The organism is Microcoleus sp. S13_B4, assembly GCF_036700885.1.
In the GTDB taxonomy this organism is placed as follows: Bacteria; Cyanobacteriota; Cyanobacteriia; order Cyanobacteriales; family Microcoleaceae; genus Microcoleus.
In genome coordinates, this window is sequence record NZ_JAUBPU010000005.1 from 1 (window position 1) to 54,790 (window position 54,790).

Annotated in this window: 46 protein-coding genes and 3 pseudogenes; 30 read left to right on the top strand and 19 right to left on the bottom strand. The window is 44.8% G+C overall.

What is annotated here, in order from left to right; genetic code table 11:
- Positions 1-460 (top strand): annotated as a pseudogene (locus tag QT994_RS04760) (ISKra4 family transposase); the annotation flags it as partial.
- Positions 461-488: 28 nt separating this feature from the next.
- Positions 489-812, top strand: a pseudogene (locus QT994_RS04765) (transposase); the annotation flags it as partial.
- 19 nt (positions 813-831) lie between these two features.
- Here the strand turns inward: QT994_RS04765 and QT994_RS04770 are convergent.
- Positions 832-1,011 (bottom strand): annotated as a pseudogene (locus tag QT994_RS04770) (hypothetical protein); the annotation flags it as partial.
- 450 nt (positions 1,012-1,461) lie between these two features.
- Positions 1,462-2,247, bottom strand: coding sequence for a PspA/IM30 family protein (locus QT994_RS04775; protein ID WP_006635936.1), 786 nt, complete (start codon positions 2,245-2,247; stop codon positions 1,462-1,464).
- Between the two features lie 98 nt (positions 2,248-2,345).
- Here QT994_RS04775 and QT994_RS04780 point away from each other — a divergent pair, with 98 nt between their 5' ends.
- Positions 2,346-2,495, top strand: coding sequence for a hypothetical protein (locus QT994_RS04780; RefSeq protein WP_333172197.1), 150 nt, complete (start codon positions 2,346-2,348; stop codon positions 2,493-2,495).
- Positions 2,496-2,548: 53 nt separating this feature from the next.
- Here the strand turns inward: QT994_RS04780 and QT994_RS04785 are convergent, their stop codons facing one another.
- The 3 genes from QT994_RS04785 to QT994_RS04795 form a co-directional block, all read right to left on the bottom strand.
- Positions 2,549-3,253 carry a PspA/IM30 family protein gene (locus QT994_RS04785; RefSeq protein WP_190663798.1) on the bottom strand — a complete coding sequence of 235 codons (705 nt, stop codon included), beginning with the start codon at positions 3,251-3,253 and terminating at the stop codon, positions 2,549-2,551.
- Between the two features lie 268 nt (positions 3,254-3,521).
- On the bottom strand, positions 3,522-4,748 hold the full coding sequence (locus QT994_RS04790) for an SPOR domain-containing protein (protein WP_333172199.1): 1,227 nt from the start codon (positions 4,746-4,748) through the stop codon (positions 3,522-3,524).
- Positions 4,749-4,808: 60 nt separating this feature from the next.
- Entirely contained in the window at positions 4,809-6,023 is a 1,215-nt protein-coding gene (locus tag QT994_RS04795) for a transposase (protein WP_333172201.1), read from the bottom strand.
- Positions 6,024-6,601: 578 nt separating this feature from the next.
- On the opposite strand from QT994_RS04795, the gene QT994_RS04800 reads away from it, so the two are divergent.
- The gene (locus tag QT994_RS04800; RefSeq protein WP_333048717.1) at positions 6,602-6,904 is read left to right on the top strand and encodes a hypothetical protein; all 303 of its coding nucleotides are present in this window, start codon (positions 6,602-6,604) and stop codon (positions 6,902-6,904) included.
- A 223-nt stretch (positions 6,905-7,127) separates the two neighbouring features.
- On the opposite strand, the gene menB is transcribed toward QT994_RS04800, so the two are convergent.
- Both menB and QT994_RS04810 read right to left on the bottom strand, forming a co-directional pair.
- Positions 7,128-7,961, bottom strand: coding sequence for a 1,4-dihydroxy-2-naphthoyl-CoA synthase (menB, locus tag QT994_RS04805; RefSeq protein WP_333172203.1), 834 nt, complete (start codon positions 7,959-7,961; stop codon positions 7,128-7,130).
- Between the two features lie 306 nt (positions 7,962-8,267).
- On the bottom strand, positions 8,268-8,864 hold the full coding sequence (locus tag QT994_RS04810; RefSeq protein WP_333172205.1) for a TerB family tellurite resistance protein: 597 nt from the start codon (positions 8,862-8,864) through the stop codon (positions 8,268-8,270).
- 75 nt (positions 8,865-8,939) lie between these two features.
- Between QT994_RS04810 and tadA the strand changes: the two genes are divergently transcribed.
- From tadA to QT994_RS04825, 3 genes are all read left to right on the top strand, one after another.
- Positions 8,940-9,440 carry a tRNA adenosine(34) deaminase TadA gene (tadA, locus tag QT994_RS04815; protein ID WP_333048720.1) on the top strand — a complete coding sequence of 167 codons (501 nt, stop codon included), beginning with the start codon at positions 8,940-8,942 and terminating at the stop codon, positions 9,438-9,440.
- 282 nt (positions 9,441-9,722) lie between these two features.
- A complete protein-coding gene (locus QT994_RS04820) occupies positions 9,723-10,451 on the top strand; it encodes a lysophospholipid acyltransferase family protein (RefSeq protein WP_333172207.1) in 729 nt (242 codons plus the stop codon).
- Positions 10,452-10,607: 156 nt separating this feature from the next.
- Positions 10,608-10,976, top strand: a complete 369-nt coding sequence (locus QT994_RS04825; protein ID WP_445243870.1) for a hypothetical protein — start codon at positions 10,608-10,610, stop codon at positions 10,974-10,976.
- A gap of 169 nt (positions 10,977-11,145) precedes the next feature.
- Here QT994_RS04825 and QT994_RS04830 read toward each other — a convergent pair whose 3' ends face one another.
- Together QT994_RS04830 and QT994_RS04835 are read right to left on the bottom strand one after the other, a co-directional pair.
- A complete protein-coding gene (locus QT994_RS04830) occupies positions 11,146-11,910 on the bottom strand; it encodes an ABC transporter ATP-binding protein (RefSeq protein WP_333048723.1) in 765 nt (254 codons plus the stop codon).
- Between the two features lie 386 nt (positions 11,911-12,296).
- Entirely contained in the window at positions 12,297-15,620 is a 3,324-nt protein-coding gene (locus QT994_RS04835) for a HEAT repeat domain-containing protein (protein WP_333172212.1), read from the bottom strand.
- A 527-nt stretch (positions 15,621-16,147) separates the two neighbouring features.
- On the opposite strand from QT994_RS04835, the gene gor reads away from it, so the two are divergent.
- The 10 genes from gor (at position 16,148) to QT994_RS04885 (ending at position 26,326) form a co-directional block, all read left to right on the top strand.
- Entirely contained in the window at positions 16,148-17,491 is a 1,344-nt protein-coding gene (gene gor, locus QT994_RS04840) for a glutathione-disulfide reductase (protein ID WP_333172214.1), read from the top strand.
- A 161-nt stretch (positions 17,492-17,652) separates the two neighbouring features.
- Positions 17,653-18,189 (top strand): opioid growth factor receptor-related protein, encoded by a 537-nt coding sequence (locus QT994_RS04845; RefSeq protein ID WP_333172216.1) that lies wholly within the window; start codon positions 17,653-17,655, stop codon positions 18,187-18,189.
- A 59-nt stretch (positions 18,190-18,248) separates the two neighbouring features.
- Positions 18,249-19,211 carry a MoxR family ATPase gene (locus QT994_RS04850; RefSeq protein WP_333172218.1) on the top strand — a complete coding sequence of 321 codons (963 nt, stop codon included), beginning with the start codon at positions 18,249-18,251 and terminating at the stop codon, positions 19,209-19,211.
- A gap of 144 nt (positions 19,212-19,355) precedes the next feature.
- Positions 19,356-20,567, top strand: a complete 1,212-nt coding sequence (locus QT994_RS04855; RefSeq protein ID WP_333172220.1) for a DUF58 domain-containing protein — start codon at positions 19,356-19,358, stop codon at positions 20,565-20,567.
- A 233-nt stretch (positions 20,568-20,800) separates the two neighbouring features.
- On the top strand, positions 20,801-22,618 hold the full coding sequence (locus tag QT994_RS04860) for a transglutaminase domain-containing protein (RefSeq protein ID WP_333172222.1): 1,818 nt from the start codon (positions 20,801-20,803) through the stop codon (positions 22,616-22,618).
- Between the two features lie 385 nt (positions 22,619-23,003).
- Complete coding sequence (locus tag QT994_RS04865) at positions 23,004-23,594, top strand: sigma-70 family RNA polymerase sigma factor (protein ID WP_333172224.1); 591 nt, start codon at positions 23,004-23,006, stop codon at positions 23,592-23,594.
- Positions 23,591-24,037 carry a hypothetical protein gene (locus QT994_RS04870; RefSeq protein WP_333048730.1) on the top strand — a complete coding sequence of 149 codons (447 nt, stop codon included), beginning with the start codon at positions 23,591-23,593 and terminating at the stop codon, positions 24,035-24,037. The genes QT994_RS04865 and QT994_RS04870 overlap by 4 nt, the downstream gene beginning before the upstream one ends.
- A gap of 19 nt (positions 24,038-24,056) precedes the next feature.
- Positions 24,057-24,542 carry a Spy/CpxP family protein refolding chaperone gene (locus tag QT994_RS04875; RefSeq protein ID WP_333172226.1) on the top strand — a complete coding sequence of 162 codons (486 nt, stop codon included), beginning with the start codon at positions 24,057-24,059 and terminating at the stop codon, positions 24,540-24,542.
- A 354-nt stretch (positions 24,543-24,896) separates the two neighbouring features.
- Positions 24,897-25,586, top strand: coding sequence for a YqiA/YcfP family alpha/beta fold hydrolase (locus tag QT994_RS04880; protein WP_333172228.1), 690 nt, complete (start codon positions 24,897-24,899; stop codon positions 25,584-25,586).
- A gap of 32 nt (positions 25,587-25,618) precedes the next feature.
- Positions 25,619-26,326, top strand: a complete 708-nt coding sequence (locus QT994_RS04885) for an ROK family protein (protein WP_333172229.1) — start codon at positions 25,619-25,621, stop codon at positions 26,324-26,326.
- A gap of 154 nt (positions 26,327-26,480) precedes the next feature.
- Here the strand turns inward: QT994_RS04885 and QT994_RS04890 are convergent, their stop codons facing one another.
- Positions 26,481-26,765 (bottom strand): WGxxGxxG family protein, encoded by a 285-nt coding sequence (locus QT994_RS04890; RefSeq protein WP_333172231.1) that lies wholly within the window; start codon positions 26,763-26,765, stop codon positions 26,481-26,483.
- Positions 26,766-26,948: 183 nt separating this feature from the next.
- On the opposite strand from QT994_RS04890, the gene QT994_RS04895 reads away from it, so the two are divergent.
- Together QT994_RS04895 and QT994_RS04900 are read left to right on the top strand one after the other, a co-directional pair.
- Positions 26,949-28,121, top strand: a complete 1,173-nt coding sequence (locus QT994_RS04895; protein ID WP_333172233.1) for a histidinol-phosphate transaminase — start codon at positions 26,949-26,951, stop codon at positions 28,119-28,121.
- 53 nt (positions 28,122-28,174) lie between these two features.
- A complete protein-coding gene (locus tag QT994_RS04900) occupies positions 28,175-28,570 on the top strand; it encodes a VOC family protein (protein WP_333172235.1) in 396 nt (131 codons plus the stop codon).
- A gap of 34 nt (positions 28,571-28,604) precedes the next feature.
- Here the strand turns inward: QT994_RS04900 and QT994_RS04905 are convergent, their stop codons facing one another.
- The gene (locus QT994_RS04905) at positions 28,605-29,183 is read right to left on the bottom strand and encodes a hypothetical protein (protein WP_333172236.1); all 579 of its coding nucleotides are present in this window, start codon (positions 29,181-29,183) and stop codon (positions 28,605-28,607) included.
- Positions 29,184-29,241: 58 nt separating this feature from the next.
- Between QT994_RS04905 and QT994_RS04910 the strand changes: the two genes are divergently transcribed.
- Together QT994_RS04910 and QT994_RS04915 are read left to right on the top strand one after the other, a co-directional pair.
- Entirely contained in the window at positions 29,242-29,667 is a 426-nt protein-coding gene (locus tag QT994_RS04910; RefSeq protein WP_333172370.1) for a DUF2358 domain-containing protein, read from the top strand.
- 165 nt (positions 29,668-29,832) lie between these two features.
- Complete coding sequence (locus tag QT994_RS04915; RefSeq protein ID WP_333172238.1) at positions 29,833-30,246, top strand: fasciclin domain-containing protein; 414 nt, start codon at positions 29,833-29,835, stop codon at positions 30,244-30,246.
- Between the two features lie 189 nt (positions 30,247-30,435).
- Here QT994_RS04915 and QT994_RS04920 read toward each other — a convergent pair whose 3' ends face one another.
- Positions 30,436-31,902: a glycoside hydrolase family 13 protein gene (locus QT994_RS04920; RefSeq protein ID WP_333172240.1), complete on the bottom strand. Its 1,467-nt coding sequence runs from the start codon at positions 31,900-31,902 to the stop codon at positions 30,436-30,438.
- Between the two features lie 762 nt (positions 31,903-32,664).
- Between QT994_RS04920 and QT994_RS04925 the strand changes: the two genes are divergently transcribed.
- Both QT994_RS04925 and QT994_RS04930 read left to right on the top strand, forming a co-directional pair.
- Entirely contained in the window at positions 32,665-33,954 is a 1,290-nt protein-coding gene (locus tag QT994_RS04925; protein ID WP_333048740.1) for a glucose-1-phosphate adenylyltransferase, read from the top strand.
- Between the two features lie 1,341 nt (positions 33,955-35,295).
- The gene (locus tag QT994_RS04930) at positions 35,296-36,300 is read left to right on the top strand and encodes a J domain-containing protein (protein ID WP_333172242.1); all 1,005 of its coding nucleotides are present in this window, start codon (positions 35,296-35,298) and stop codon (positions 36,298-36,300) included.
- 162 nt (positions 36,301-36,462) lie between these two features.
- On the opposite strand, the gene QT994_RS04935 is transcribed toward QT994_RS04930, so the two are convergent.
- From QT994_RS04935 to QT994_RS04955, 5 genes are all read right to left on the bottom strand, one after another.
- The gene (locus QT994_RS04935; RefSeq protein ID WP_333048743.1) at positions 36,463-36,738 is read right to left on the bottom strand and encodes a DUF1816 domain-containing protein; all 276 of its coding nucleotides are present in this window, start codon (positions 36,736-36,738) and stop codon (positions 36,463-36,465) included.
- A 369-nt stretch (positions 36,739-37,107) separates the two neighbouring features.
- The gene (locus tag QT994_RS04940) at positions 37,108-37,398 is read right to left on the bottom strand and encodes a DUF1816 domain-containing protein (RefSeq protein ID WP_333048744.1); all 291 of its coding nucleotides are present in this window, start codon (positions 37,396-37,398) and stop codon (positions 37,108-37,110) included.
- 570 nt (positions 37,399-37,968) lie between these two features.
- A complete protein-coding gene (locus tag QT994_RS04945; RefSeq protein ID WP_333127911.1) occupies positions 37,969-38,724 on the bottom strand; it encodes a DUF2993 domain-containing protein in 756 nt (251 codons plus the stop codon).
- 128 nt (positions 38,725-38,852) lie between these two features.
- Positions 38,853-39,446, bottom strand: coding sequence for a pentapeptide repeat-containing protein (locus QT994_RS04950; protein WP_333048746.1), 594 nt, complete (start codon positions 39,444-39,446; stop codon positions 38,853-38,855).
- A gap of 115 nt (positions 39,447-39,561) precedes the next feature.
- Positions 39,562-40,974, bottom strand: coding sequence for an HD domain-containing phosphohydrolase (locus QT994_RS04955; protein WP_333048747.1), 1,413 nt, complete (start codon positions 40,972-40,974; stop codon positions 39,562-39,564).
- Positions 40,975-41,254: 280 nt separating this feature from the next.
- Here QT994_RS04955 and QT994_RS04960 point away from each other — a divergent pair, with 280 nt between their 5' ends.
- The 6 genes from QT994_RS04960 to QT994_RS04985 all read left to right on the top strand — a co-directional run bounded on the left by QT994_RS04960 (position 41,255) and on the right by QT994_RS04985 (position 50,981).
- Positions 41,255-41,992 carry a DUF2993 domain-containing protein gene (locus QT994_RS04960; RefSeq protein ID WP_333048748.1) on the top strand — a complete coding sequence of 246 codons (738 nt, stop codon included), beginning with the start codon at positions 41,255-41,257 and terminating at the stop codon, positions 41,990-41,992.
- 226 nt (positions 41,993-42,218) lie between these two features.
- Positions 42,219-42,791, top strand: coding sequence for a DUF6658 family protein (locus QT994_RS04965; protein WP_333048749.1), 573 nt, complete (start codon positions 42,219-42,221; stop codon positions 42,789-42,791).
- Between the two features lie 924 nt (positions 42,792-43,715).
- Complete coding sequence (locus QT994_RS04970; RefSeq protein ID WP_333172244.1) at positions 43,716-45,863, top strand: SpoIIE family protein phosphatase; 2,148 nt, start codon at positions 43,716-43,718, stop codon at positions 45,861-45,863.
- A gap of 283 nt (positions 45,864-46,146) precedes the next feature.
- On the top strand, positions 46,147-46,611 hold the full coding sequence (locus QT994_RS04975) for an MHYT domain-containing protein (RefSeq protein WP_333172246.1): 465 nt from the start codon (positions 46,147-46,149) through the stop codon (positions 46,609-46,611).
- Positions 46,532-48,271 (top strand): SpoIIE family protein phosphatase, encoded by a 1,740-nt coding sequence (locus tag QT994_RS04980; protein WP_333172248.1) that lies wholly within the window; start codon positions 46,532-46,534, stop codon positions 48,269-48,271. The genes QT994_RS04975 and QT994_RS04980 overlap by 80 nt, the downstream gene beginning before the upstream one ends.
- A gap of 250 nt (positions 48,272-48,521) precedes the next feature.
- Complete coding sequence (locus QT994_RS04985) at positions 48,522-50,981, top strand: SpoIIE family protein phosphatase (protein ID WP_333172250.1); 2,460 nt, start codon at positions 48,522-48,524, stop codon at positions 50,979-50,981.
- Between the two features lie 216 nt (positions 50,982-51,197).
- Here QT994_RS04985 and QT994_RS04990 read toward each other — a convergent pair whose 3' ends face one another.
- Together QT994_RS04990 and psb35 are read right to left on the bottom strand one after the other, a co-directional pair.
- Positions 51,198-52,223: an IS701 family transposase gene (locus QT994_RS04990; RefSeq protein WP_445243871.1), complete on the bottom strand. Its 1,026-nt coding sequence runs from the start codon at positions 52,221-52,223 to the stop codon at positions 51,198-51,200.
- Between the two features lie 308 nt (positions 52,224-52,531).
- A complete protein-coding gene (gene psb35, locus QT994_RS04995; protein ID WP_333049870.1) occupies positions 52,532-52,744 on the bottom strand; it encodes a photosystem II assembly protein Psb35 in 213 nt (70 codons plus the stop codon).
- A 211-nt stretch (positions 52,745-52,955) separates the two neighbouring features.
- Here psb35 and QT994_RS05000 point away from each other — a divergent pair.
- Positions 52,956-54,790, top strand: a 1,835-nt coding sequence (locus QT994_RS05000; protein WP_333172252.1) for a glycerol-3-phosphate acyltransferase, incomplete at its 3' end; no start/stop codon positions are given.

Below are 54,790 nucleotides of genomic sequence, written 5' to 3' on the forward strand. Positions count from 1 at the left end.
AAAATTACTACATCCTATGTATTGCCTAGGAGATGGTCATGCGGGAATTTGGAAAATATTTCAAGAAATAGGAGATACTGAACAAAGACAAGAAATCTTAGATTGGTATCATCTGAAAGAAAATCTTTACAAGGTAGGAGGTTCGCTAAAACGTTTAAAACTAGCAGAAAATATGTTGTGGCAAGGTAAAATAGATGAAGTTATCAATCTATTGAAAGAGAGGAAAAAAAAAGGATTTAAAACATTTTGTAACTATTTAGAGACCCATCGCTGCCGAATAGTCAACTACCAATACTATAAAGAAGAGTCCATAAGTTCGATAGGTTCGGGAACAGTTGAATCAATTATTAAACGAATTGGGTTCAGGGTGAAAATATCAGGAGCGCAATGGAAAATTGAGAGCGTTCCCTCTATCCTTTCTCTTCGCTGTGCTTATCTCAACGGTCAACTTTCAATTTGATGTATTTGCCAAAGTGAGATGCACCCGTAATCAAGCCTCAGAATTTGCTGAAAAAGGAGCGAAAATAGTGATTATTCTTGATAATGCTAGTTTTCATAAGAAAGAAGAGTACCTGAAAATAATTGAAACAGAAATGCCTAATCTTCATTTAGAATTCCTCCCCGAATACAGCCCAGACTATAACTTAGCTGAATTAGTATGGCATTCGACAAAAGAATATATTGCCAATCGACTTTTTACATCTATTGAAGAACTAGAGTATTTATTGCACCGCCTCTTAAATGAAGGGCAATTAATAATTAAATGGGGTCGCAAAATCAAAAATAAGGGTAATGCTTGTATCACAGTTTAAATGTGCAACAGCTTACCCTGATCATTAATGGTAGTGTCAGAATCCTATCTCTTAAATTTAGTTGGCGATAAAAAGTTTTTTGAGCAGCCATTGCTGGAATTAATAAATCTTCCAAATGATTCGCAATCGCTTCATTTTCTATTTGGGGACTATTTTTTTTCTTTGCATGATCTCGGTTAATTCTTTTTTTGCTACTCATAACTGGTTCAACTATGGCTCAACTGCTTGCCCCGTAAAGGTTTCATCCTATTTTACCTTGTTTGGTCTACCCCCTTGACAATTTGCACTTTTTCTTAACTTGTCACAAATGATTTCATGGCTTTATGCCTCCCAATTTAAAACTATTAAATTTGTCTAAATATCTGCGGAATGTGGGTTTAAACACTTCATTCCTTAAGTCAATATAAAGATGGTTGACAAAAGCCATTCTTTGTGTATACAAAAATAACTAAAAAAACTCCGACCTCCCAAGCTAGCCCTGTAGGTCGGCGGATCATTCTACAGCAGATTCGACGTTTATGAAGTACCCCGCCTATCGTTCTATCCCCGTAGGGACACGGCGAAAGCCTTTGTCCCTACACTTCATCAACCTGGAATACGCTGTATCAAACCTGCGATCTGAGAAATAGGTAAATTTTGATAGAGATTACTACATTTTATTGAGCTGCGATCGCAATTCTTCCAACTCAGCGTCAATCACCGGGCTCGACTCCGAGCTACTAGCTGCTGCCGTTTTACCCGCAGCCGGCAATTGACCTTGAGACACAGAACCTCCGGTCAGTTGAGCTTTCATCTGAGCCAACTCGTCGTCAACATCACCGCCGCTTTCGAGCAAGCGGAACTGTTCCTCTAAATTGCTGCCGCCGGCGGCCAATTCTGCCGAAGCCCCCGCGCGAGCTTCAATCTGCAAAACTTTTTCTTCCATGCGATCAAAAGCTGCCATTGAACTGCCAGTATTCAATGTGCCAATGGTATTGTTGAGCTGTTCCTGAGCCTTAGCAGCGGATATCCTCGCTTTGAGCATATCCTTTTTCGTCTTAGCTTCGGAAATTTTGCTCTCCAAACCGATCAAGTTGCGCTTGAGACTTTCCACCTGAGCCGATTGCTGATCCAGACTGGCTTTCAGCGTAGCCGCCGTTTCAGCGTGAGACTTTTTGCGAACCAGCGCTTCCCGCGCTAAAGTCTCGTCTCCTTTTTGCAGGGCTAGCTGAGCGCGCTGCTGCCACTGGTTAGACTGAGATTCAGCTTGATTGTACTGAGTCTGGGTGCGCTTTTGAGTAGCGATCGCGCTGGCAACGGCCTGACGCAACTGCACCAAGTCTTCCTGCATATCCGTAACGGACTGTTCTAAAATCTTTTCCGGGTCTTCAGCTTTATTTACCAGATCGTTAAGATTGGCTTTGACGACTCGGCTAATGCGGTCAAATAATCCCATAATGCTATTTTTCCTGGGTGAGGTGTACGAAGGTAGGCGGAAAGCAGGCTTGATAGCCCTAGCCCGCAGTTGTGAAATTCACTCTTGTCAGATTTTTAGTGAGATTTAGTTTTTGGCAATTTTTGCAGACAGATAAATCCAGTTTAAAGCGATCGAGTAATGTGATGCAGGCAAGCTTATTCATGCACCTATCTATTGAGTTTAACTTCGATCCGGGAATTCCCCAACAGGCTTCGAGCCATCTCTAGCTAGGCTGTTGAGAAGTTTTTGCACGTCCCGACTCTTGTTCTGCTGCTGGGGTTCAGGATGCGGGCGGCTCGCTAGACGGCAATTTGGGTGTATTCTTGCCCGGAAGCATTTGTGCTTTCATCGCCGCCAACTCAGTATCCACATCGTCGGCACCTTCGAGAGAGAGAAACTTCTTTTCTAAATCGTTAGTTCCGAGTTCTGCGATTGCTTCGGAGCGAGCTTCTAGCTGCATGACTTTCTCTTCCATCCGTTCAAACGCGCTCAAAGCGCTGCCGGTACTGAGATTGCCCATCATTTCTTGCAGCCTTTCCGACGATGCCGCCGATCGAGCTCGGGCAATGTACATATCTTTTTTAGATTTTGCCTCGGAAATTTTACTTTCGAGCGCCCGCATATTTTCTTTAAGTTTAGTCACAACAGCGTTCTGTTGTCCGAGACTGGCTTTCATCGCCGTTGCCGTTTCTTGATAAGATTTCTTGCGCGTCAGAGCTTCCCGCGCCAAATTTTCCTCGCCTTTTTGCAAAGCTAGCTGGGCCCGCTGATGCCATTCTGCTGCTGTAGACTCAGCTTGGGAGCACTGGCGTTCAGTGCGTTTTTGAGCTGCAATCGCCCCTGCCACAGCTTGTCTGAGCTGCACTAAATCTTCCTGCATATCCATTACAGCCTGTTCCAGAATTTTTTCTGGGTCTTCGGCCGCCCCGACCAAACTGTTAATATTGGCTCGAATCACTCGCCATAGGCGATCGAATAATCCCATTTTGCCCGTCTCCCGATTTTCAACTTTAGAATTAAGACAGAGAAATCAGAATTAACAATTAAAAATGAAAACTCCTCAATCGTATTTTTAATTTTTAATTGTGAAATTTTAATTCCCTCTAAGTTAGGTCGTCATGATTATTTTTAAGATGGGTAGGGCGCGAGCATTACCCATCAAAACTGAGCAAATGTTGGGTGAAGCGAAACGGAGGGTTCGTGCCTCGGCCCAACCTACTCCCCGATCATTAGTTTAATTGTCTTTGCCTAATTTATGGTTGATAGTATTGTGGCTTCACCCCTTTTTCTTGGAGTTCTTTCACCAAACGTTCTGCTGAGGCCGGATCGTTCAAGGCCCCCATTTGGATCTTGACACCCTTTGAGAAGTTCCGCACGTAGGCATCCGGAACTGCTCTTCTGGCTTGCTGGAGCGATTTTTCGTCGGTGTAATCGGTGACAACGTAATAGAAACCGTCGGCAGCCCGTGCAGGCCTTCCCAGCGGGGCTGCGGCGGCTGGGGATGCTGTCGCCGGGGATGCTGTCGCCGGGGATGTGGCTGCTGGCTGGGCTGGGGAGGGTGTTGGAGGCAGTGTCGGCAGTGTCGGCACAGGCTGCGCGGCGCTGGGGCTGGGAGTGGGAAGCAAAGCCGTGCTCAGATTGTTGAGTCCTTGTTCCCTGCCTCTGGCCGGGTTGCCGTCTTCTGTAGGAATCGGCACAGCCCCGCTGGGGCCCGGAGGCGCTGGCGGAGTTGGCGGGATTGATGCTTTTGGTGACGGGGAAGGAATCGGGCTGACTGTCGGCTTAACATTGCTGAGAGTGCTCAAATCTAGCTCGACAAATTCCTTGGATACCAGATTTGGAGCTTTCGGCAGTTCCTTGGTGCTGGTGTCTGAGGTGGAACTAGAGGCGGGACTGTCGCTTGGAGAGGGTGAGGTGCGATCGAGCAAACGGTTCAGGCCAGCCATCTTAACTAGATTTGACGGGTACATGACTGCGTAGCCCAAAGCTGTGCACGACAGCAAAAACAACAGCATCGAACTCAGTCCCAAGGGAGTTAACAAACTGGCGGCTAAACTGCGTTCGACCGCAGGCTCAGCTTTTGACTCGTCCAAACTTTCGATCAGTTTTTCGCTTGATTCGAGATAATTGTTGGGTGCAAAGGCACTGCTAGATAGTTTTGTGCCACCCCTGGTAGTTGCTAGCGGGGCATCACCCTGAGTGCCGGCAAGGGATAGGGGCAGCGATAGCGGCTGCTGAGTTTCCTCTGGAGTCTCCGCCGCCAAATTTTGGGCTAGCTGTTGCTCGGTTGTGGCTGTTTGCTTGCCGGTACGAACTGAGGGCGACACCCACTGTTCGGCGCGCCTCCTGTGCCTTCTGTATGTGGTCAGTTCTGCTTCTAGGTTTACATCTAGACTCCCCAGGACTGCTTGCAAAGCAGGCTTGATTGGGGTTGAAGAGGATTGATGATTTGGGGATTCAACCGAAGAACGCTTACTCATTAGCAAAACTCCTACCGCCTCTGAATTAATTTTAATGTTTTGATTTTGACACTCCCGGGCCTAAAGGCGTGGGGATTCTTGCTTCGCAGGGATTCCAATGAATTTACCCTCGGCAAGCATCTTGACCGTATGTCCTACGGCTGCAAGTCCTCGCTTGAGAACTACTTGTGCGGCTGCGACATCTCTGTCGGTTGTATAGCCGCAATTGTGACACGAGTGAGTGAGTTCTGATAACTCTTTTTTGCCTGTTTCGTTAAGGCAATTGGGACAGATTTGGCTAGTCTTTTTAGCATCTACTTTCTGGAAATACACACCGCGCTTAAAGCAAGTTTGCTCCAATATGTTGAAGAATTGCCCAAACCCAGCATCTAAGCAGTGCTTACCTAACATCCCCGCTTTCAGTCCGACCAGATTAAGGTCTTCGACAAACACCATACCCGCGTCATCACAGATTTGATGTGACAACTTGCGATGCCAATCTTTTCGGCAGTTTGCCACGTATTCATGCAGCAAGGCGACTTTTTTCTGAGCCTTTTTCCAATTATTTGACCCGATTTTTTTTCTAGTAACGCGCTGTTGCAGCAATTTAAGCTTGCATTCGGCGTCAGCAAAAAACCTCGTTCTTTTAATTAAAAGCCCGTTAGAAGTTGCAATCAAATTAGTCAACCCTACATCAATTCCTACGGGATTGCCATGAGGAATGATATCGGGAATTGAGACATCCCATTGCAAAGTCAAAATTATATACCAGCCACTAGACCGTCTAACGACGCGAGCTTGTTTGACGATTGCGCCCTGGGGGATGGGACGCGACTGACAAAATTTTATTGAGCCAATTAAAGGCAATTTAAAGCGGTTGCCTTGATGGAAAGTTGTACCCAACTGTGGGAAACTCAAAGACCTCAAAGCCCCCTGTTTTTTGAACCGAGGAAACCCGTGATTTTGCTCCCACATACTGACGAAAGCTTTTTCCAATCTCCGCAGCGTTTGTTGCAACACCTGAGCGTTGACTCGCTGCAATGCGGGGCTGGTCTTCCTATATGCTGTTAAAGCCTTGCACTGACTTGAATATGTCGGTCTAGCTACCTCAGCAGGAATAATATACTCGGAGTGAATGGAGCAAGAGTTGATCTGACATTTGCGTGAGTTGTACCAGTCTTTGCGTTCTCTTAGGGCATAGTTGTACACCTTGCGGCACTGTTCTAGCCAATCTTCAAAAACTGCTATTTGTGTTGCTGTGGGCTTCAACTTAAATTCAAACGTCAAATTAAACACTTGCTTCACCTCCTTGACTTAGCATACAGCAAGTCTACAAATCGTCTAAGGATTTCTTAGAGCCAATTAAAGTCGCCCGCTTATGGTCGAGGCTCTCACCCCAAAATTTTGGTAGATATAAACAAGAAGCTTGAAAAATTGCCTATTTTATGATTAGCTACTTTTGGCGTCAATGCAACAGGGGCCCGATCGCCTGCTGTCGATCGCCTGCAGCTATTTTTCATTTTCATTTGAAAACTTAATTATTGCTGTTTCCCGGAGGCTAGTTAGCGACACTCTCAGCCACTTTTTGTATCCTGAGCTACCACTTATTTGTGACCTCTCATACTCCTTGGGCATTTGTACTTTTTCTTGATCCCTAACGCCTTTATAAACTTTTAACCTGTGTTTTTACCTATACAATGAGCAAGCACCGAGCTAATTGTTTCTATATATAACGAGATTATAAATAAATTATAAAATTTATTTATGCTTTGGGGATCGCTACAACCCTGACAGCATAAAGGTTGGGATGCTCTAAAACCAGCTAGCTCTACAAAGGAGAATTAGAGATGAAAATGATTTCCCTAAGAACTTTTATGCAAACCTCATTAACTTCACCTTTAACTTCAGCTTGTGGTCACTGCCGTCACTATACGCCTGAGGGCAGACGCGGAGGTGTTTGCGCTCTACTAAGCGGGCCGGTTCAAAGTCACTGGAAAGCTTGTGCTTTAGCGGTTTCGCCTTTTAGGTCATCTTGGGAAAAGATAGAAGAAATTGGACTGTGGCAAGAATCGACTCTGACGCTGCAGGATGCCACCGTCACTCTTTCCGAGCGCTATGCCTGCCAGCTTACAGGCACAACGTTAACCGAAAAATCGGCAGCAGCAGTCTCAGTTTAGTTAGTCGGCAGCAGGATAGCTAATACCATTTTCGATTTTAGATTGGGAAATCACTGATCATTATCATGGTTTGGATCTGACAAAGCAGTTTCATTCTTTTTGGGAACTGGCATCAATACTGACACTTTTGGACGATCGGGTGCATTTGGGTTTACTAACTCATAAAAATCAGCAGCATCTACTTTAATATGAGCGCATAAAAAAAACTGATTTCTCCATACAGCTATGGCAGCCAAGGATATTGACTAAAATCAGGTTGCCGTTTTTCCAAAAAGGCTTGTTTGCCTTCGGCGCCTTCCTCGGTCATATAGTACAGCAAAGTGGCATTTCCTGCCAGTTCTTGCAGACCGGCTTGACCGTCGCAGTCGGCATTAAAAGCGGATTTCAAACAGCGAATCGCGATCGGACTTTTTTCTAAAATTTCAAGAGCCCACTGAATGCCTTCTAGTTCGAGTTGTTCGACGGGCACGACGCAGTTGACTAAACCCATTTCTAGGGCTTGCTGCGCGCTGTACTGGCGACACAAAAACCAAATTTCTCTGGCTTTTTTCTGGCCGACGACTCTGGCGAGATAGCTAGCTCCGAAACCACCGTCGAAACTGCCTACTTTGGGGCCGGTCTGTCCGAAAATAGCATTGTCAGCAGCGATCGTCAAGTCGCAAATTAAGTGCAGAACGTGACCCCCTCCAATTGCGTAACCTGCAACTAAAGCAATTACAACTTTGGGCATAGATCGAATCAACTTCTGCAAGTCGAGCACGTTCAACCGGGGTATGCCACCTTCGTCTACATATCCCGCCGAACCCCGTACGCTTTGGTCGCCGCCGGCGCAAAAGGCGTATTTGCCGTCTGTATGAGGCCCTGCACCGGTGAAAAGGACAACGCCGATTTTTGTGTCTTCGCGGGCATCAGTAAAGGCATCGCACAGTTCCAGCACGGTTTTGGGACGGAAAGCGTTCCGTTTGTGAGGTCGATTGATGGTAATTTTGGCGGTGCCGCCGCTTTTGTGATAGAGAATGTCTTCGTAGGTTTTGGCGGTTTGCCATTCAATTTGCATAATCAATCAATTTTAGATTTGAGACCAAGCTGGGTCTATCAAGGCAGCGACAAGTCGCTTTTAGATTTTAGATTGATTCGGTTCAATGGGATACAAAGGTCGATCGACTCTTGCAAAAAAAATAAAGCGGGACTTAGGCTGAAACCTGGTTTTTGATCAACATATGCCGTGCAACGCTCTTGGTAGGGGTTAAACAACCCGGTTTTTGAGGGTAAGAGCGCCCAATTTCCCTCTCAATTGGAAACAGCGTCAAATCCTCGAACTCCTCTCACTACTTTGACTGCCCCAAAATTTATATGCGCTGGATTATTGGCGGAGTAAAATACTCAGCAAGTGCTTTGCTGCTTTGCCAAATACCGGATCGCGGGACTCGAATTCGCTGGGATCGAGTAAAGCTTTAACTTCGGCAAAAGCTTCTGAGTCGAGGGTTCCTTCTTTAGTAAATAAAGTGTCTATGACTGCAATGTGTCTGGAGTCGAGGCCGAGCCGATTTGCGATCGACTGTAAGTACATTTGCTCCCGCATATCGATGTGTCCGTCTGCCGCTGACATTTCGTAGCCGGAACCGATGAGCAAGAGCTTTTCTGATTCTGAGAACAAAGCTGTCAGGGTTAGCAATTCCGTGGGGTTGAAGTAAACCTGCTGTTTGGAGATTCCTTTGACAAGGCGCTGAATTAGTTCTACCCGATCGCGGTCGCCACTGGCAAAGGCTTTGAGAGTCTTTTGCAACCGTTCTTCTTCTTCAACTGCGATCGTCCTGTCAATAATCATCACTCCGCGCAGGATGGAAATTAGAGCCGTCAGAAACACTACCAAAGGAGTGATATCTTGTTCGCGCAGCTTCTGTCGGCTAATGCGGCACAACAGCTCAACAATTTCAGTGGTAATCGTAGTGGTGTCCATAATTAAAGACTCTCGATTAAGCTGTAATGTAACTTTATTTATCGATCTTAAGTTTTTCTGTTACTTAGGTATGACGTGAATTGTAAAGCTGAGCCGTTGTCTATTAGTGATACTACTTATTTTATTCACAAACGCTGGATGACTAGGGCTGTGGAACTGGCGCAAGCAGCCGGTGATGCCGGTGAAGTACCCGTGGGTGCTGCAATTGTTGACGGTACTGGCAAATTGATTGCCGAAGCGCAAAATCGGCGAGAGCGAGATTGCGATCCGACTGCTCACGCTGAAATCTTGGCTTTGCGGGCTGCCGGCAAAGTTTTGCAAGACTGGCATCTTAACCAATGCACGCTCTACGTAACGCTGGAACCTTGCCCGATGTGCGCTGGTGCGATCGTCCAAGCTCGGATTGGTCTGCTGGTATACGGAGCAGATGACCCGAAAACTGGCACGATTCGGACTGCGGCTAATATTCCAGATAGCGCGCATTCGTGTCACCGCTTAGAGGTGCTTGGCGGTATTATGGAGTCTGTTTGCCGCGATCAGTTGCTTTCTTGGTTTGAAGCACGCCGGAAAATTTAACAGGTAAAATTTTTTACTTTCTTCGGGGCGATGTTTAATCGAAATTGACCTTTAACTGGAATAATAGATCCGTAATTGCCCGCTCAAGCTTTCGAGGCGGCCGACTGCTCTGCATTAGTGCTGTCCGGTTGGCTGAGGTTTTACCTGTTAGAGATTATCTCTTGCGGGCGCGATCGCTCGATCGGCACAAGGCCAATAGCAAAAGTGTCCCGATCTAAAAACTAAAGATTTGGCCAACACCTTACTTTAGACTTTAGATCTCGATAAAGCAGCTTAATTGCTATGCCCCACACCGCCACGATCGCCGTTGAGTCCAGTAAATCATCTCTAGTGAAGCCAATGCCTGCCAAGGTAGCATCTAATACCTCTCGCGTTTCTCCTTGGTTAACCTCCTTGCTCTATCCGCTAGGTCACTATGTTGTCCTACCGTTTCATTTTGGCAAGATTGAGGTAACCGGACAGGAGCACTTGCCGAAAGATGGACCTGTCATCTTAGCCCCTACGCACCGATCCCGGTGGGATGCCCTGATGATGCCCTATTCAACGGGACAGAAGGTGACTGGACGCGATTTGCGGTTTATGGTAACTGCTGATGAGGTCAAAGGAGTGCAAGGTTGGTTCATCAGACATTTGGGGGGGTTTGCTGTCGATCTCAAGCATCCGGCAATTGGCAGTCTCCGTTATGGGGTGGAACTACTCCTCGACAAGGAAATGTTGGTGATTTTTCCCGAAGGCGGTATTTTTCAGGATGGCGAAGTTCATCCGATTAAGCCGGGATTGGCGCGTTTGGCAATGCAAGCAGAGTTGAGCAAACCGGGTTTGGGGGTGAAAATTGTACCGATGAGTATCCGCTATCGTCCGCGCATTCCTAAATGGGGTTCTCAGGTAAAAATTGCGATCGGTTCTCCGATTTGCGTGGCGGATTATGCCAATGGTGGCGGTGGTAAAAAAGAAGCACGATTGTTGACAGCCGAGCTCGAAATGGCTCTTAAAAAACTTGATGAAAGTTGAGAAGAAGGAAGAAGGAAGAAGGAAGGGGGAAGAAGGAAGGGGGAAGAAGGAAGAAGGAATTATGATATAATGTTTTAGGGTGCTCTGAAGAGATGCAGCACTTATTTGGCTGCTTTGTTATGTCTGTATTAAGTGTGAGCATTAATGGGTTGTGCTTTGAACTTTAAGCCTGGTCAAATTGTCAGTTTAGAATGTGGAGATGCGTGCCTGCATTCCGAGGTAATCCAAGTGGTTGAGGCACGTCAAGTTTGTTGGGTGCGCCCTTTGATGTTAGTTGTATCGGCGTCGGGGAAGGATTTATCGGCGCAATGGTCGGAAGAATACACTTTATCCGATTTGCGAGATGGTGCTGATTTGCTGTGGCCGCGGAGTTTGTTTCGGGCGGCTTTAGATACAGAGGTAATTTCGCTGTTGACTCAGTTGCAGTCTCTGGACTCTGAGAAAAAAGATGGGGCGATCGCATCTCGGCAACTTAGAGATTTTGTCGATCGAGTTTGGGAAACTTTTCCGAGTGCTTTTCATTAATCACATATCTGGCGTTTTGTCTATTAGTCCGCCAGGGGTTGAAAACCCCTGCCTAATAGCTAAAGCCCTCGCTATGAGGACTGATACCCTCTTGATTTTTTAGTCCGCGCAGGCGGACTTCGTTTCTTTAGAAGCGATTTCAATCGCCGAATTTTCACCGAAATTTATACTAAAATACTGCGTGTGAAAGCTCTTCGGGGTTGAGATTATTGTGAATAACTTGACCGTCGCGGAACCAGACAACGCGGCGAGTTTGGCGCGCCACTTCGGGTTCGTGCGTTACCATAACAACAGTCATCCCGCTTTCGTTGAATTCGGTAAAAATATCCATTACTTCTTGAGTAGTTTTTGTATCCAATGCACCTGTAGGTTCGTCAGCCAGCAACAACACGGGACGGTTGACAATAGCCCTGGCAATGGCTACGCGCTGCTGCTGTCCTCCTGATAGTTGATTCGGTCTGTTTTGCAGACGACTTTCCAGGCCTACTTTTGTTAAAGCATCTACTCCCCGTTCGCGTCTTTCCGCTGCGGGAATGCCGGCATATACCATCGGTAACATGACATTTTCTAATGCTGTCAATTGAGGCAACAGGTGAAATTGTTGGAAGACAAAACCTAATTTTAAATTGCGAATTCCGGCTAATTCTTCTTCTGGCATTTGGGCGACATCTACGCCGTCTAAGTAGTAACTGCCGCTCGTAGGTCGATCGAGACAGCCGATAATATTCATAGCTGTAGATTTGCCGGAACCCGATGCGCCCATAATCGAGCAATATTCTCCTTGTCTTACCGTCAAGCTGACGCCGTTTAAGGCGCGAACTTCCAGGTCGCCAATCCCGTAAACTTTTGTTACCTCTTCCAGACCGACAACAACGGGCTTTGAGAGGACTTGCGGGTCGAGGTCTTGGTATGTATCGGTTTGTAGTTCAGGCATTTTTTTTCTGTGCGATCGACACAACTAACTACTAAGTTAACACTTCTTATCGGTTTTGGCGGCTGGAGTGGCGATCGTTTGGACGCTAATTGACGAGATATAAAAAAACTAAATCTTTAACGACGTGTTTGTGAGTTGTTTGATGAGAGTCATCTGATGTTCTAGCACTAGATAGTTATCTATTTTGGTTTTTCCAGCGCGGGTCAAGCCTTGATTATTGTGGGCATAAATTAGGTCGGTGATATGCTCTTTTGCTTCCTCCGAGAGTTGAAAGTTAATAAGGCTGTGGGAAGTATGGTCGTCGCCAAAAAATCAACTATTTCTGCATAAGCTTTGGGGATATTAGTAGCTACAATCATATTGTCTTTCTGCTTTTTGTGTTTGTATCACAGGTTCTCTAATTCGGTCAACTTTTCGTGGGCAAACTGCCAGACTTCTTCATCTGGATCGTTGGCAAATAGATGGCGAAGTATTTCTAAAGTTTGTGGGTAATCGGAGTATTGCTCGACCATGATTTCAAGTGCTACTTTTCTAGGATGATATTGGAAGCTATACTGACGTTCAAAAGGATGATTGATAGCAATATCGCATAACCCCTCAAATATCTCTGGTTCATATTTCCACCCATATGCTAGCTCTGTAAGTGCTAAAAATTTCACCCGGAAATCATCATCATATTGAGCGCGTTGTTTAAGGATAGATAAGGTTTCTGGGTCATTTTTCCACCCACGTGCTAATTCTAGTAATGCGGCAAATCGTACATCTGAATCATCGTCATATTGAGCGCATTGTTTGAGGATAGGTAAGATTTCCTGGTCATATTTCCACCCACGTGCTAATTTTTGGACTGCTACTTCTCGGACATCCGCATCATCATCATATTGAGCGCGTTGTTTGAGAATATCTAAGATTTCCTGGTCATCTCCCCACTCTCGTGCTAATTCTTGAAGTGCTGTTTCTCGGACATATGAACTATCATCATATTGAGCGTGTTGTTTGAGAATAGGTAAGGTTTCAGAGTCTTTTTTCCACCATCGTACTAATTCTTTAATTGCTGCACTTTGCACACTCTTACAACCACTAGATTGAGCTACTTGTTTGATAATAGGTAAGATTTCAGGGTCATCTTTCCATCCGTATGCTAATTCTTGGACTGCTAAACGTCGCACAAAGGAATCATCATAAGATTGAGCTATTTGTTTGAGAATGGGTAAAGTTTCCGGGTCATTTTTCCAGCCCCGTACTAATTCTTGGACTGCTGCCTGTCGCACGGCCCAATTGTCATCTTCAGATTGAGCCAGTTGTTTGAGGAGAGGTAAGGTTTCGGAATCATCTTTCCATCCCCTTGCTAATTCTTGGATCGCGGAATATCGCACACCCCAATTATCCTCATCAGATTCAGCCAGTTGTTTGAGCCAAAGTAAGGTTTTAGGGTCATCTTTCCACGTAAAGGCGATCGCACTTACTGCTTGAGTATGAATTTCTCTAACCAGTTCAATTTCTTTGCCATTTACATGAAGAGCTATGCTCTGCTCGCTGAGAACACACTTCGTTAAATCTTTTAAACGTTCAAGCAATTCACTATCAATCCCAGCAATATTTTTTCTATCTCTCACCTCGTTCAAACACTTTGCAGCCAAAAACAGGCTCTGGCAATTTTCAAATTCCTCAGACTGCTCAATCAAAAACTCAATCAATTTCCCTGTAAACCGTCCATCTATCAATCCCGCAATCAAGCACAAAACTTCCTGCCAAGATTCATCATCCCAGTGCGTGCCAAAAACTTCGGTTTTCAACTCATTTAAAGAAAGTTGGCGCGTTTTTTCAAATCGATATACAACCTCCGACGCACAGAAATATTCCAAAAAAGTTCGATGCACAAACCCATAAGTATCCGCACCCAAATAACATAAAATAAAGTTGCGAGTTCGCAGTTGGTTAATTATCAACTTTGCCCGCTCTTTGGGTCGATAGAAATCTTTATTCTTCAGATATGCTGTCAGGGTATTCTCCAAATCTTCCGCACTAATAATATTGCCAGCCAACCCTTCAGGTGCTGCTTGCATTTCGTAAGCGACTCGCCGCAGCATTTCTTGCTTATCTTTAGCATCAATAGTTTTCGGATCGAGCCTGCTATCTTCTACTAAAGACCTTTCCACATCCCATTGATAAAGCAATACCCGCGAAGCTTGATTGTAAAGTTCCGCCCTGTCTCTCGGCAATTCTTGACTTCGATTTAAAATCGCCATAATCGTCAACAATAACGGATTACCCGCTAAATCTCTAATCGTTGATGAATACGCTAATGCTCTTTCCATGCGATCGCGAATTCGCGCTTTTTCCCCAGCATCAGTAAAAGTTAATTCGTGCCAGCGGCGAACAAAATCCTGAATTTGTTCCGCGTTCAAATCTTGGAGAATAAAGTGATGAAACCTTGCATCTTGCAACCGTTGAGGTTTGTAACCAATAATCCGAGACGTGACAATCACCCGCACGCCGGGATACTCATTGGTAAACCGATGAATCGCCGTAATTACATCTTCTCGTTTCCCGGAATCGAAAATTTCATCTAACCCGTCGAACATCACCACAGCCTCGCCTGCTTTAAGCTGTTCCTGCAATTGATGCTGATTCAAGTGACAAATTGAACCGGGACTTTGATGGAAAAATTCGAGGAAGTTCTTGCAATCTCCTGATTCCCCGCTGCGAATGTAAGTCCGCAATTCTATTAGCAGCGGAATCGGCAGAGATGTCCCGCTATTTAAGGGCGATCGCGCCCAGTTTAATGCTAAATATTGTAACAGAGTAGACTTGCCAGAACCCGGATCGCCTAAAATAACAATGTAGGGATACTTTTGCTTGTCATTGATAACATCTAACACGGATACGATCGGCTGAGAAAAATAACCGCGCCGATATTTCTCTAAATTTTCTAGATCGATCGCGTCTAATTGATTGCTGTCTTGCAGCCGCCGTTGATGTTCTTTAGGAATTTCGTAAGCTTGAGGCAGAAATGATTCGTAAATCGATCGCACATCTTGGAAAATAAAGATTTGCCAAACCTTCAGCTTTTCCCGATAATCGTAGGTATTGGGATCGACGCTGCTTAAATTGAGATTGCTGTAACGCTCGCACAGAGCTTCTTGATATTGCCTCAAGTCAAAATCGGGGATAATCCCCGCCGTTTCTTGAGTATTTTTCTGAATGCTATCCAGATTTTGAGCATTCAAGATATCGCGCAAGTCTTTTGAGTCAAATAGAATTTCTTGAACTTCTGCCAGATACTGATTGGCGATGGTTTGCCACTTAAATCTTGGCGGTAAAGAAGTTAAATCTAGTTGAGTCCAGGTTTGTTCGAGAAGTTCTGCATCGAGAGATTCGCGATCGCTCTCAAAAGCCTTGCCCAAAATTTCCTTAACTGACTTGTTATTGATAAACTGTTTAACATCTTTAATATACCGCTTAATTTCCTCGGGGGGAAGTCCGGCTATTTTTAACTGCTGTTGCACCAACTCCAAAAACTTTTTGATCGCTTTGCCCGCTGCGACTTGTCGGGGGTCTTTTTCGCCTAAGAAGACGTTTTTCAGAGAATCTTTAAAAAAATCTTTAGCAAAATCCTTCGCGCCGTCTTTGATCAAGTCTTCTAAGATGGGTTGAACGAGAATGCCAACTCCTTGCGTCACTCCCCAGATCACAAGCCAATCGATCATAAAGCTAGCCCGAGAATTAATTTATGTTTATAATATAGCAATTATCAACGATTGATGAAATTATCAAAAACTGTAGGGTAATAATCTCCCGTGATTGGCCCGATAGGTTAGGGTAGTATCAGTTTTCTATCGCTGCCCTGCGATTAGCCCCGATCGCCCCTGATTGTTGCCCCCTACTACCCCTTAAAAATCGGGAAGAGCATCAAAGTTGCGCTTTTTTACAGGGATTTACGGGAGTTCGACTCGGCTATAACGAGCGATCGACAATTAGCTCTTTTATTCTTGGCTGCGGCTCGAAAATAGTTACATTTTTATATGTTTCTTGTCGATCGCTTGTGTTATAATCTAATAATGGAAGTGTGAGTAATTTTAAAATTAACGTATAATATCCTATTATTTAATAATACCATATCAATCGCAAACAGTAAAGTAGTGGCTCCCCAAAAAAAACAAAATTTTTTTGAGATATCATTAAGAAAAGTAAAGCGTAAAATTGGTAAGTGGGCGATAAGAAGGTACAGACAATTATGACATACGACTACGACTTGTTTGTGATAGGTGCGGGTTCCGGCGGATTGGCGAGTTCCAAGCGAGCAGCATCCTACGGCGCAAAAGTGGCGATCGCCGAAAATGACTTAGTAGGCGGAACCTGCGTAATTCGCGGCTGTGTCCCCAAAAAACTCATGGTGTACGCCTCAACATTTTCGCACCTTTACGAAGATGCGGTGGGCTACGGTTGGAGTCCAGTAGAAAGCAGTTTCGATTGGGAAAAACTCGTCACCACGGTAGACACAGAAGTGCGGCGGCTGAGCAAACTGCATATCAGCTTCCTCGAAAAAGCCGGAGTCGAATTAATCTCAGGATACGCGAAATTTATTGACCCCCACACCGTCGAAGTTGGCGACAAAAAATTTACCGCAGCCAAAATCTTAGTTGCAGTCGGCGGAGAAGCGCAAAGAGTCCCAATTGTCGGCATCGAACACGCGATTACCTCTCGCGAAATCTTCCTACTAAAAGAGCAGCCAAAACGGTTGGCAATTTGGGGAGGAGGCTACATCGGCGTCGAATTTGCTTGCATTATGAACGGCTTGGGAAGCCAAGTAACTCAAATCATCCGCCGTGACTTAATTTTGAACGAATTTGACACAGAAATTCGCACCAACGTGCAAGAAGGAATGATTAAGCACGGAATAAACATTTTGACCGAAAGCTCAATCAACCACATTGAGAAAACCCCAGAAGGCTTAAAATTAACTCTGTCTGGAACATCCGAAGGAACGCTAATAGTAGACGCGCTGTTGTGCGCTACCGGGCGTCAGCCTAATTTAGACAAATTGGGTTTAGAAAATGCGGGAGTAGAAACAGATAAAGGTGCGATCGCAGTTACCAAAGACAGCCGCACCAGTCAGCCGCACATTTTTGCAGTGGGAGATTGCACCAACCGCATCAATTTAACGCCAATTGCGATCGCCGAAGGACGGGCTTTTGCAGATACTGAATTTGGCAACAATCCGAGAGCAATCAGTTACGAAAATGTCCCGTCAGCGGTATTTTCTCAGCCGGAAGCAGGTACAGTGGGCTTAAACGAAGTGCAGGCTAGAGCAAAGTTCCCCGACTCAATTAAGTGCTACACAGCCAAGTTTAGGCCGATGTTTCACGCTTTGACCGGTGCAGATGAGAAAACTTTTGTCAAGTTAATAGTTGAGACTAATACTGACAGAGTTTTGGGCGTGCACATGGTTGGGAAAGACGCGGGCGAGATTATTCAAGGAATGGCGATCGCTGTTAATATGGGAGCTACGAAGAAAGACTTCGACGCGACTATTGGCATTCACCCATCGACTGCTGAAGAGTTTGTTACTTTGCGGTAAAGCCCGCGAAGCCGCCAGGGGTTTAAACCCCTGGCGAAGCAGCCTAAATTCGCTTAAAATTCAGATATTGCACCATTTTCCAGAACAGACAGGATGCCTGTTCCACAGAAAAATTAAATTTTATTGTGGGGTGGGCATCCTGCCCGCCCGTGAAGAAACTAATGAGTGATTCAACCAAACAAAACAAAATTTTAGCATTCTACCTCGGTCAGCAGCCTGATTCACAAGGTCGGGCGATCGAGGATATTTGGTCGTGGGATTACCAGAAGCTGGAATCCGTGCACAATTACATTCAATGGCTGTTTCCCCTGAGAGAAAAGAGTCGCTTTAATTCCAGTGCTCCGACTTTAAATGATGAGGTGATTCAAGCTTTTAGAACCAGTGAAGAGTTGAGAAATCGCTTAGTCAAATCTCTAAAAGTCATGCTGGCATTTTACGGGATGGAATGCCGCGAAGGGGAAAACGCAGAAATTGTAATTGCAAAATCCGATGAATATTTGTCAAGAAAAAGAGAGTGGATTGAACACTTTAATCACAACTACCTGCGGCTGACTAGAATTCTCACAAGTTTGACAGAGTTGGGATTAAAGAATTACGCTTTAGCTCTTTTCAAATGTTTAGATGATATCTATAACGAAAACAAAGAAAGTATTGGTTTAAAAACTTATACTTATTGGAAAAATGCTGTAAATAGTTAAATCGATCGGCACAAGCCAATCAGCGGGACAGTAACCGAACGCTACGAACACAATAAATAATGGATAAAGCAATTACAGAAAATCACGCTCAGTCGGGCAGAGAAATTTATCAAAGGATTTCCAACAACATTCAAAAAGTGGTGAAAGGGCAATCAGCAGCAATCAGGAAATTGCTGTCAGCCTTTGTAAGTGGCGGGCACGTCCTCCTAGAAGATTATCCCGGTACAGGTAAAACTACCCTAGCTAAAGCCCTAGCCTTATCTGTCGATGTCACCTTTAAACGCATCCAATTTACACCTGACCTTTTGCCATCCGATATCTTGGGCATATCCATGCTCGACCCCAATCAACGCACGTTCCATTTCCACGAAGGGCCTATTTTTGCTAATATTGTCTTGGCTGACGAAATCAATCGGTCATCACCGCGAACCCAATCCGCCCTCCTAGAAGCAATGGCAGAATTTCAAGTCAGCATTGACGGAAATTTGCACAAACTTAAAGACCCATTTTTTGTTATTGCTACTCAAAATCCAGTAGAATCTCGTGGCACTTATCCACTTCCTGAAGCCCAAATGGATCGCTTTGCCGTTCAATTTAGTCTAGGATACATCTCGCCCGAAGACGAAGTTAACCTGCTCGGAGACCAAATCCATCAACATCCTATTGATACACTTCAAACCTGCGTTAATTTAGAGGATATCATTAGCTTAAAACAGCAGGTAAAGCAAGTTAGAATTAGTGAAGAATTGAAACGTTACCTCGTAGATATCGTCAATGCAACTCGCTCAGCCGAAGGCGTACAACTAGGAGCGAGTCCCAGAGCTTCCATAGCTTTAATGAAAGTTGCTCAAGCATTAGCTTTGTTCGATGGCTATGAGTTTGTTACGCCAGAACATATTCAAGAACAGGCGGTATCAGTCATCGCTCATCGCCTAGTAATGGAACCTCAAGCGCGTTTTTCTGGTAGAATGGCTCCAGGTGTTGTGGAAGAAATTATCAAATCTATTCCTGTACCAGCCTAAAAAATGAAACGTTTTTTCTACGCTATTTTTCGCTTCGGTGCGCGTGTAAATCGATCGCGAAAGAAGCGATTGACCAATAACGGGTTAGCAGTGTTTAGCTGCACGCTTTTAGCGGGAATTTTAGGATTAGATACTAATCAGACTGTGACTTATCAAATTTTTACTTTCCTGTTGTCAATTATAGGAATAGCCATAATTTTTAGTAAGTTTTTTCGCTTCCGCTTCAATGTAGTACGGTTCTTACCAAAGTTTGCAACTGTTGGAGTCACTTTAAAATACCGTATTCTCATTCATAACAAAACTAGCCAGAGTCAAAATAGCTTAAAATTGTGGGAAAATTTTGCCGACACATACCCAAGCTTTCAAGAATTTATAGAAACACCTGAACCCGGTGAAGAAAAGCGCACTTCATTGGATAAATACTTCGGGTATTATCGTTGGCTGTGGCTGATTTATAGAAAACAATGCGCCACAGCTAAAGCCATAGAATTGCCTGCTCTTCCACCCAATAGCCAAACAGAAGTGGTAGGTGAAATTACGCCATCCTGCAGAGGCGTTGTCCGCCTCAGTGGTCTAACAGTTACTCAGTCTGATCCTTTTGGGATTTGGAATGCTTGTAAAACAATTTCCTTGCCCCAATCTATGTTAATTTTACCCAAACTATATCATTTACCACCAATTCAGCTTCCTGGCTCAAGAAGATATCAATCAGGTGGCGTAACATTAGCTTCATCCGTAGGAGATTCGGAAGAATTTAGGTCTCTGCGGGATTATCGATCGGGAGATCCGCTACGCAAAATTCACTGGAAAAGTTGGGCAAAAGCAGGTAAGCCAATGGTCAAAGAAGAACAGGATGAATTTTTTGTGAGGCACGCCCTAATTTTGGATACATTTCAAAGTGTAAAATATAGTGAAATTTTAGAAGAAGCAATTTCAATTGCTGCTTCATTATCCTATGAAGTTCAGACTCAAGAATCCTTATTGGATTTGATGTTCGTCGTTCAAGAGGCTTATTGTTTTACCTTTGGCAGAGGGCTGAACTCTACTGATAAAATGCTAGAAATTCTCGCCTCCGTCGGTGCCTGTCAGGATAAAGATTTTGACTCGCTCACCTCAGTTTTGAAGGAGAAAATCTCTCTGCTAAGCGGTTGCATTTGTATATTTTTGTGTTGGGACGCACCTAGAAAAAGATTAGTAGATTATCTGAGAAGTCGCGGTATCCATACCTTAGTTTTAATTTTAACAGAGCGAGACGCTCAATTAGATATCTTAAATTTAGAGTTGATTAAAGATGACTTAACAAGCTGCCATATTTTAAAGCTCGGTCAAATACAAGAGGAGTTAATGAAATTATGAAAATGCCAGTGTTTCTTTTGGGTGTTAGTGTAATTTTTTGGGGCTGGCAGACGGGACTATGGTTTTTTGCTTTGCCAATTGCTCTGATTTTAGAGGCAGCTAACTGGTTGCCTTATCGGTGGGATTTTTCAGCTAGTGATTTTAGGCGCATTGCTAATTTCTGCCTGATTTTTTTGTGCTGTTTGCTGGTTTATCTCCTGGTCGCCAACCGCTCTATTTACTTGATATATAATTTGTTGCAGTGGCTTCCTGGTGTATTGTTTCCACTGGTAGCTGCTCAGGTATATTCTCTCAAGGAAAGTCTGGATATACGCCTAATGTTTTTGTGGCTAAACAAGGCCACAAAAAAAGCACCAGTTAACCCCTTCATGGTGAATCTAAATTATCCATATTTTATCTGTTGTCTGCTATCCGCTAGTGCGTCGGATAGTAGAGAAATCTCTTTTTATGCTGGGATATTTGCTTTAACCGCTATTGCTTTGTGGTCTGTGAGACCGAAAAATGTTTCATTTATTCTCTGGCTTGGTCTGATGTTAATTGCTGGCAGTATAGGATTTATAGGACAGATGGGCCTGCACCAACTTCACCTGGCCGTAGAACAGCAAGCAATCTCATGGCTTAGTAATGGGGATTCTCAAGAAACAGATTTTTTGAAAAAACAAACCAACATCGGGTCAGTGGGATTATTAAAACAGTCAAATGAAATTATTTTTAGAGTTGCTGCTGAAGCTAAACAAACTCCTCCCCGACTGCTAAGAGAAGCCACTTATAATCGCTACCACTCTTCACTTTGGCTCGCCTTAAATCCTAACTTTGTTCCCGTACAACCAAAGATTAATGGCACAACTTGGGATTTAGGCGACCCACTACCGAATCCATCAACGATTACTATTTCGGCTACACTCCCAGGCAACCAAGGTTTATTAAAGCTGCCAGATGGAACTTTTAAAATTGACGCCTTGCCTGTCAGTCAGATGGAAAAGAATAAATATGGCACAATTAAAGTAGTGGGAAAAGTTGATATGCTGGCTTATCGAAGCTACTTTAATAATAATTATTCTGTAGATAGCTCGCCTACAGCAGACGACCTGCAAATACCAAAATCAGAAATGGCTGCACTGAATAAAATCCTCAGTCAAATGGATACTCAAGGAAAATCGCCACCAGAAATATTAGATAAAATAGACTCTTTTTTCCAAAAAAAATTCGTTTATTCACTGAAGCTTAGGGGCAAAGATAATGATGCTACGCCTCTATCAGCATTTTTACTGCACACTCGCTCTGGACATTGTGAATATTTTGCTACCGCTGCGACACTTCTCCTGAGAAAACTTGGTATTCCAGCCCGTTATGCTGTTGGATATTCTGTTCACGAATTTAGTTCTTTGGAGAACCAATATATTGTAAGAAGTCGCCATGCTCATGCCTGGACTTTGGCTTATATTGCGGGAAAATGGCAAGCTTTTGATCCTACGCCTTCTGATTGGGAAAGCATGGAGGATGCTGCGGCTCCCCGAGGGGCATTTATCTCTGATTTATGGTCGCTATTGAGTTACAAAATTTTGCTGGGGCTGCGATATTTAGCAGGTAGCAATGGATTGAAGTATGGGGGACTCATCCTGCTGGCAGCATTAATATTTTTTCGGATTCGTCATCCTAATTTTAAGAAAGCTGTACGCATTTTATCTAACAAACAAAGATGGCTAAAGGCTATTTATAACAAAGATTCGTTGACTAAGAAATTGGAATTTTATTTAATCGAACAGGCGTTAAATGAGTCTGGATTGATTCGCCCTCCTTCCGAGTCTTTAAAAAATTGGATCGAGAGGTTACAAAAAGAAAAACAGGAATTATATTGTCTCGAAGAGTTAGCAGTGTTGCTCGATATTTATTATTGCGATCGCTTCGATCCAAAAGGAATTCAAGACGCACAAAAAGCTGAATTTAAATTGGCAATTCAATCCTGGATCGAGCAATATCGCAGGCAGGCGATCACCTCAAACTCTCAGGCAAACAAAAGCGGTAAGTCTACTATAGCTTTTCGCAGGTAGATGATGTACAGATTTAGATTTTAAAGTGGGGGATTGAGGATTTTCTAATGGATTCGTAAATTCCCCAATTATTCAATTATTCAATGTAAACTTGTACCTCACTTAATTCAGAACCGCTATACATAGCTTTTCTAAATCACTTGTAAAAGTAACGCTTCTGGGGCGAGTCAGAGCGTCCATTTTCTCAACCAAGGCTCGGACTCTGGATCTGGGTTCCCTGGCTTTACGCCTCGAAACCCGTTAATTACAGGAAAAATCAGGACACGGCACTGCCGTTTCCCTACCTGCGGCCTCGTCGAAAAAAAAATTTAAATCCTTTGAACCTTTTTCGCGATCGCCCTGTCTAAACACTTCAGATAACGAACTGGTGGGGGAGACTTCACAGGTGTTAGCTGTGTCAGCCAATGTTTTAACCGATGACTGTTCCGACTCGGACTTAGTTGCTCAATGTTTAAAGGGCGATCGCACTTGCTTTCGCTACCTTTACCAACGCTACCAACACAAAGTCAGGTCAACCCTTTACCAACTCTGCGGTCCCTCGCTTCTTGACGATTTAGCACAAGAAGTATTCCTGCGAGTCTGGAAAGGATTGCCCAAACTCAAGCACCAGGAAAACTTTTCTACTTGGCTTTATCGAATCACTTGGAATGTGGCTTCCGACCAAAGACAAGCTTTTGCTAAACAGCATTCTTTTGACTCCCAACTCAAAAATCAAGAAACAATGGATCGGGTTATTCTCAAAGATAACACATCCGACTTGATGCAGTTGCACTATCAAGATTTAGTGCAGCGGGGACTGGAGCAATTGAGCTTTGAACACCGCAGCGTTTTGGTGCTGCACGACTTAGAAGACATCCCACAAAAAGAAGTAGCCCAAATTTTGGGACTGCCTGCGGGAACCGTCAAATCTCGCGTGTTTTATGCCCGAAATGCTGTGCGGCAATTTTTGCAAAAAGAAGGTGTCAGCGAGCTATGAATAAGCCAAGCAGCGACCAAGAGTTAGTTAATTTCTTGAAGCAACATCGCCCCAATATTCCTGAAGCGGTACCCGATTTAGAGCAAAAAATTCTAGCAGCAATAGAAAGTAATCAGGGGAGTCTTTTGCATGAAACCCACCGCAAAAAAACGCGATTAAGTACGTCACCTAAGTCGGATGACAGATTAAAAATCTCCTCTGTTTCTAAGTGGGCTTTGTCGTCGGCCATTGCTGCTAGCCTGCTAGTTTTTTGGTCTGGCTACCGTCCGTTTGAGACTGCACGATTGCCCAATGACGAAACAGCTCAGTTAGAAGCATTTGTAGTCACGAACTGGGAGGGTGTACTCCGTGATTCTCCCCAAGAAAGTATGACCAATCGCCCGCAAACAGACTGGTTTAATTTCCCTGTTTCCGGTGACAACGAACCGTCAACAAATAACTAATCTCCTAGAGGTAATTTTCATGTCAATTCGTCGCATTTCTGCCCTAGCCATTTTAATGCTGACTCTCGGCAGCACAGCCGCAGCAACAGCAGTTCCCAATCCCCTAGAACCACAAACAATTGCCCAAAATCAGCGACCAAATCGACCTGCTGGCAAGGAAGGCGGGATGTTAGAGAAACTGAATTTAAGTGCCGACCAAAAGCAGAAAATGCAGGTTGTTCGCGATCAGTACAAAGACCAAGTTTCCCAGCGGATGCAAGCAGTCCGTCAAGCCAGACAAGAATTGGAAACGATGATGTCTGGCACGGCAAATGCCAGCGAAATACGCGAAAAACACCGTCAAATAATCGGATTGAGACAGCAGTTGGAAGAGGTGCAATTTGAAAGTACACTCGCAATGCGAGAAGTGCTCACGGCCGAACAGCGCAGCCAATTAGCTCAACTGATGCAGCAGCGCCGACAAACTGCTAAAAACCGGATGCAAAACGGTCAAAAACTGCAGTAATTGACGAGTAGTTTTGAGTAAATCGGAGGGTGCTCAGTACCCACCCTCCGATTGATGGTAAGCAGCTATAAATCCACTAAACACAGGCAGCGATAAACCCGGATTTTTTGTAATATATGCCATTGCTTAATTTCTTCGGCAAACCAGTCTAAAAGCGTAGCCATTTCAAGTAGAGGCGAGTGCTTTATTTTTTGTTATAAACCCTCTAACAGCACATAATTTAAATCCCTGCGAATCCTTAATCTTTGCCACATATCAGTATATAATTTCTGTGATTTAGTGTCTTAAGTTTTTTAGTTAATAACTCATATTAAGTTAAAATAATTAGTTAAACAGTCTCCTAAAAATTACTGGATGAATCTACAGAACGATTCGAGTTACGTTTATTTACACGGATTTGCTTCAAGTCCCGATTCCCTTAAGGGAAAATATTTCCGAGCTCGCTTTTCGTCCCTAGGAATTGACCTAAAAACTCCCGATCTCAATCAAAACGATTTTTCCGGCCTCACCCTCACCCGCCAGTTGCAGCAAATAGAAACAGAATTTCTGCAAACCCAATCCTCCCAATCGGCAGAAAAGGTAAAAGAATTAGGCGGAGTTACAATAATAGGGTCGAGTTTTGGGGGACTGACAGCGGCTTGGTTGGCCGATCGACAATTGTCAGTAAAACAAATAGTTTTGTTAGCACCGGCTTTTGACTTTCTCTGCCACTGGCTGCCACTGTTGGGACAGGAACAGTTAGAAAAGTGGCAGTCTGAGAAATATTTACCCGTTTACCACTACGGCGAACAGCGAGAGATGCCGTTGAATTATCAATTTTTGGCAGATATGGCTCAATACCCTGAACAAAAATTAATGCGTTCAGTGCCTACGTTAATTCTTCACGGCAAGCATGATACAATAATACCGATTCAAGCTAGCAGAAATTTTGCCGCTAACCGTCCCTGGGTGCAATTAATTGAATTAGAAGACGATCATTCTTTGGGAAATGTCCTAGCGGAAATGTGGGAAGCGATTCAAAAATTTTGCCAATTCAAAAATTAAAATTTGACCCACTTGCAAGTCCTAACACTCAAATGACTGAACAAGATCGATCGACTCGCACCTTAGCCGTTGACATTGGCGGAAGTGGCATCAAAGTTATGGTGTTGGACAATGAAGGCGAACCCCAAACGGAACGCAGCCGTTTAGAAACGCCTCAACCACCGAAACCGGAACCCGTACTAGAGGCGATCGCCTCTTTAGCCAGCGGACAAGGGGAATTTGACCGAGTATCCGTCGGTTTTCCAGGTGTCGTGCGTCTAGGCGTCATCAAAACCGCAGTGAATTTAGATCCGTCTTGGATAGATTTTGACCTAGAAACTACCCTCAAAGATCGCTTGGGAAAACCTGTGCGAGTGGCTAATGATGCCGATATTCAAGGATTGGGAGCAATTGCTGGGAGGGGGGTAGAATTAGTAATTACCCTTGGCACCGGTTTCGGTTCTGCCTTATTTGTCGATGGTATCTTGGTTCCAAATCTAGAATTAGGACATCACCCGTTTCGCAAAGGGGAAACTTACGAACAGCAATTAGGGCGATCGGCATTAGATACAGTGGGTTCCAAAAGATGGAATCGCCGTCTGGAAAAAGCACTAGCCTTTCTGCAAAATCTCTTTAACTGCGATCGCATTTACATCGGTGGCGGCAATACTAAAAAGATTGTTTTTGATTTACCAGCGCAGGTTAAAATAGTACCGAATGTCAGCGGTTTGTTGGGTGGGATTGCTTTGTGGCGCGATTGAATAAACTTTGTGGCAAAAGCGCTCCTCAATATCCCAGAAACCTGGTTTTTTGTCAGGACTAAAGGCAATAATCCAGTAGTTTCGTAAAAAACCCGGTTTCTGAATCGAGGACTGTTGATTTGTTTTTTGGCTAATGCGATCGCCGTTTAAAAAACTATTCACCCATCGGATCGCGGTAGCGTTTGGGTTCATCCTTGCGAAACAGATTCGCCAAACCGAGGATGCCCAACAAACCCAAAGCACCCCAATGATTGTTGTCGCGCTTGCTTTCTTGAAAGGGAGTTCTGTCTAGAACAACTCCATTAGAATCAGTATTGTTCTGTGCCGGAGCAGAGTTAGTTTGAGCTGAGGCAGGCATAGCTGAAGGGAGAACAGCCAAACTCAAAGCTATGAGGGTAGCGGCGGCATTTTTAGATATATCGGAAGGCTTGACTTTCATACTGGGTTTCCAAATGTCAGCAGTTACTTTATCAAAATAATCAATTTGCCACAGCCGACGCATCAATCGATCGACAGAAACTAAATTCGCCCTCTCCTCTTGCTTTCGAGATAGAACAAGCTCTATGCTAAGTTCAGATGCTTGTAAGCAAATTATCTAAAATAAAAAGTCATAAATTATACCATGCTTCCCTTTATCCGAAAAGACTTAGCCGAACTTACCGCATACACTCCCCATCCGGGCGGCGCGTCAGGAGAACCAGCGCACTCGGAAAGTGCGATCGATCGCCTCGATACCAACGAATGCCCCTACGACTTGCCAGAAGAATTAAAAAAAAAGCTAGCTTGGACTTACCAGCAGCTAATTGAAACCAATCGTTATCCCGACGGAGGCCACGCAGCGCTCAAAGAGGCGATCGCCCAATACGTCAATGAATCAATCACAATCTCCGCCCTAGGTGGGGTTGCACTGCTCAAAACCGCCATTACAGCCGACAATATTTCTGTTGGTAACGGTTCCGACGAACTAATTCGATCGCTCTTAATAGCTACTTGCTTGGGCGGCGCAGGCTCTATTTTTGTTGCGAATCCCACCTTTTCGATGTATGGAATAATCGCCCAAACCCTCGGCATTCCAGTTGTCAGTGCTCAGCGGAAAGAGGAGAATTTTGAAATCGATATCGAGGCGGCTAAAAGAGCGATCGCCCAAAATCAAAATCCCCCCGTGCGCGCCGTCTTTGTCGTTCATCCCAATTCCCCCACAGCCAATGCTTTGACACCAGATGAAATAGAATGGCTGGAAAATTTGCCGTCAGAAATATTAGTAGTAATTGACGAAGCTTATTTTGAATTCAGCCAAAATACTTTAGCCGACCAATTGCACCATCACCCGAATTGGATAATTTTGCGGACATTCTCCAAAGCATTTCGACTAGCATCAATGAGAGTCGGATATGCGATCGCCCATCCCGAACTCACAGCCGCCTTAGAAAAAATCCGCCTCCCCTACAACCTTCCCAGTTTCTCGCAAACCGCAGCCGAGTTAGCCCTAGCGCAGCGGCAGTTATTGCTAGCAACCATTCCGGAAACTCTATCAGAAAGAGCCAAATTAATTGCAGCGCTAACTCAGCATCAAAAATTGCAAGTTTGGCCGAGTGCGGCTAATTTCGTTTACCTGCGGGTGAAAGCTGGCGAGGGCGAATCTGCCGAACAGGAACACAAACAAATCATGCAGCAGCTAAAAGACGGAGGTACTTTAATTAGGCATACTGGAGGAGGTTTGCGAATTACGGTGGGTAGCCCGGAGGAAAATCAGCGGACAATCGATCGAATAGGAGAAATTTTTGACAACTCATAATATTCGGTATCCAGTTGCTGCTTAACACAAAAATAACTTTGGAGAAGATATATATGCTTCAAGGAAAAGTTTTACGGGTTGCTCGTCCAACGGATTGCCTCGATCGAGTTGTTCATTTTTACACAGAGGGTTTAGGGCTGCAAATCCTCGATGGTTTTGAAAACCATGAAGGTTTTGACGGAGTAATGGTTGGGATGCCAGGAGAAAGCCACCACTTTGAATTCATCCATCAACGGGGACATATTGTAGGTGGCGCTCCAACTCAAGACAATCTTATCGTCTTTTACCTTCCTAACCAACAAGAATGGCAGCAGGTTGTTGAGCGAATGAAAGCAATGGGATTTGAGCCTGTAAACTCCTACAATCCCTACTGGGACAAAGATGGAGTGACCTTTGAAGACCCAGATGGCTATCGAGTCGTTTTGCAGAATGCCGAGTGGAGCTTGTAGCAGCGCGATCGCAGCATAAGGTATCTACACCAATTTATACCCGATCGTTTCCTTGCCGTGCCGCGCGAATGGTTTGAGGAAATACGCCTACTAAAAGTGCCAAAGCTTCATCGGAAATTTGTGCCACCGTTTCCGAATCCAAATATTGTTCAAACTGAGTTAAAACCATTTGTGCGCGTTCCAAAGCTGCCGACTTTGCCGTTAACTGTTCCATTAACCGCACCCACTGCCGCCGAATTCCAAAAGCTTTCTGTATTTCTTCGGGAGAGTGAGGGCAAACCAAACAAAAATCGCCCACGGGAATCGCCTGCTGAGAGTCAACATCAAAAGCACTCCCAACCGCAGCCCCTGGCCCGGCAAACTCCGCGTGGAAACGTTTAATCAAAATTAGGCCGTTCCGGCGACGGCTATCTACCATCAACAGCTTACCGCTGTTGATTTCTGTGAGAATGTCAGAGGAGTGGGGGTGTTCTGTCAAATCTGTGCCAAGGTTTCGATGTCGCAAGTCCGGATCAGCAGAAAAGCCGAGGGGGGCAATATAATTAGAGGTAAGATTAGAGCTGGATGAAGTATCAATTTTATGCTCCTCCCGCTGCCGATCGAGATTATTCATTTAAAGTTATAAATTAATACTGTCACAAGGTGGTAGTTTGAGCGCGATCGAATATCAAATGCAGGTAGAACAAGCAGTACACACGCTGAAAGCGGATCTCCCGACGCTTTTTGAAAAAGACATCTCCTACGACATCTACACAAAAGATGTTTATTTTCAAGACCCTGTTAACAAATTTAAAGGAAAAATCAACTATCGCATTATCTTTTGGACTCTGCGATTTCACGGGCAGCTATTCTTTAACGAGATTTACTTCGACCTGCACGACGTAGGTCAGACAGCCGCTGATAGTATTGTGGCAAATTGGACTGTTCGCGGGACACTGCGGGTTCCCTGGAAAGCTCGGATTTTTTTTAACGGCTACTCTACTTATAAACTGGATAAAGACGGCTTAATTTACGAACATATCGACACCTGGGACAGAGAGCCCGGAGAGATTTTAAAGCAGTTTTTCCGCAAGGGAGAGGAGGCGACCCAAGTATAAGCCAAAAAGGTCGATCGGGCCGAGCCATCAGGACCGGCAACCGAATTAACTTATAATGCCTCAAATAATCATCATCCCTCCGATTCATTTTCTGCTATTTGTAAATTGCTAAAATGATTGTCGCCTCTGATTCATTTTCTGCTATTTGCACTCCTGAAAAACATCATGGCTGATATTGTCGAGACTGCCACCAATGCCGGCTCTTTCAAAACACTCGTGACTGTTATTGAAGCGGCTGGTTTGTTAGATTTATTGCAAAGTCCGGGCCCCTACACCGTCTTAGCACCAACTGACGAGGCATTTGCCAAAATTCCTACAAACACTATTGCCTCTTGGCTGGAAGACATACCCAAGCTCAAGAAAATTCTCACCTATCACATTCTGTTTGGCGAGGTACTAACCGAAAACTTACTTGAGTTAAGTTCTGCTGAAACAGTGGAAGGTTCTGTGGTGGGAATTGATACTTCTGACGGCATTAAAGTGAATGATGCTAAAGTTCTCACTCCCGATATTCTTGCCGACAATGGCGTTATTCATATCATTGATGCGGTGCTATTACCAGCAATGGTTGCAGCATAATAAAACTTGTGTTTTCGCCGATAAATCTCGGGTGCGCCGCAGCGCACCTTACGCCTATAATAAATGTAGGATGCGCGGGGAATATCACCGAAAAATGTCGGGGGGCCCACCTTACTGCAATAAATGTAGGTGCGCCCCTTACTGCGATAAATGTAGGTGTGCACGGAGCACATTAGCCTACATTTTAAACTAATTATCCGAACCTAAAATCAATCCCGATCGCGCCGGCAGCATCAATTCTAAATGCCGAGTTTCCCCGTCAGCTTTCCAAACAAACTCGCCTTTTCCATACAGCAATTTATCGTGAGGAGATTTCAAATTAGCTGCCTCAAAGCTAATATTAGCTTCTTCGGTCGCGACATTGACAGCAACAACTATTTCCTCATCCCCCAAAATTCTGGCAAAAACGTAAACTGTTCTTTCAGCAAACAGAATTTGGTACGAACCAGTGCGGAGGGCAGCGTATTTGTGCCGCAAAGCTATCAACTGCTTGTGATAATCTAAAACATCACGTTCCCAGCGAGATTCTGAGGGAAAACCGCGACGAGAATCGGGATCGAGAGCACCGGGTAAACCAACTTCATCGCCGTAGTAAATGCTAGGAGCTCCGGGAAAAGTTAACAGCAGCAAATTAGCGAGTTCGACGCTAGCTTTATCGCCTCCAGCAATTGTTAACAACCTAGCGGTATCGTGACTAGCTAACAAGTTGAGTTGAGTTAGTTGTATTTCCCAAGGGTACAGTTCTAAAACCTGCTGAATTTTGTCGCCGTACTCTTTAGCAAAAAGTGCCGGATAGGGATAGTAAGAACGACCTTCAAGTTGAGCTAAATCAACCCTGTCGCCTGCTGCAAAAGCAATAGTCGGCGCTGCAAACAGATAATTCATTACCCCGTCAAATTGAGTACCGTCGAGCCATTCTCTCGCATCCTCCCAGACTTCGCCGACAATGTAAGCTTCGGGATTAATTGCTTTCACTCGATCTCGAAATTCCTGCCAAAATCCTGGTGTTTTAATTTCAAAAGGAACATCTAGCCGCCAACCATCAATGCCGAATTTAATCCAGTATTCAGCGATTTCCATGATGTATTCTCGGACTTCGGGATTGTCATGATTGAATTCAGGAAGTGCTCGATTCCCGTCCCAACCGGCATAATTAGCAGGAAAATTGCCGTCATAGGCAGATAGCGGCCAACCTTCAATTTTAAACCAATCCACCCAAGGAGAATGGGGGCCGTTTTCGAGGATGTCGTGAAAGAAGAAAAAGCCGCGGCTGGCGTGGTTGAATACGCCGTCGAGGACAACTTTGATATTGCGATCGTGGGCGGCGTCTAGAAGCTCTTTAAACGCTGGATTGCCGCCCAACATCGGATCGACTTGATAGTAGTCGTGGGTATGGTAGCGGTGATTGCTGGCCGACTGAAATATGGGGGTGAAGTAAATTGCGTTAATGCCTAAGTCGTGCAAGTAGTCTAGCTGTTCCATCACGCCCCACAAGTCCCCGCCTTTGTAGCCTTGCAGAGTAGGGATTTCGTGCCATTCTTCCCACATGAAGTTTTGCAGGAGGCGTTTGCGAGGCTGTTTGCTTTTGGCGAAGCGATCGGGGAATATTTGGTAGAATACCGCGTTTTTAACCCAGTCCGGCGTTTGAATTTGCATACACTTTTTCTAGCTTTTACGGCTTAGGCTACAGTAGCAGAGGTTTCTAGGGGATCTAACTTTTGGTAGAGAATAGACATTTAATCCCATTTTATCGATCGACAAATTGTAAAATATTACACAAATTTGCAGTCAATTTAAGATTGAAAACTGACTCTACCTAGAAAATTATCGTCCCGGCGGCCGGCGCTTCCTGACTGCTGTGGAGTTGGACAAACTCACATAACAGGAAAGCCAGCAAAAACAACCGGATCAAACTCAAACAGAACCAGAGCGCGCTTGGGACGCAAACAGAGGCTCAGCGAGCGTGGCGGTGCGATCGACCACCCTGGAAAAAGAACAACAGCGCGCGCCATCCTGGAGCGAGAAAGTGCCAAAACGCGCAATTTACCTAAAAAACTTGTTATTAACAGCCAAAATCCCCAACCTTATTCTTTCCTTAAACTGCCCTTATTTATTGAGGGGTATTTTAAGTCACAACTCAAAACTTTGTTAAATATCCATTATTGATTGAGGGGTATTTTAACTCACAACTCCCCACTCATAACTCTAGTCCCGGACGCACTCCAACTCTCATAAACCGGGTTTTTTAACTCTTATTGAGGGTGTGAAGAAGTATTTGGATTAAACAACCCGGTTTCTGCGTAAGTGACTCGCTCATAAGTGAAAACTCAAAACTTCCTTGCTCTCCCCCCTTGTCAAGAAGCCCTCACCATCCGACACTGTACTTGGAGAGTTAATCGACCCTAGGGAGAAAGTTCCTTGAAAAAAGTCTTAGCCATCATCCTCGGTGGCGGTGTAGGCACCCGCCTTTACCCCCTAACCAAACTGCGAGCCAAACCCGCAGTTCCCCTCGCAGGCAAATATCGCCTCATCGATATTCCTGTCAGCAACTGCATCAACTCCGAAATAGTCAAAATCTACGTCCTCACGCAATTTAACTCGGCATCCCTCAACCGTCACATCTCTCGTACCTACCAGTTTTCCGGCTTCACCGAGGGATTTGTCGAGGTACTCGCCGCCCAGCAAACTCAGGAAAACCCCAACTGGTTTCAAGGGACAGCCGACGCAGTTCGCCAATATCTCTCGCTGCTAGAACAGTGGGACGTTGACGAATACTTGATTCTTTCGGGCGACCACCTCTACCGCATGGACTACCAGAAGTTTGTGCACAGACACCGCGAAACCAACGCCGATATCACCCTCTCGGTTTTGCCAATGGACGAGAAGCGTGCCTCGGATTTTGGTTTGATGAAAATCGACGACACCGGCCGCATTGTTTCTTTCAGTGAAAAGCCAAAAGGCGATGCGCTCAAACAAATGCAGGTGGATACTACTAAACTGGGACTGACACCGCAGCAGGCTCAGGAAAGTCCTTACATTGCTTCGATGGGGATTTACGTCTTCAAAAGAGAAGTTCTGATTAAACTCCTGAAAGAATCTCCAAACCAAACTGATTTTGGTAAAGAGATTATTCCGGCTTCTGCAAAAGACCACAATGTTCAAGCTTATTTGTTTGACGATTACTGGGAAGATATCGGAACCATTGAGGCTTTTTACGATGCTAACATGGCTCTAACAAAACAGCCTCAGCCGCCTTTCAGTTTCTACGATGAAAATGCGCCGATTTACACTCGCCCGCGTTTCTTGCCGCCGACTAAGCTTTTAGATACTCACGTCACTGAATCGATTATTGCGGAAGGCTGCATTCTCAAACAGTGCCGGATCGACCATTCTGTGCTGGGAGTTCGATCGCGCATTGAAGCTGGATGTACGATTCAAGACACCCTAGTTATGGGTGCGGACTTCTACGAACCCGACGCCGAAAGGCATTCGAGTTTGGGCACCGGCGGCGTCGCCCTCGGTATCGGTGCAGATACTACAATTCGCCGCGCGATTGTGGATAAAAATGCCCGCATCGGCCGCAATGTTCAAATAATTAATAAAGACCGAGTGGAAGAAGCCAACCGCGAAAACCAAGGTTTTTACATCCGCAGCGGCATTATCGTAGTCCTGAAAAATGCCACGATTCCTGATGGAACTATCATTTAGTTATTAGTCATTAGTCATTAGTCGTCAGTCATTAGTTTTTTAAGTTAAAATCTGTTACCTGTCAGCAAGTGACTGATGATAAATAATTAAATTAGTGACAGATCACCAATGACCGATGACTGATGACTGATGACGAAATTAATTATTTTTTTTGTTGATTATTAATTCCCACCGCTGATGCGAGGTTATCCAAATACTTGGCTTTATTCAAAGGCTAGCGCATTATTAATAAGGGACAGTCTCTGTTAGTGTCTGCCGTGAGACAGATATGTCCGATCGCCTGCGTCTGGCGAATAGCTTCTGATTCTTGTATTTGCGCTGGTAGCACGACTGACAAATGCGCTGCCCGTTTCGGAGTACAACAGAACTCTCGGAACTATCTTTCCAATCGTCGCAGCAGCCGCAAGGCCAACTTAGCAAATAATTCATAATGTGAGCACCCTCGTGGCGTTAAAACCTGATCGCTCTATTATCCTATCTTAATGTTTTATACAAGTGTGTGATTTAGCTAACAGACAGCGGAGAGATTATGTTATATTACTTTGATTTAAATCTCTTCAGAGGTTGTAAAAATAAGATTCTATAGCACTGGTCTGGGGTGAGAAAAAAATATATCGAAATTTTGTGGGATGACAGTGCACTTTAGGGTATAATATAGTTACAATTCAGACACCAGATTCGACCGGAGTTGCTGCTGAGAACCTGCTAAGATTTGTATTGGGTGAAAAGCTCATATCGAGACATTCGTAGGCGTAAGTCGGGGCGTAGCCATCGCACCGCGCACCGCAAAAAAAGAGCAAAAAAAAATCGATCGTCCGCGACATTAAGCAATCCGACGGGTACTCGCGCCAGCAACAGCAGCAGCTTTCCCGGGCTCGCTTCAACCCGGATGTACCCTAAAGCTCTCGCCGCCTCCCGAAAGCCCGAAGGCGCACAACTCCTACAAATTTAGGGTGGCAAAAGTTTCACAGTCTAAAAGCTCCAAGGTGTAGCAACGGCCCAGGGTAAGGGCGTTGTTCATTGATTGATGAAACCATTGTTTTTGTTGTCGAATGCCAAAAGCATTTCTAGACCCGGCTGCTCCGGCTGCCTTCAGCACCAGAGAGCCGAATGCTATAAAATCTCAAACAGCAGCGGGGTGCGGAAATTGCGATCGAACGTCAAGCAACAACCGAACTCGATCGAGTCCAAACCTTTGATAACCTATAATTTGAATGAGATGCCGCAGGCACTTCGGCTCCTGGCATTATACTAATGCGCCATCCTGCGGCTAATTTGGGATTTATTCTTTCTAACAACTAACAACTAACAAATAACAACTAATAAAGAGGGGATTGCTTAATGGCTGCAACAGATTTTAAAGACTATTACGCTATTTTGGGACTCAACAAAACTGCCACTTCTGACGAAATTAAAAAAACTTTCCGCAAACTAGCCCGCAAATATCACCCGGACATGAACCCCGGCAACAAAGAAGCCGAAGCTCGTTTTAAAGAAGTAAACGAAGCTTATGAAGTGCTCTCAGACCCTGAAAAACGCAAAAAATATGACCAATACGGTCAATACTGGAAGCAAGCTGCCACAACTCCAGGCGGATGGCCGGGCGGGGGCAGTACGAATGTAGACTTTGGCGGGGTTGACTTCAGCGAGTACGGCAGTTTTGACGAATTTATCAATGCCTTGCTAGGCCGCGCAGGTAACAGTGCGGGTAGTGGCCGCAACGCCAAGTGGAATTACAGCAACTACCGCACCGGCGGGCCCACTGGTTTTGGCGGATTTGAAGATTTTGCGGGGTACGAAAACCGCAGCGCAGGAAGCTCTCTCGACACCGAGGTGCTGGTTTCCCTGACTTTGGGGGAAGCATTTCGCGGCACTTCCAAGCGAGTCGCCACGGGCGAAGTTTCGATTCCAGCAGGAGTAAAAACTGGCAGCAAAATTCGGGTAAAAGGCAAAGGTCAAGTTGACCCATACACCAAGCAGCAGGGAGATTTGTACCTAAAACTAGAAGTTTTGCCTCACGCTTTCTTCCAGTTTGAGGGAGAGAACTTGGTCTGCGAAGTGCCGATAACTCCCGACGAGGCGGTGTTAGGAGCTTCAATTGAAGTGCCGGCGCCTGAAGGTATGATCACTGTGAAATTTCCAGCCGGGATTCGTTCGGGTCAGTCTTTGCGGTTGCGGGGCAAAGGATGGCCGAAACCGAAGAAAAACGAGCGGACTGATTTGTTGGTAAAAATTGCGATCGTGCCGCCGAAAGAACTCACCACTGTCGAACGAGAGTCCTACGAGAAAATCAAAGCAAATCGTACTTTTAATCCTCGCAGTAATCTCAACCAAATGCTCCTTTGAAAAAACTTGCATTTATCGCGCGCAAATAATACCAATTCTTAAAAATTTTAAAGGGACACAGCATTGTTGTGTCCCTACTCTATGCAAGCGCGATCTCATTTGAAAAAAACCCTGTTAACAAGTCAACTCTTCTTCGCCCGTAATTTGCACTTTCCAACCTTCTCAAGACTCTTCGCTAGCTCTTAGCTGAGTAGGTTGGCTACCTTGTTTGAGGTTGATGGTAATTTTTTTAGCTCCTTTGTTCTCCAGGTCTCGGATGTAGCCCATCGATCTGTCAGAAGCTTCCTCTCTGCTGTCATAGGGCCCAAAGTAATAGGTACGCTTTGGCGAATCTGTATCAACTTCTACCCACCATTCGTCGCGTCGAGTGCTGCTAGCAGGTTGAGCTAGCAGCCAAAAAGCCGTGAAAAACATACCCAACATAGAGATTTCAAACATATGTACCTCTGGGAAGATTTAAGTAGTTTTTACTGATCTAAATTTATCAATGCAACGGGAGCGATCGGCTCGTCCTCAGTGCTGATTTAGCCCCGATTATTTTTGGCCGTTAATGCTGGCTAAAATCTGCATTTTGGTGGAGAAGATGCCGAATTTTAAGCCACCACTACAAATATAAAGTCCGCAGAGTAAGGACTCGGACAAAATCATGCTTAATATTATTGTTGAGGCTTGAGGTAATTGAAAACTCAAACAAAACTTACCAACTATTGACCCTGAGAAACCGGGTTATTTAACAGATACCCCTCGTGATAGACGGAGTATTTTAGTCAAAAAACCCGGTTTATGGCGTCTGGACTATCAAAATTCTTAAGCCGCGATACCCTCTGAGAATTCACTATCACAAATCGTGAGTTCCGAAGGCTGACACCGTTTGATGCGGATGCTAACTCTTTTGGCTCCCTCGCTTTCAAGGTCTTCGACGTAGCCCGGAATATTGCTGGAGGCTTCTTTGTCGGTGTCGAAGGGGCCAAAATAGTAGGTACAGTGAGGCAAATCTGTGACAATTTCTACCCACCATTTCTCGGGCCTGCGGGTGCTGGGTCCCGCAAACACGGACAATACTGCGACGTAGATACAAAATAAATAAAATCCGAGCATTTTTCCTCTTTTGGGGTTATTTATTTTCTCACAGGACTTACGCCCTAGCGACTCTCATCAACCGGGTTGTTCAACTCTTGGCGATCGCCCTTTACCAGAGAATTTAGTCCTTTAAACCCGGTTTCTAGGTTGAGGACAATCTAACTTTATCAAGGTAATTTATGCGATCGCATCAACCTGAGTGCTGATTTTGAGGCGAGAATAAAATCCCAGTGAATCAACTCTTTTGCATTTAAATTTAAACTTGAAGGTGCGCTAGGAGTGGCCACCCCACAAGAGTTTAAGTACGCAGTAGTTGATTAATTAAATGCGCGACAACTTAGTTCTGTAAATACGCCGGAAATAGCATTTCTTGGCTAGATGAGGTATGAAATCAAACTTAAGAAGCTTGGCAACAGCAGTTTCGGTGCACCCAATTTTTGTCCTAAAGGCTATAGCGCGACCTTACCCTAGCAGCGCCACAGCGTAACAACTGTCGCTAAAATAGCAAAACCCGCGTGGGCGGGTTTTGTTGTTAAGCTATAAAATTCCTCAAACAAATTTCATTTGGCCACCTCAGCAGGCTGAAGTTTAGCGCTTGCCTTTGGGGAACTGTTCGATACCAGCCCAACCGTAGAAAACCAGCTCGTCGTTCTGAACTCGGCAGCGGTCTACTCGCAGTTGAGTGCCCTCTAAGGCAAATTTGTCTAAGTCGAGCAAGTTATTTACGTGGGCAATTATAGCTTGACCCAAGTCTACTGCTTGCCCGTCACCGCCGTAAGTAACGCTGACAAATTGGATTTTGCGTCGGTCTTCTACTTGCAACTGAGCTGTAATATCTATGTTGACGGGTTCGCTGGCATCGCCTACGGTAATTTCGGACTGAAGCCGAATTGATTTGTCGGCTCCGAAGCTGACTTCAGTGTTTTGAAAGTGCAGAGATTGCTCTTGATAATTCAGCTTCTGGAGTTTTTCAACTACAAAAGGTGTATTGAATGAGGTGGTTAAATCCGATCGACTTAAAACTACTCGCATATTTGCCTGGGTAGGCTGCCGCAATTTGACTTGACCTGCAAAAATCGCCCCAAAATCAATGGAGAGTGCTTGCAGGTAGAGTTCCATCACTTCTATGCGGAGGCCGTTGTACATCAACATACCTTTGCCAACAAAGTCGAAACCGTCGATGCTTCCCTGCAAGAGTTTGGCCACAGGTTCGACTCGGATGTTAGCCTCGGCCTTTTCAGAACGCTTGAATAAGGCTGCGATCGCAGCTCCTGCTACTTTACTAACAAGGCGATCGCCACTTTGACCTTGAAAGGATGTACCGCTAAACAAAGCTGCTACCATTTATTCGTTTGCTCGTCTACAGTCGCCATTATAACCCTATATTAAGAAATGTAAAAATCGCTTGTGCTTATTCACTCTATAAGCAGATCTTGTGTTTCTGTCTGTCTTCAAAACAACATTGTTGAAATTTAAAGGCTCAGGGGGGTGCCTTGGAGACAGGCGCGATCGAGCAACGCTCCATCCCAAAGGGTTTGTTCGATCATGGCGCAAAGCAAATTAGCCCCCGTCAGGTTAGCGCCGCGCAGTACGGCTCCATTCAGGATAGCTTCTTCCAAGTCAGCTCCCGACAAATCAGCGCCCGACAAATTGGCATTACTCAAATCGGCGGAGTGCAAAATTGCCCGAGCCAAAGCAGCGCCCCGCAAATCGGCGCCCCGCAAATCGACACCGCTCAAATCCAAATTGCCGATGGATGCCCCCGTCAAAAAAGCACCCCCAAAACTTGCGTCGCGGACTAAAGCGTTAGCGAAGGAAGCTCCCCGCAAATCGGCATTGCGAAAATCTGCGCCTCGCAAGTCAGCGCCGCTCAAGTCAGCGCCTCGGAGGTTGGCTCGCAATACGGCCCGCTGCAAGTTAGCGCCGGCGAGATTAGCTCCACTCAAGTTGGCTTGAGACAAGTTAGCGCCGGCGAGCTCGGCTCCCGCTAAGTCTTTGCCGGCTAAATCAGTGCCGGCCAACATCAAAATTTTGCCTTTTCGTATGGCTTCGAGGTCATTAGTCATTAGTCAGTTGTCACTTGTTGGTTGTCAGTTGTTGGTCAACAGTCAACAGTCAACAGTCAACAGTCAACAGTCAACAGTCAACAGTCAACAGTCAACAGTCAACAGTCCAGTTATTTTATAATGCGGGAGCGGTCGCGGTCGTTCGATCGCCCAAATCCTCCAACCATACATTCGGCAGTTGGCTCGGGCGAGTTGGTAACTCCATCAAACCCATTTCTGCCAGCCTGACGACGTTGCCCAGAGTTTCCACCAAAGCCGGATCGAAGCGAATGCCGGACTGTTCCCGGCACTCTTCCAAAGCTTCGCTCAAACTCATAGCCGGACGATCGCCACGCGGTTGAGTCAATTCTTGAAAATCAGCCACCAACCCCAAAATCCGCGAAGCAATGGGTATCGCTTCGGCTCGCAAACCTTCTGGCCTGCCGCTGCCGTCCCAATATTCGAGTTGGTGCTTGACAATTTCCGCCACAGGTGCTAGTTCCGGCATTGCTTGCAGCAGTTGGGAACCGATGAAGCTGCGATCGCGCCAAAATGAGAAAGTTGCTTGGTCGAAAGCATCGGGAGTGCGATCGAACACCTCATTCGGGGCAGAAACTAAGCCGACTCGAAATAGCAATCCAGCCAGCCGCAGCCTCCGCAACTGCAAAGCCGGCAAATCCAGCAATTGACCCAAAGTTTCCGACAAAGCCGCCACCTGCAAAGACGCTGTAGGATTTGAGGTATCGCGTTCGTCCACGCGCTGGGCCATCCGCAGAAAAGCTTGAAGTTTGTTAGCGTTCAAGTTGCGGCTGATACGCAAAGCTTGACCTTCCAATTCCCACAACTCGCGGGTTTGGCGGTTAATTGCCACCATTTGCTGCTGAGAACTTTGCAGGTAAGTGACGATCCGGGATACCACGCCGCTAATGTCGGCCAAGGGCGGGCCTTTAGTTGCCAGGATTTCGTGGTGCATTTCCACCAAACTGTCGGCTAGGGGGGAGTTGTAATGTCGTGTTTGTTCTATAAAAATTTCAGCAGCCGCCGACACCAAAGACTGGTCAAACGACCACAAACCGTAGAACTTTCGCTCTGTATCTACTTCTGGCTTGCCCTCGGGCAAGTATTCCTGGTCTGAAAGTTCACGGCAAAGCACCATTGCTTTGTATGTCGGGGCCAGGATGATTAAATTCCATTCTTGGATTATGGGGTCGTTTTCATCGAGATTTATTAAAGATACATTTTCTAATTGCCCGGTTTTGTGGGTAGCGAAACCGCTGTCGGCTACTGCACCTATGACAACGCGCCGAGAGGCATTAGCAATATCTAGGTAGCGATCGGCTTCCTGTAAATACCATTTACCCTGCTGAAACGTTACCAAAACTAAGGGTTGGAGTTCGCTTTTGTCCCCGCCACTGGTTTGCAAAATGTGGTCTTCTAGGGCGTGACATAGGGCTACTAGGGTGTTTTTGAAGTATACCCCGTAGCTAGAAGGCAGTTTTCCGTCGGGAAGTGTAGCTTGTAGTCTGGCGAGAGTTGATTCTGGATTCATTGCAAATGGCGGTGCCGGCTCTTAACTTATTGTAGCGGGCGATCGAACTTCGCGAAAAAACTTTTTTTGGCAAAAATCCGAGTTTTTGATTTTTCACCGCTTCGCCACCGAGTCAATGTAGAGTGCGCCGAAGAGCAGCTTACTAATTTTAGTAATTTTGTGGAAACCCTCTGTCTTTGGCTGAGTTTTTTTCAGACGAGAAACCTGCCGAGAGGAAGACGCTAACTCAATTAAGTATTAACTACTATTTTTAAAACAATAATTATTAGGAATTCTGAGCGTGCTTCAACAAAATAGAAGTTTAGGGGAACAGGCGATCGACAAAGTGGCCGAGATTGCTATTTCGAGCAAATTAGACGAATCCGAAACTTTGTCTGTGACAGTTAACACCGATCCGATCCAGCTAGCCCAGGGGTCAGTAGAGGCCGTTGCGGTTGAGGGCACAGGGTTGGTAATGCAACAAGATTTGCGCGTGGAAGATTTGCAAATTCACATAAAGGATATTGCTGTCAATCCCCTGACCGCTATGTTTGGCAAAATTGAACTGAACGGCCCTGCCTTCGGTGCGGCACGCGCAGTTTTAACAGAAAGCGATATCAACCGCGCTTTTAATTCTGAATACATCAGCAGGAAACTGAAAAACTTAAAAGTTACTGTTGACGGACAACTGCGGACCATAGACGTTAAAACTATTGAGTGCCAATTGCTAGCCGGAAAAATAGCTTTAAATGCTGAGGTATTGGTGCGGGAAACGGACTCCACGGAAAAGATTTATTTTACATCAAAACCTCAGATCGCAGAGGGCGGTTGGGCAATTTCTCTTCAGGATGTCGAGTATCCCGAAAACAAGGAATTTTCGCCGGAGTTAACAGCAGCTTTGGCCGACAAAGCTGGTGAAGTTTTAAACTTGCGAAATTTTGAAATCGAGGGAATGTCGCTGCGAATTCAGCAGCTAGATGTGGAAACTGGTTTGCTGACTTTGCAAGCTGAAGCGAAAGTCGAACAATTCCCAAATTAGAAGCTTGTAGGGTGTGTCAGAACAAAAAAGTCTTCAAATCGAGCAATTATTGCAACTGACGCACCCTAGCACTAGGGTTTGAAAGTACGTCCGCACTTTTTAAATCCCTCTAAAGTTATAAAAAAAATCGATAGCAATCCGGAGCAAAATATGACCGCCGTTAGAGGCAGGCATGGGAGTTAATTTTTACTCTTGAAAAGTAGTAGTAAAAAATTGGAAAAATTTTGTGAACACTGTAACTGCCTTTTTTAAAAGACTGCGTATCGGTCAATTTTTGACTGTATTTATGGCAGGTTTGCTGCTGTTTACCAGCACCGCTTGCAATGCCGGCGATGTTCGAGGTGCTCGGCCTGAGAATCCTCCCGTTCAAATGGGAGGAATGAATAACCCCCACAAGGCCGGTGGTGATGGATACACGAATTATCAAATGTCTACTGACCCTAAAGTCAATCAGTCGCCTGCTAAAGCAGAAAAGAATCGGGCTGATTTGTCGATATTGGGCGATCGCCTCCTAGCCTCGACTACCGCTGAATCTAATTCCTCAAAGCTGCTTTATCCGGGGTCTGCACCCCTGGAAACTGACAAGTTCGACCTCGAACTCGGCGGAGATAAAACTCTGTTAGAAGCGCCAGACGGACAGCCGGCTCAGGCTCAACCCGTATTCGATCGCAGCAATCCCGATGCCAAAATTTTAGAGAGAGTAGGCGCCGCCTTTAAGGATGCTTCTGGTTTCCTCAAAGATAGCGCTGAAGATGCCAAGGAAAGCTCGGTTACGAAACTCAATCCGCTGCAAAAATAAGTCAGTGGGACTAAAGATGATGTAGGGGCTGTCTGAAATTAGCCCCTACATAAATAATATTATTTATTAAAACTAGATAAACGCTTTTAAACCTGCTATCTGCTCAACAGGATTGACGCTCTTTCTGCATTATTGATTAAATCCCGATTAACAGGTTTTAAACTTTACTTGAGGCAATTTATGGTGCGAATGCATAAGAGTAGTGAGGGTTATTTTTAATCAGGTTGGACAAATCTAAAACAGAAGGATTAAAATCAACTATTTTGCTGTCAATAAAACTGACTGGATTCTTATTAATTGCGTGAACGACTTCTGCTGCCAACAGTGCTAAACTCGACATCTGTTGTGAGTAAATTATCTCAAAACTCCCAGGCAAGTTTCGTTATTAAACTTAAATTTTTCGGTCGTTCTGCATAGCCAGGAAAAATCCTCGACACTTTTAGGCTTAAAGAAGCCTCGTAATCATGTATAAAATACCCGATCGCCCCCACATAATTGGATATCTTTTTATAAAAAAATAACATAGTTTGAGATATCCTTTGCATCAGGGTGTTATTAAATCTTTCCCTATCAAAATTTTTGCCCGTATCTCTCCCGACTGATTGGTGTCGCTTGCGATGGAAAACTTTTTCATATATGACCCCAATATCTGTATAATACAGGACATAAGCCCTGTAAACTGCTGAGAGCGAATCCCACAGCTCTGCTGGTTGCAAGAAAATAGGGATGTCTACAGCTCCATATAAAGCCAGTGCAGGCTTTGTGTGGGATTAAAACGCCGTTTGTATCCCCCTAAGCCAGTGATGATAGTGCATTGCGGGTTGTGAAGCGACAGGTAGAAACTCCTAATAACACATCACAACAACTGGAAGCGATGCTAAAAGCGTGAATTATTTTTAGTGAACCACTATACTCATTAAATCTTTGAAAAATACTTCTCGTAAATTTCCTCTCCGTACTGCCCTCGTTGTTCCTTTCGTTGTGCAAATTGTTGCAGCAGTTAGCTTAGTTAGTTATCTCTCATTTAGAAGTGGAGAACAAGCCGTAACCGATCTTGCTAACCAGTTGATGGCTGAGGTGAGCAACCGCACCGATCAGCACCTAACTGACTATCTTTCCCTACCTCATCGAATTAATCAGATCAATATTGATGCCATTGAGACAGAATTACTCAATCTAGAAAACTTTGACCGGGCTGGACGTTATTTTTGGAAGCAGGTGCAAGCCTTTAATAATGTTGGCTTTATCTCATATGGGTTAGCAGATGGACGCTATATTGGGGCTGGCAAATACCTTCCAGCGGAAGGAGTCATCATTGAGGAAGTCTCTGCAAGAACAAACGGAGATTTAGCTACCTATGCCGTGAACAAGCAGGGCGATCGGGGTAAAGTGCTACGACGGATTAATGTTAAGAAGGTGACACCCGACCAGGGGGTACCCGCATGGTATATTCAGGCGGCTAAAGCAGGTAAACCAACCTGGACTTCGGTATATTCTGTTGACCCACTCAACTTCATGGCTGTAGAGGCAGTGCGTCCCATTTATGCAAAAAACGGCAAAATACTTGGCGTGATTGGGGTTGATTTACAACTATCAAATATTACCAACTTTTTACGCGACTTAAATATTAGCTCATCAGGACGTGTCTTTGTCATTGAACGAGATGGGCAGTTAATAGCCAATTCTAGTTCTCAACCCTCTTTTGGCAAAGTAAATGGTAAGACCCAACGCTTTAGTGCCTTAAGCATTAATGATCCGTTAATTCAAAGGACAGCTCAAACTCTAAAAAATCGGTTTAGTAGTTTTCAGGGAATTAGAGACAGGCAAAGTTTGAGCTTTCAAATTCAAGGAAAATCTTACTTTGTCCTTGTTCATCCTTGGCAAGACCTATTTGGGTTGAACTGGCTAATCGTGACTGTAGTTCCAGAATCCGACTTCATGGGTCAAATCAATGCTCATACTCGTACCACAATAGGGTTGTGTGTGGTAGCGTTGATGATGGCGCTCCTAATCGGTATTCTCACCGCTGGTTGGATTACCCGCCCTATAGAGCTGATTACCGAAGCCTCAGAAGACATGGCAGATGGCAACTTGAAGCAATACGTTAAACACAGTCGCCTAGTTGAACTTGATAAGTTGGGAAACTCCTTCAACCGTATGGCAGGTCAACTCAAGGAATTGTTTGAAACGTTAGAATATAAAGTCAAAGAACGCACGGCAGAACTAGCAAGTGCTAACGACGAAATCATTAGCCTCAATGAGAGACTCAAGGAAGACAATCTTCGCATGGCTGCTGAATTGGATATCGTGCGTCAAATGCAGCAAATGATTCTGCCCAATGCTGAGGAACTGAAAATTGAAGGACTCGATATTGCCGCATACATGGAGGCGGCCGATGAAGTCGGCGGCGACTACTATGATGTTTTAAACACCGATGGCGTTGTCACTCTTGGCATCGGCGATGTCACGGGACATGGACTCGAAAGCGGTATCTTGATGCTGATGGCGCAAACGGCAGTCCGTACCCTCAAGGAAATCCGCGAAACTGATCCGGTTCGGTTTTTAGATGCGCTCAACCGCACCCTGTATAAAAACGTGCAGCGCATGAATTCCGACAAAAGTCTCACCCTAGCGATTTTAAATTACTCCGAAGGATGGGTCAGCATCAGCGGGCAGCATGAAGAAACAATCATTGTGCGAAACGGTGGACTGGTAGAACGTATCGACACAATGGATTTAGGCTTCCCTATCGCCCTCGACGATGATATTGCTGAGTTCATCAGTCACATTTCAATTGAGCTACAGCTAGGAGATGGTTTAGTGCTATATACCGATGGTATTCCCGAAGCAAAAGACATTAAGAAAAAACAATATGGCGTTGAGCAGATGTGTGAAGTCATTAGCCAAAACTGGGATTTGTCGGCTGGGGAAATTAAGCAAGCGGTGATTGACGATGTACGGCGACATATCGGCACTCAAAAAGTGTTTGATGATATTACGCTGTTGGTTGTGAAGCGAACCCAATTAGGTGTAGAAAAAAACTCACAGCCTCAAGCAGCCGCATTGGTTTAGAGCGATCGCCAATACCTCGAAAAAATAAACTTATGACATTTAACTGGAAATGGTCGTCGGGGCGATCGCATTAACCGTCAAATTTACGAGGTGGTGGTACGATACCTCAATTGCAGCACCACGCAAGAGGCTAAATCTTCAGAGAACTTCCAAGCCATACTCTAAGTCTAAATTTCTATGATACTAATCTATTAATCGTTGTTCAATACTATTTTTTTATTGTCATTTTTTCGATCATTATGGTCGTTTTTGCCTTCTATAAGCCTTAGAATTACCGGGGATAATGAATCCAAAAAAAGGTGAAAATATTCGCTGTAGTTGGTTAATTGGTGGTTTTTTGACAATGGGAACGGGCATTTGGGCAATGCACTTTATAGGAATTATAGCTTATTACCTGCCAGTATTGATCGCCTACAATTTACCCATTGTGATTGTCTCTTTGCTTGCCGCAGTCATTGCATCTGGTATCGACTTATACAGCTTGCATCGAGGTTTTGCACACAGGTTCTCATTGTTAATCCCCGGTATTCTCATGGGATCTGGCATTGGAAGTAAGCATTATATGGGCATGGCTGCGGTGCGAGTACCTGCCGAAATGCACGATAATTACTGGATTGTGGCACTGTTTGTCTTAGTTGCCGTTATTTCCAAATCGATGAGGAAGTCCGATGTACGACTTGACGAGATTCACTTTAAGGGACATGGCGGAATGCGGGTTGGCCCTACGCCAGTTCGGCTTGGGGGTTGAAAGTATGGAAGAGGCGAGTAACAGAATTGTTAGGTATCTTTACGAAAATTTCTGTACTAAGCCAACTGGTGAGAAATCCTGCGCCCTCGTCCGTTTGTTAAAAACTCACCCTTATGAAGACTTAGAAGTCGAACTTGCCGAGTATGCCCGTAGTATGTTGGACCACTATTCCCCTTTGGCTGCGATGAAGTGCATGACTCTACTGGCAACGGTAGGAGAACAAACGGAATGGAACTCAAGACACAAATCCGTTGGACACAAGGCTATTCCACTGGCAAGCGAATCTGTAGTCGCTCAGATACCGATGATCTCACAACTCATCAGACAGCTCGGCTTAGATATAAAAACAGTTATCAACCCTGACCCGAATCTTTTGGTAGAAATCGAGCAGAGGAAATACAACGTTTTCCATGTACCTGAAGCGATTGGCAGTCCCTATATTCCCGCTCAGGACTCCTTTGTGATTCCCTTCGGAATCAAGTCTGTGTTAGGGTTTGGTGGTCTATTGCCTTCGGGCAATATGTTTGCAATTATCATGTTCTTGAAAGTCCAGATTCCTATTAGCACGGTTCAGATGTTCAGCACTCTGGCGCTAAACGTAAAGACAGCACTGCTGCCCTTCGATCGAGGAGCTGTCTTCGCTCAAAAAAAAGATGAATCTGATACAGCCTCTAAGCAAATATTCACAATAAACACTGAGCAGGAGATAGCGCAGCTTAGATCCCAGGTAGCGACTTTGAGGCAGTTGCTTGATGTTTTTGACCAATCGATCTCCTTACAATCCGATCGACTCGAACAAGCCATAGAGCAACTGGCAGACTCCGCGCAAAAGTTAGATACCCTCAACGAGAGACTCAAGGAAGACAATCTTCGCATGGGTGCGGAATTGGATATCGTACGTCAAATGCAGCAGATGATTCTGCCCAATGCTGAGGAACTGAAAATTGAAGGACTCGATATTGCTGCATACATGGCTGCTGCTGATGAAGTCGGCGGCGACTACTATGATGTTTTAAAGACCGATGGTGTTGTCACTCTTGGCATCGGCGATGTCACCGGACATGGACTCGAAAGCGGTATCTTGATGCTGATGGCGCAAACGGCAGTCCGTACCCTAAAGGAAATCCGCGAAACTGATCCGGTGCGGTTCCTAGATGCGCTCAACCGCACCCTGTATAAAAACGTGCAGCGCATGAAATCTGAGAAAAGTCTCACCCTAGCGATTTTAAATTACTCCCAAGGACGGGTCAGCATTAGCGGTCAGCATGAAGAAACAATCATTGTGCGACGAGGAGGAGAAATTGAGCGAGTAGACACAGTGGATTTAGGCTTCCCCATCGCCCTCCACGATGACATTGCTGAGTTCATCAGTCAAATTTCAATTGAGCTACAGCTAGGAGATGGTATAGTGCTATATACCGATGGTATTCCCGAAGCAAAAGACATTAACAAAAAACAGTATGGCGTTGAGCCGATGTGTGAAGTCATTAGCAAAAACTGGCCTTTATCGGCTGGGGAAATTAAGCAAGCGGTGATTGACGATTTACGACGCCATATCGGCACTCAAAAAGTGTTTGATGATATTACGCTTTTGGTTTTGAAGCGTACTGAATTGGGTGTAGAAAACAAGTCACAGCCTCAAGCAGCCACATGGGTTTAGAGCGCTCGCCCATAGGTCGAAAAAACAAACTTATGACATTAAACTGGAAAATAATAGTCGGGGCGATCGCGTTAGCAGTCAAATTTAGGTTAAACCCAAATATTAAAATAACAAGTTTATTTTGGGTAGAGAGTTAGATAGAACTCTAAATTAGTATGACGACTATAATCAGTCTGGATTTTGCCCGGGGTATGACCATGACGAGTGGTACGTCATAAATTTATTATCCGGTTGTTTTGAGTAAATTCCTATGAAACAGTCTTTAGGGACAACTCTATTCCTCTATGTGCTAGCAGGAGCCTTGACGGGATTGGGGGGAATGACCTTCTTGTTCTATCAAATTCTAGAAAAACAGGCAAAAAATGATATTAAAAAACATCTCAATACTGAGGTGCTTTTAATTGAAGAACAATTAGCTGAGGCAGAGAGAACGGGGATAAACTTGGCAATCTCCGTCAAAAACTTCAAGGTGCAGGGCATCACTGAGTCTCAAGCCTATGAAGCGTTGGTGTTTGATACCTACTTGCAGCGACCCAAACTGTCTATGGCTGCCGGGTTTGGGCAAACTCCTTATGGAATTTTGGGTGATCGCCAATGGTACTGGCCTTATTTTTATCAAGACCAAAAAGCCGTAGGACAATTAGGTAAATCTCTCCCTTCACCCTACCAAGACAGTTTGTTTTGTGAACTGTTTAAAGACGACAACTACCCTAAGCAGAATTACTACACGCTGATTGCCAATAATGGCAAAAACCAATGGATGGAACCCTATCGGTGGTACGGGATTACCATGACTACCTACCTCGCCCCGATCCGCGATCACCAAAACCAATTGATCGGGATGACAGGAATTGATGTCAACGTCTCCGCTATGAGCAAAGCCCTTGATAAAGCGGTCTTTTCCGGTGGTGGCTACTTTACAATCATCAGCCAACAAGGTCATATCCTTGCCTATCCCCCTAATCCCAGCAAAGCTGAAGCCCTCGCTACCTACGCCGACGTTCCCGAACTGCAAGAATATTGGCAGGAATTCAAGGCCCACAGTAATAATTTCTTCCAAACCCAGCAAAACTATTTAGTTTGGCAAAAAGTTAGACGAGCTAATTGGTTCATGGTTGCGGTTGTTCCCCGTGCTTTGGTTTTCCAACCCGTTTTCTTCATCACCGTGGGTAGTGCTTTAGGGGCAGGACTTATTTTGGCGATCGTCGTTTTCATCTTTGTTAAGCAACTCAATCATCGCCTTCAACCCATCGTCGAAAAATGCCACACCATCATCACACAAAAGCACCCTAACATCCTGATACAAACTCCTCAAGAAATCCGTTCTCAAGGTGATGAGATCCAAGTCCTCACCCAATCTTTTTACCAGATGACCCAAGAATTACAAGATACTCTTGGGCAACTCAAGGACTCGTTTGAAACCTTGGAATGCAAAAACGAAGAATTGCTGGTTGCTGAAGAAAACTACCGGGGCATCTTTGAAAATGCCCTTGAAGGTATCTTTCAATCGTCCCCCGATGGCAAGTTCATTAGTCTTAACCCCGCAATGGCTCGAATTTACGGATATAACTCGCCACAAGAGATGATCGAGCAGATAACAAATATTGGTGAGCAATTATACATTAACGCATCGGAGCGGGATGAGTTTCGCTGTTTGATGAAAGATCGGGGAAAGGTGCAAAACTTTGAATTTCAAGCGTATCGCCAAGACCACTCGATTATTTGGGCACAGATGGATGCCCGTGCGGTTTGCGATCGCCAGGGTCAGATTGCTTATTACGAAGGTATTGTTCAAGACATCAGCGATCGCAAGCGACAAAAAGTGATTTTGGAAGCGATGGTGAAGGAACGTACTACTGACTTAGCAACAGCCAATGAAGCGATCGTCGCTCTCAATGAAAAACTTAAGGAAGATAATTTCCGCATGGCTGCTGAATTGGATATCGTGCGTCAAATGCAGCAAATGATTCTGCCCAATGCTGATGAACTAGAAATTGATGGACTGGATATTGCTGGATACATGGATGCTGCCGATGAAGTCGGTGGCGACTACTATGATGTCTTGAACACCGATGGCGTTGTTACTCTCGGGATCGGGGATGTCACAGGTCACGGCTTGGAAAGCGGCATACTGATGCTGATGGCGCAAACAGCCGTTCGTACCCTCAATGAGATCCGCGAACTAGATTCGGTGCGGTTTCTAGATGTGATCAACCGCACGCTCTACAAAAACGTCAAGCGCATGAACTCTGAAAAAAGTCTCACCTTGGCGATTTTAAATTACTCTCAAGGATGGGTCAGCATCAGTGGGCAGCATGAAGAAACAATCATTGTGCGCCTTGGTGGAGAAATTGAGCGAATTGACACGATGGATTTGGGGTTCCCCATTGCCCTCCACGATGACATTGCTGAGTTCATCAGTCACATTTCCCTTGAGCTACAGCCAGGAGATGGTGTTGTTCTCTACACCGATGGTATTCCCGAAGCCAAAGACATTAACAAAAAGCAGTATGGACTTGAGCCAATGTGCGAAGTCATTAGCCAAAACTGGCATTTGTCTGCTGAAGAAATCAAGCAAGCGGTGATTGACGATGTGCGGCGACATATTGGCACTCAAAAAGTGTTTGATGATATTACACTGTTGGTTTTGAAGCGAACCCAATTAGGTGTAGAAAACAAGTCACAGCCTCAAGCAGCCACATGGGTTTAGAGCGCTCGCCCATAGGTCGAAAAAACAAACTTATGACATTAAACTGGAAAATAATCGTCGGGGCGATCGCATTAACCGTCAAATTTACGAATAGGTGATGAGATATCTCAAATGCCGCCTCCCAAAAGAGCCTGAGTCTCCTGAGAACTCTAAAGCTTTCGTCAAAGTCTAAATTTCTAGGACTTACGCATTGACAAAAAATATCATCTATGTAGTCTAGATAATGGCATCCTTGTGAAGGTTGGCAAAAATATGCTCACGGACAACAGAAGTAAACAGATTCCTCTGTACTTCATACCAATTGCTAATTATGTTTTCAGAGCGCATAAACTCCAATTTCACAAAAGCTTGAAGTGAACAAAATATATGTGTTTTTATTGCAGAGGTATCTCTAACCATGAATCGACAAATTCCACATACTTGTTTTATAGCACGATGAAAAGCTTCAATACCCCAATGAGTATCATGAATTGTGACGAAGGTACTTCTGGTTATGTCTTGAATTTTCTCCTCATCTGGCCGATATAAAATATAATGTCTAGAGTCTTCTTTTTTAAAGTCTTTCCTAAACAACTTTATAAATCCAAATTCTTTCAGATGAGTCTTTAATCCTTCTTCGGGAATAGCCAGAGTGCTTACCTGACAATACTTGTGTGGTTCATTTGAAACAGTTCTATTTTTTTCAATTCCGAATAGGAAACCCAATTTCTGGTTTTTGAGAAATTTCAAGTTTTCTACTCCTGAATACCAACTATCTCCTGTTACCATTCGGGGTTTGACTCCCCAGCTTATTATTTCACTTACCATTTCTCTAAAATAATCGTTTTTTGTTTTTCCCTCCTTTTTATCATATATTCTATAATTTATTGGCACTGAATTACCATTAATATCGCTGTAATATAGAGTGATTAAATTTAAGCCAATAATAGTTTTATGGGCTTTCCCTGACCAAAAATAACTGATTAATTCTGCATTTTTAGGGTTGCTGTAAATCTTTTCTATAACTGTATCGTCTACACTTAATATCCCCCCTACCAGGTTGATAACTTTCTCTATTATGCTAAATAAATCTTTTGGTTCATATCTCTCTCTCAATAAAAAGCGATTGATACTATCATGTGAAACATCTCCCAATATCTCGGCTAACCTACTACACCCTCCATATTTTGGCTCTGCCAGCAAAAATAAGGTGTAGATGTCTAGATTGCATTCTGCCGTAGAGGGTTTAGTAATTTCTCTCATTCTCCCATACCCATTACTAGACGACCCTTATTTATCTATGCACTATTTTGTTATTCTGTCAATGCGTAAGTCCTAATTTCTATGATTACATCTATCTAATGATCTCTGGCATCAAGGTCAATAAAGGGTTCGAGCACGGGATGAGCGATCGCTTTATTGACATTAGTGCTTTCGGTCAATTAAAACTCTTCACTCAAAGCTTTTATACATAGCAGAGTAAGGGGCGCCGAGGCGCACCCTACCGGATAGATATGCAAGGGTAATTTCTATTCCTCTCAAAGCTTTTTTTGATCTCAAACAGCTTTGTTCTATTTTTTCTTTGAATCAGAAACCTCAGAAATCAAATCATCTTTATCAACTTTGGGTACAAAATCAGGGCGTTCTTTCGCTTCCCAACCGGGGGGACGCTTGGAGTTATACCAGGCGATCGAGCCGATCGTAGTGGCAGCAATAAAGCCAGCAACAAGAACTAATATTGGAGTGCTCAAGCTGACACTTGATTCCGGAACTGGCTGCTGCATCAGCAGGTCAATCATTACTTGCCTGATGGGTGCAACAACAACTGCTATGGGAGTGGTCAAGGTGATATCTATCATTAGGCTAAATCCTTATCTACTCTACTTTTACATTATCTTAAGTGCTAATGCTGTTTTGTTGATATATCGGAAGACAGAAAAATTGACAGAATTGCCGTCATAATGTTTAGAGCTTGAAAATAGGAGAGCTGATTTTATGTCGTTGCTGACAATAGCATTGCTGTTGGCTGCTAGTTTCAGCCTAGGTGCTTTACCACTAACGGGATGGGCGGTGCGAGTCTTTAGCAGCCGAGATTTGAGGGCGCTGGGTACGGGGAATGTGGGCGTGTCTGCTGCTTTCATTCACGGGGGGAAATTAGCGGGAATTGCTGCGGTGTTGGCGGAAATTGCCAGGGGTATTGTGCCGGTTTTGGCGGGGCGATTTTGCTTCCCGGATGCACCTGTGATCGCGATCGTGCTGTTAATTCCTCTAGTTGCAGGCAGATATGCGATCGCCCGTGGTGGAGGCGTTACCAACGCCGTTTGGGGTCTTTTGGTATTTTCGCCGCCGATGGCTGTATCATCGGGCATTTGGGGGATTCTGGTGTGGGGTTTGGCACAACGGTGGTGGGGTGAGGGCGATCGGGCGAGACTCTTTGCTTCCCGTTGCGGGTGTCTGTGCACGCCAATTTGGGTTTGGGCGTGGCGACAATCTTTGCCCGAATTTTTAGCCGCAGCAGGATTAGCTGTTTTGTTAGCAGCAATTAATTTCAGTCAGGGTGATGATATGGGTTTATCTAAATCAGAGCAATTGTTTTCTCTTGATGACTCGTTAGATGTTGCAATCTGCGGCGATAAAGCTGCTAAATTGTCTCAACTGAAACGCGCAGGTTTTAACGTACCTGCTGGTTTTATATTGCCATCGCAGGAAGAAGGAAGAGGGAAGAAGGAAGAAGGAAGAAGGAAGAAGGAAGAAGGAAGAAGGAAGAAAGAAGAAGGAAGAAGGAATGAGGAAATTGCCGATCGACTGTTAATCAGTAATTCTGTAATCCAAAATCTAAAATCCCAAATCCCAAATCGAATGATTGTTCGTTCTTCTGCTGCGGGAGAAGATGGCGACATTAGTTCGGCGGCCGGACAATATCAAACTATTGGTCCTGTTTTCACTGAAGCTGAATTGCTCGACGGCATTAATCGCTGCCGCCAGTCTTATTGGACTGCCGAAGCTGTTGATTACCGCCACCAACGACAACTCACCGATACCCAAATGGCTGTATTGATTCAGCCATACATTCACAGCCAAATTGCGGGTGTCATGTTCAGCCGCAATCCTTTAGATGGCGCTTCCCAAATTATTATTGAAGCTCTGCCGGGAGGTGCTGAATCTGTTGTCGGCGGACAAGTTACTCCGGTTCATTTAGAAATTGATTTTAGTACACCTGAAATTTTAGAAAAACCATTAAGCGCACTTGAAAATAATTCAAGTTTTGATAAAAAAGTTATAGCAGAATTAGTCAAACAAGCGCAAGCTATCGAAGCTTTTTTTCACGGAATCCCGCAGGATATTGAGTGGAGTTGGGACGGGGAAAAAGTTTGGATTTTGCAAAGCCGCCCGATTACAAATTTGCAGCCGTTTTGGACGCGCACTATTGCAGCAGAAGTGATTCCCGGGGCAATTCGTCCCCTAACTTGGTCGATTAACCGGCCGCTGACTTGCGGGGTTTGGGGAGAGATTTTTAAGGTGGTTTTGGGCGATCGCGCGATCGGCTTAAACTTTAATGAAACGGCAACTTTACTGGGCTCTCACGCCTATTTTAATGCGACTTTGTTGGGCGAAATCTTTCGGATGATGGGATTGCCGGAGCAGGGTTTGGAATTTTTGCTGAGAGGGCAAAAAATGGGCAAGCCGCCTTTGGGGAAGATTTTGCCTTCTTTGCCCGGTTTGTGGCGTCTGATCCAGCGAGAGAGGGCGCTGAATGCAGAATTTAAGGGCGATCGTACTTCTATTTTTCTCCCGGCACTGCAAAGTCTGGAGAAGGAAGGAGGAAGAGG

Bases quoted from the DNA above. Each gene is read 5' to 3' on its own strand.
- QT994_RS04845 (WP_333172216.1), top strand. From the start codon at position 17,653: ATGAGTGATTCAACCAAACAAAACAAAATTTTAGCATTCTACCTCGGT.
- QT994_RS04885 (WP_333172229.1), top strand. From the start codon at position 25,619: ATGACTGAACAAGATCGATCGACTCGCACCTTAGCCGTTGACATTGGC.
- QT994_RS04990 (WP_445243871.1), bottom strand. From the start codon at position 52,223: ATGAGAGAAATTACTAAACCCTCTACGGCAGAATGCAATCTAGACATC.
- QT994_RS04790 (WP_333172199.1), bottom strand. From the start codon at position 4,748: ATGAGTAAGCGTTCTTCGGTTGAATCCCCAAATCATCAATCCTCTTCA.
- QT994_RS04915 (WP_333172238.1), top strand. From the start codon at position 29,833: ATGGCTGATATTGTCGAGACTGCCACCAATGCCGGCTCTTTCAAAACA.
- QT994_RS04830 (WP_333048723.1), bottom strand. From the start codon at position 11,910: ATGCCTGAACTACAAACCGATACATACCAAGACCTCGACCCGCAAGTC.
- QT994_RS04870 (WP_333048730.1), top strand. From the start codon at position 23,591: ATGAATAAGCCAAGCAGCGACCAAGAGTTAGTTAATTTCTTGAAGCAA.
- QT994_RS04920 (WP_333172240.1), bottom strand. From the start codon at position 31,902: ATGCAAATTCAAACGCCGGACTGGGTTAAAAACGCGGTATTCTACCAA.
- QT994_RS04900 (WP_333172235.1), top strand. From the start codon at position 28,175: ATGCTTCAAGGAAAAGTTTTACGGGTTGCTCGTCCAACGGATTGCCTC.
- QT994_RS04800 (WP_333048717.1), top strand. From the start codon at position 6,602: ATGCAAACCTCATTAACTTCACCTTTAACTTCAGCTTGTGGTCACTGC.
- QT994_RS04835 (WP_333172212.1), bottom strand. From the start codon at position 15,620: ATGATCGATTGGCTTGTGATCTGGGGAGTGACGCAAGGAGTTGGCATT.
- QT994_RS04905 (WP_333172236.1), bottom strand. From the start codon at position 29,183: ATGAATAATCTCGATCGGCAGCGGGAGGAGCATAAAATTGATACTTCA.
- psb35 (WP_333049870.1), bottom strand. From the start codon at position 52,744: ATGCAGCAGCCAGTTCCGGAATCAAGTGTCAGCTTGAGCACTCCAATA.
- QT994_RS04930 (WP_333172242.1), top strand. From the start codon at position 35,296: ATGGCTGCAACAGATTTTAAAGACTATTACGCTATTTTGGGACTCAAC.
- QT994_RS04850 (WP_333172218.1), top strand. From the start codon at position 18,249: ATGGATAAAGCAATTACAGAAAATCACGCTCAGTCGGGCAGAGAAATT.
- QT994_RS04775 (WP_006635936.1), bottom strand. From the start codon at position 2,247: ATGGGATTATTTGACCGCATTAGCCGAGTCGTCAAAGCCAATCTTAAC.
- QT994_RS04820 (WP_333172207.1), top strand. From the start codon at position 9,723: ATGCCCCACACCGCCACGATCGCCGTTGAGTCCAGTAAATCATCTCTA.
- QT994_RS04910 (WP_333172370.1), top strand. From the start codon at position 29,242: ATGCAGGTAGAACAAGCAGTACACACGCTGAAAGCGGATCTCCCGACG.
- QT994_RS04935 (WP_333048743.1), bottom strand. From the start codon at position 36,738: ATGTTTGAAATCTCTATGTTGGGTATGTTTTTCACGGCTTTTTGGCTG.
- menB (WP_333172203.1), bottom strand. From the start codon at position 7,961: ATGCAAATTGAATGGCAAACCGCCAAAACCTACGAAGACATTCTCTAT.
- QT994_RS04810 (WP_333172205.1), bottom strand. From the start codon at position 8,864: ATGGACACCACTACGATTACCACTGAAATTGTTGAGCTGTTGTGCCGC.
- QT994_RS04955 (WP_333048747.1), bottom strand. From the start codon at position 40,974: ATGAATCCAGAATCAACTCTCGCCAGACTACAAGCTACACTTCCCGAC.
- QT994_RS04785 (WP_190663798.1), bottom strand. From the start codon at position 3,253: ATGGGATTATTCGATCGCCTATGGCGAGTGATTCGAGCCAATATTAAC.
- QT994_RS04945 (WP_333127911.1), bottom strand. From the start codon at position 38,724: ATGGTAGCAGCTTTGTTTAGCGGTACATCCTTTCAAGGTCAAAGTGGC.
- QT994_RS04895 (WP_333172233.1), top strand. From the start codon at position 26,949: ATGCTTCCCTTTATCCGAAAAGACTTAGCCGAACTTACCGCATACACT.
- QT994_RS04940 (WP_333048744.1), bottom strand. From the start codon at position 37,398: ATGCTCGGATTTTATTTATTTTGTATCTACGTCGCAGTATTGTCCGTG.
- QT994_RS04880 (WP_333172228.1), top strand. From the start codon at position 24,897: ATGAATCTACAGAACGATTCGAGTTACGTTTATTTACACGGATTTGCT.
- QT994_RS04875 (WP_333172226.1), top strand. From the start codon at position 24,057: ATGTCAATTCGTCGCATTTCTGCCCTAGCCATTTTAATGCTGACTCTC.
- QT994_RS04985 (WP_333172250.1), top strand. From the start codon at position 48,522: ATGAAACAGTCTTTAGGGACAACTCTATTCCTCTATGTGCTAGCAGGA.
- QT994_RS04975 (WP_333172246.1), top strand. From the start codon at position 46,147: ATGAATCCAAAAAAAGGTGAAAATATTCGCTGTAGTTGGTTAATTGGT.
- QT994_RS04980 (WP_333172248.1), top strand. From the start codon at position 46,532: ATGTACGACTTGACGAGATTCACTTTAAGGGACATGGCGGAATGCGGG.
- QT994_RS04950 (WP_333048746.1), bottom strand. From the start codon at position 39,446: ATGACTAATGACCTCGAAGCCATACGAAAAGGCAAAATTTTGATGTTG.
- gor (WP_333172214.1), top strand. From the start codon at position 16,148: ATGACATACGACTACGACTTGTTTGTGATAGGTGCGGGTTCCGGCGGA.
- QT994_RS04890 (WP_333172231.1), bottom strand. From the start codon at position 26,765: ATGAAAGTCAAGCCTTCCGATATATCTAAAAATGCCGCCGCTACCCTC.